Source organism: Vibrio chagasii, from assembly GCA_041879415.1.
Lineage (GTDB): Bacteria > Pseudomonadota > Gammaproteobacteria > Enterobacterales > Vibrionaceae > Vibrio.
Genome location: CP090851.1, coordinates 2,362,496 through 2,420,166, shown reverse-complemented (window position 1 = coordinate 2,420,166; position 57,671 = coordinate 2,362,496). Strand labels below are relative to the sequence as shown.

Annotated in this window: 48 protein-coding genes and 1 other annotated feature (2 of these 49 running past the window's edge); of the genes, 29 read left to right on the top strand and 19 right to left on the bottom strand. The window is 44.5% G+C overall.

The window, feature by feature from the left end:
* The 4 genes from lysS to L0991_10895 all read left to right on the top strand — a co-directional run.
* On the top strand, window positions 1-1,316 hold the 3' portion of the coding sequence (gene lysS, locus L0991_10910; protein ID XGB61917.1) for a lysine--tRNA ligase. The gene continues 202 nt to the left of window position 1, outside the view; the window shows 1,316 of its 1,518 coding nt (coding positions 203-1,518); its start codon lies off the left edge, out of view; the stop codon is at window positions 1,314-1,316.
* 271 nt (window positions 1,317-1,587) lie between these two features.
* Window positions 1,588-2,922, top strand: coding sequence for a cyclic-di-GMP-binding transcriptional regulator VpsR (gene vpsR, locus L0991_10905; GenBank protein ID XGB61916.1), 1,335 nt, complete (start codon window positions 1,588-1,590; stop codon window positions 2,920-2,922).
* A 584-nt stretch (window positions 2,923-3,506) separates the two neighbouring features.
* Window positions 3,507-3,758, top strand: a complete 252-nt coding sequence (locus L0991_10900) for a DUF1127 domain-containing protein (protein ID XGB61915.1) — start codon at window positions 3,507-3,509, stop codon at window positions 3,756-3,758.
* Between the two features lie 201 nt (window positions 3,759-3,959).
* Complete coding sequence (locus L0991_10895) at window positions 3,960-4,271, top strand: DUF6482 family protein (GenBank protein ID XGB61914.1); 312 nt, start codon at window positions 3,960-3,962, stop codon at window positions 4,269-4,271.
* A 60-nt stretch (window positions 4,272-4,331) separates the two neighbouring features.
* On the opposite strand, the gene mutH is transcribed toward L0991_10895, so the two are convergent.
* Entirely contained in the window at window positions 4,332-4,997 is a 666-nt protein-coding gene (gene mutH / locus L0991_10890; GenBank protein ID XGB61913.1) for a DNA mismatch repair endonuclease MutH, read from the bottom strand.
* Between the two features lie 617 nt (window positions 4,998-5,614).
* On the opposite strand from mutH, the gene rppH reads away from it, so the two are divergent.
* The 7 genes from rppH to L0991_10855 all read left to right on the top strand — a co-directional run bounded on the left by rppH (window position 5,615) and on the right by L0991_10855 (window position 13,133).
* Window positions 5,615-6,133: an RNA pyrophosphohydrolase gene (rppH, locus tag L0991_10885; GenBank protein ID XGB61912.1), complete on the top strand. Its 519-nt coding sequence runs from the start codon at window positions 5,615-5,617 to the stop codon at window positions 6,131-6,133.
* A 2-nt stretch (window positions 6,134-6,135) separates the two neighbouring features.
* A complete protein-coding gene (gene ptsP, locus L0991_10880; protein ID XGB61911.1) occupies window positions 6,136-8,385 on the top strand; it encodes a phosphoenolpyruvate--protein phosphotransferase in 2,250 nt (749 codons plus the stop codon).
* Window positions 8,386-8,393: 8 nt separating this feature from the next.
* A complete protein-coding gene (locus L0991_10875) occupies window positions 8,394-9,185 on the top strand; it encodes a sulfite exporter TauE/SafE family protein (GenBank protein ID XGB61910.1) in 792 nt (263 codons plus the stop codon).
* A gap of 55 nt (window positions 9,186-9,240) precedes the next feature.
* Window positions 9,241-10,062 carry a prolipoprotein diacylglyceryl transferase gene (gene lgt / locus L0991_10870; GenBank protein XGB61909.1) on the top strand — a complete coding sequence of 274 codons (822 nt, stop codon included), beginning with the start codon at window positions 9,241-9,243 and terminating at the stop codon, window positions 10,060-10,062.
* Window positions 10,063-10,071: 9 nt separating this feature from the next.
* Complete coding sequence (locus L0991_10865; protein ID XGB61908.1) at window positions 10,072-10,923, top strand: thymidylate synthase; 852 nt, start codon at window positions 10,072-10,074, stop codon at window positions 10,921-10,923.
* A gap of 124 nt (window positions 10,924-11,047) precedes the next feature.
* Window positions 11,048-12,442 (top strand): winged helix-turn-helix domain-containing protein, encoded by a 1,395-nt coding sequence (locus L0991_10860; GenBank protein XGB61907.1) that lies wholly within the window; start codon window positions 11,048-11,050, stop codon window positions 12,440-12,442.
* Window positions 12,443-12,656: 214 nt separating this feature from the next.
* Window positions 12,657-13,133, top strand: coding sequence for a hypothetical protein (locus L0991_10855; protein ID XGB61906.1), 477 nt, complete (start codon window positions 12,657-12,659; stop codon window positions 13,131-13,133).
* 451 nt (window positions 13,134-13,584) lie between these two features.
* On the opposite strand, the gene L0991_10850 is transcribed toward L0991_10855, so the two are convergent.
* A complete protein-coding gene (locus L0991_10850; GenBank protein XGB61905.1) occupies window positions 13,585-14,730 on the bottom strand; it encodes a Na/Pi symporter in 1,146 nt (381 codons plus the stop codon).
* Window positions 14,731-15,119: 389 nt separating this feature from the next.
* On the opposite strand from L0991_10850, the gene nhaR reads away from it, so the two are divergent.
* On the top strand, window positions 15,120-16,010 hold the full coding sequence (nhaR, locus tag L0991_10845; GenBank protein XGB61904.1) for a transcriptional activator NhaR: 891 nt from the start codon (window positions 15,120-15,122) through the stop codon (window positions 16,008-16,010).
* Window positions 16,011-16,110: 100 nt separating this feature from the next.
* Complete coding sequence (locus L0991_10840) at window positions 16,111-16,404, top strand: metalloregulator ArsR/SmtB family transcription factor (protein XGB61903.1); 294 nt, start codon at window positions 16,111-16,113, stop codon at window positions 16,402-16,404.
* 307 nt (window positions 16,405-16,711) lie between these two features.
* Here L0991_10840 and rpsT read toward each other — a convergent pair whose 3' ends face one another.
* A complete protein-coding gene (gene rpsT, locus L0991_10835; protein ID XGB61902.1) occupies window positions 16,712-16,972 on the bottom strand; it encodes a 30S ribosomal protein S20 in 261 nt (86 codons plus the stop codon).
* 251 nt (window positions 16,973-17,223) lie between these two features.
* Here rpsT and murJ point away from each other — a divergent pair, with 251 nt between their 5' ends.
* The 6 genes from murJ (at window position 17,224) to ispH (ending at window position 25,021) form a co-directional block, all read left to right on the top strand.
* Window positions 17,224-18,786, top strand: a complete 1,563-nt coding sequence (murJ, locus tag L0991_10830; protein XGB61901.1) for a murein biosynthesis integral membrane protein MurJ — start codon at window positions 17,224-17,226, stop codon at window positions 18,784-18,786.
* A gap of 70 nt (window positions 18,787-18,856) precedes the next feature.
* On the top strand, window positions 18,857-19,792 hold the full coding sequence (gene ribF, locus L0991_10825) for a bifunctional riboflavin kinase/FAD synthetase (GenBank protein ID XGB61900.1): 936 nt from the start codon (window positions 18,857-18,859) through the stop codon (window positions 19,790-19,792).
* 63 nt (window positions 19,793-19,855) lie between these two features.
* On the top strand, window positions 19,856-22,696 hold the full coding sequence (gene ileS / locus L0991_10820; protein XGB61899.1) for an isoleucine--tRNA ligase: 2,841 nt from the start codon (window positions 19,856-19,858) through the stop codon (window positions 22,694-22,696).
* 160 nt (window positions 22,697-22,856) lie between these two features.
* Complete coding sequence (lspA, locus tag L0991_10815; protein ID XGB61898.1) at window positions 22,857-23,357, top strand: signal peptidase II; 501 nt, start codon at window positions 22,857-22,859, stop codon at window positions 23,355-23,357.
* A gap of 159 nt (window positions 23,358-23,516) precedes the next feature.
* Window positions 23,517-23,948: an FKBP-type peptidyl-prolyl cis-trans isomerase gene (gene fkpB / locus L0991_10810; GenBank protein XGB61897.1), complete on the top strand. Its 432-nt coding sequence runs from the start codon at window positions 23,517-23,519 to the stop codon at window positions 23,946-23,948.
* A gap of 116 nt (window positions 23,949-24,064) precedes the next feature.
* A complete protein-coding gene (gene ispH / locus L0991_10805; GenBank protein XGB63890.1) occupies window positions 24,065-25,021 on the top strand; it encodes a 4-hydroxy-3-methylbut-2-enyl diphosphate reductase in 957 nt (318 codons plus the stop codon).
* A 105-nt stretch (window positions 25,022-25,126) separates the two neighbouring features.
* Here the strand turns inward: ispH and btsR are convergent, their stop codons facing one another.
* The 3 genes from btsR to L0991_10790 form a co-directional block, all read right to left on the bottom strand.
* A complete protein-coding gene (gene btsR / locus L0991_10800; protein XGB61896.1) occupies window positions 25,127-25,858 on the bottom strand; it encodes a two-component system response regulator BtsR in 732 nt (243 codons plus the stop codon).
* Window positions 25,859-25,961: 103 nt separating this feature from the next.
* Complete coding sequence (locus L0991_10795) at window positions 25,962-27,632, bottom strand: sensor histidine kinase (GenBank protein XGB61895.1); 1,671 nt, start codon at window positions 27,630-27,632, stop codon at window positions 25,962-25,964.
* 264 nt (window positions 27,633-27,896) lie between these two features.
* Window positions 27,897-29,384: a carbon starvation protein A gene (locus L0991_10790; protein ID XGB61894.1), complete on the bottom strand. Its 1,488-nt coding sequence runs from the start codon at window positions 29,382-29,384 to the stop codon at window positions 27,897-27,899.
* A 333-nt stretch (window positions 29,385-29,717) separates the two neighbouring features.
* Between L0991_10790 and L0991_10785 the strand changes: the two genes are divergently transcribed.
* A complete protein-coding gene (locus tag L0991_10785; protein ID XGB61893.1) occupies window positions 29,718-30,068 on the top strand; it encodes a DUF2799 domain-containing protein in 351 nt (116 codons plus the stop codon).
* A gap of 125 nt (window positions 30,069-30,193) precedes the next feature.
* Here the strand turns inward: L0991_10785 and murQ are convergent, their stop codons facing one another.
* From murQ to L0991_10765, 4 genes are read right to left on the bottom strand one after another with little or no spacing between them, the layout of a single operon-like run.
* Window positions 30,194-31,114, bottom strand: coding sequence for an N-acetylmuramic acid 6-phosphate etherase (murQ, locus tag L0991_10780; protein XGB61892.1), 921 nt, complete (start codon window positions 31,112-31,114; stop codon window positions 30,194-30,196).
* Window positions 31,115-31,145: 31 nt separating this feature from the next.
* Window positions 31,146-32,258 (bottom strand): anhydro-N-acetylmuramic acid kinase, encoded by a 1,113-nt coding sequence (locus tag L0991_10775; GenBank protein ID XGB61891.1) that lies wholly within the window; start codon window positions 32,256-32,258, stop codon window positions 31,146-31,148.
* 10 nt (window positions 32,259-32,268) lie between these two features.
* Window positions 32,269-33,138, bottom strand: a complete 870-nt coding sequence (locus L0991_10770) for an ATPase (protein ID XGB61890.1) — start codon at window positions 33,136-33,138, stop codon at window positions 32,269-32,271.
* Window positions 33,135-34,733, bottom strand: coding sequence for a sodium:solute symporter (locus L0991_10765; protein XGB61889.1), 1,599 nt, complete (start codon window positions 34,731-34,733; stop codon window positions 33,135-33,137). Before L0991_10765 ends, L0991_10770 begins: the two co-directional genes overlap by 4 nt.
* 239 nt (window positions 34,734-34,972) lie before the next feature.
* On the opposite strand from L0991_10765, the gene L0991_10760 reads away from it, so the two are divergent.
* The 4 genes from L0991_10760 to tyrA all read left to right on the top strand — a co-directional run bounded on the left by L0991_10760 (window position 34,973) and on the right by tyrA (window position 39,371).
* Window positions 34,973-35,821 (top strand): MurR/RpiR family transcriptional regulator, encoded by an 849-nt coding sequence (locus L0991_10760; protein XGB61888.1) that lies wholly within the window; start codon window positions 34,973-34,975, stop codon window positions 35,819-35,821.
* An 11-nt stretch (window positions 35,822-35,832) separates the two neighbouring features.
* Window positions 35,833-36,822 carry a beta-N-acetylhexosaminidase gene (gene nagZ, locus L0991_10755; GenBank protein XGB61887.1) on the top strand — a complete coding sequence of 330 codons (990 nt, stop codon included), beginning with the start codon at window positions 35,833-35,835 and terminating at the stop codon, window positions 36,820-36,822.
* Window positions 36,823-37,068: 246 nt separating this feature from the next.
* Complete coding sequence (locus L0991_10750) at window positions 37,069-38,142, top strand: 3-deoxy-7-phosphoheptulonate synthase (GenBank protein ID XGB61886.1); 1,074 nt, start codon at window positions 37,069-37,071, stop codon at window positions 38,140-38,142.
* 101 nt (window positions 38,143-38,243) lie between these two features.
* The gene (tyrA, locus tag L0991_10745) at window positions 38,244-39,371 is read left to right on the top strand and encodes a bifunctional chorismate mutase/prephenate dehydrogenase (GenBank protein ID XGB61885.1); all 1,128 of its coding nucleotides are present in this window, start codon (window positions 38,244-38,246) and stop codon (window positions 39,369-39,371) included.
* Between the two features lie 127 nt (window positions 39,372-39,498).
* Here the strand turns inward: tyrA and L0991_10740 are convergent, their stop codons facing one another.
* From L0991_10740 to ettA, 3 genes are all read right to left on the bottom strand, one after another.
* A complete protein-coding gene (locus L0991_10740) occupies window positions 39,499-40,530 on the bottom strand; it encodes a M23 family metallopeptidase (protein ID XGB61884.1) in 1,032 nt (343 codons plus the stop codon).
* A gap of 49 nt (window positions 40,531-40,579) precedes the next feature.
* Window positions 40,580-40,948 carry a PilZ domain-containing protein gene (locus L0991_10735; protein ID XGB61883.1) on the bottom strand — a complete coding sequence of 123 codons (369 nt, stop codon included), beginning with the start codon at window positions 40,946-40,948 and terminating at the stop codon, window positions 40,580-40,582.
* Between the two features lie 90 nt (window positions 40,949-41,038).
* Window positions 41,039-42,706, bottom strand: coding sequence for an energy-dependent translational throttle protein EttA (gene ettA, locus L0991_10730; protein XGB61882.1), 1,668 nt, complete (start codon window positions 42,704-42,706; stop codon window positions 41,039-41,041).
* A 263-nt stretch (window positions 42,707-42,969) separates the two neighbouring features.
* Here ettA and sltY point away from each other — a divergent pair, with 263 nt between their 5' ends.
* Both sltY and trpR read left to right on the top strand, forming a co-directional pair.
* The gene (gene sltY, locus L0991_10725) at window positions 42,970-44,919 is read left to right on the top strand and encodes a murein transglycosylase (protein XGB61881.1); all 1,950 of its coding nucleotides are present in this window, start codon (window positions 42,970-42,972) and stop codon (window positions 44,917-44,919) included.
* Window positions 44,920-45,089: 170 nt separating this feature from the next.
* Complete coding sequence (gene trpR, locus L0991_10720; GenBank protein XGB61880.1) at window positions 45,090-45,383, top strand: trp operon repressor; 294 nt, start codon at window positions 45,090-45,092, stop codon at window positions 45,381-45,383.
* Between the two features lie 126 nt (window positions 45,384-45,509).
* On the opposite strand, the gene yjjX is transcribed toward trpR, so the two are convergent.
* From yjjX to L0991_10690, 6 genes are all read right to left on the bottom strand, one after another.
* Window positions 45,510-46,031 (bottom strand): inosine/xanthosine triphosphatase, encoded by a 522-nt coding sequence (gene yjjX / locus L0991_10715; GenBank protein ID XGB61879.1) that lies wholly within the window; start codon window positions 46,029-46,031, stop codon window positions 45,510-45,512.
* Between the two features lie 40 nt (window positions 46,032-46,071).
* Window positions 46,072-48,408: a GGDEF and EAL domain-containing protein gene (locus tag L0991_10710; protein XGB61878.1), complete on the bottom strand. Its 2,337-nt coding sequence runs from the start codon at window positions 48,406-48,408 to the stop codon at window positions 46,072-46,074.
* A 269-nt stretch (window positions 48,409-48,677) separates the two neighbouring features.
* Complete coding sequence (pheA, locus tag L0991_10705; protein ID XGB61877.1) at window positions 48,678-49,853, bottom strand: prephenate dehydratase; 1,176 nt, start codon at window positions 49,851-49,853, stop codon at window positions 48,678-48,680.
* A 12-nt stretch (window positions 49,854-49,865) separates the two neighbouring features.
* Window positions 49,866-49,987: a sequence feature (Phe leader region), on the bottom strand.
* 110 nt (window positions 49,988-50,097) lie between these two features.
* On the bottom strand, window positions 50,098-50,433 hold the full coding sequence (gene raiA, locus L0991_10700; protein XGB61876.1) for a ribosome-associated translation inhibitor RaiA: 336 nt from the start codon (window positions 50,431-50,433) through the stop codon (window positions 50,098-50,100).
* A 422-nt stretch (window positions 50,434-50,855) separates the two neighbouring features.
* A complete protein-coding gene (locus L0991_10695) occupies window positions 50,856-52,184 on the bottom strand; it encodes a lytic transglycosylase F (GenBank protein ID XGB63889.1) in 1,329 nt (442 codons plus the stop codon).
* A 234-nt stretch (window positions 52,185-52,418) separates the two neighbouring features.
* On the bottom strand, window positions 52,419-53,147 hold the full coding sequence (locus L0991_10690; GenBank protein ID XGB61875.1) for an outer membrane protein assembly factor BamD: 729 nt from the start codon (window positions 53,145-53,147) through the stop codon (window positions 52,419-52,421).
* Window positions 53,148-53,284: 137 nt separating this feature from the next.
* On the opposite strand from L0991_10690, the gene rluD reads away from it, so the two are divergent.
* The 3 genes from rluD to clpB form a co-directional block, all read left to right on the top strand.
* Complete coding sequence (gene rluD / locus L0991_10685) at window positions 53,285-54,259, top strand: 23S rRNA pseudouridine(1911/1915/1917) synthase RluD (GenBank protein ID XGB61874.1); 975 nt, start codon at window positions 53,285-53,287, stop codon at window positions 54,257-54,259.
* Between the two features lie 2 nt (window positions 54,260-54,261).
* A complete protein-coding gene (gene pgeF / locus L0991_10680; GenBank protein XGB61873.1) occupies window positions 54,262-55,002 on the top strand; it encodes a peptidoglycan editing factor PgeF in 741 nt (246 codons plus the stop codon).
* 142 nt (window positions 55,003-55,144) lie between these two features.
* Window positions 55,145-57,671, top strand: the 5' portion of a protein-coding gene (gene clpB, locus L0991_10675; GenBank protein XGB61872.1) for an ATP-dependent chaperone ClpB. It continues 47 nt past the right edge of the window; the window shows 2,527 of its 2,574 coding nt (coding positions 1-2,527); its start codon is at window positions 55,145-55,147; its stop codon lies off the right edge, out of view.

Sequence of the window (57,671 nt, the reverse complement as noted above, 5' to 3'; positions counted from 1 at the left end):
TTGCTATTGCCGGTCGTGTAATGGCTAAGCGTGGTCCATTCCTAGCTATTCAAGAAACGTCTGGCCGTATCCAAGCATACGCAGCAAAAGACGTACAAAAAGTACTTAAAGAGCAGTACCAAGGCCTAGATATCGGTGACATCATCGGCGTTAAAGGTGCACTTCACAAGTCAGGTAAAGGTGACCTTTACGTGAACATGGAAGAGTTCGAACTGCTAACTAAAGCACTTCGCCCTCTACCAGAGAAGTTCCACGGTCTAACTGACCAAGAGATGCGTTACCGTCAGCGTTACGTTGACCTAATCGTGAACGAAGATTCTCGCAACGCATTCATCGTGCGTTCTAAGCTTGTTTCTTCAATCCGTAACTTCATGAGCTCAAAAGGCTACCTAGAAGTTGAAACGCCAATGATGCACGTGATCCCTGGTGGTGCAACTGCACGTCCATTCATCACTCACCACAATGCACTAGACATCGATATGTACCTACGTGTTGCTCCAGAGCTTTACCTGAAGCGTCTAGTAGTGGGTGGTTTTGACCGTGTATTCGAGATCAACCGTAACTTCCGTAACGAAGGTCTATCGCCACGTCACAACCCAGAATTCACAATGATGGAATTCTACCAAGCGTACTCTGACTACAAAGACCTGATGGATCTAACAGAAGAGATGCTAAGCACTGCGGCTATGGACGTTCTTGGTTCTACTTCTATGCCTTACGGTGACGAGACAGTAGAGTTTGGTGGTAAGTACGCTCGCATGAGCATGTTTGAAGCAATCAAACACTACAACCCTGAGCACGCTGAGATCCAAGCGCTAACAGAAGAAGATCTACAAGACCGTGAGAAGATGGTAGCAATCGCGAAATCTGTACACGTTGAAGTAGAGACATTCTGGACATGTGGTCAGCTTCTAGAAGAGATCTTTGGTGAAACGGCTGAGCCTCAGCTAATTCAACCAACGTTCATCACTGGCTACCCAGCGGACATCTCTCCTCTAGCTCGTCGTAGCGATGACAACCCGTTCTTCACAGACCGTTTTGAGTTCTTCATCGGTGGCCGTGAAGTAGCAAACGGCTTCTCTGAGCTTAACGATGCAGAAGACCAAGACGAGCGTTTCAAAGCACAAGTTAACGCGAAAGACGCAGGCGATGATGAAGCAATGTACTACGATGCAGACTACATCACAGCTCTTGAGCACGGCCTACCGCCAACAGCGGGTCAAGGTATCGGTATCGACCGTCTAGCAATGCTATTCACAAACACGCACACAATCCGTGACGTGATCTTGTTCCCGGCAATGCGCCCACAAGCGTAATTATCGCTTACGGGTTATCGCAACCCAATCCAATAAAAAGCTACCTTCGGGTGGCTTTTTCTGTTTTTAGGCCTCAAAACCCAGCCTGTACCGCACTCTTGATTCGAAAAATCATTATTTCTGACATAGTCTTACTAATGAGACATAAAATCTAAGATAGTCTCTCTACTATAGGTGTCTGCATTGAATACGATCTCGCGGCATTTTGCCACGCGAATAAGCGGTGACTCGTATTAGCCTGATTTAAATAAAAATAGAATAAGGAAGAAGGATGGGAACTCAATTTAAGATGGATTCCTTGCCAGGTTCTCTTATCGTCGTTGGTGGTGCGTACGAACCCTGGTTATCTGTACTTGAGCAAGTGGGTTGGCAGTGTACCCAGTGTGCCGACTTACGAAAAGCGGATGCCTTGATTAATGAAATTGGTCCATGTATTGGCATTGTGGATCTTAGCCATGATGAATTCAGCCTTAATGGTATTGCTAACCTTGTGAGCAACAACAAGCAGGTAAGATGGCTCGCGTTTATCCGTGAATCTCAATTAAGTTCAGATACGATCTGCCAGTTTATCGTTAACTTTTGTATCGACTTTTTCACTGCCCCGATCCCAGACGCTCAGCTGTTAAGCACCATTGGTCACCAGTTAGGAATGCTTAAGCTTGAACAGAAAGTATGGCCAAACTACGGCATCAACAACAATATGGGACTGCTAGGCGACTCTGTGGCTGTGAAACGCCTAAGAGACCAGGTGAAGCGTATTGGCCCAACGGATGTCAGTATTCTGATTTATGGAGAGAGCGGTTCAGGTAAAGAGACGATTGCACGCTCTATTCATCAAAACTCCTCACGATCTCAAAAGCCATTTCTAACGGTGAACTGCCGTGCCTTGTCTGAAATGAGAATAGAATCTGAGGTATTTGGTATCTCCGAACAGCCAATGTCTTCTCCTTGTATGTTAGAAGAGGCTGATGGCGGCACCATCTTGCTCAATGATGTTCTGGCGATGCCACGTAATCAACAGTTGAATCTGCTGCGTTTTCTACAAGAAGGCAAGATTGAAACGGCTGATGGACCTAAGTCTGTTGATGTTCGTATTCTGGCAGCAAACTCTTCTGATATCGAAAAAGCCTTAATCGAAGGGGATTTCAACGAAGAGCTTTATCACTACATTAATGTGCTACGCATTCATGTACCGAGCCTCAAAGAGCGCGTGAGTGATATTTCCGTATTAGCCAATCACTTCCTACGAGAGTATTCGAAAGAGTTTAACGCTCAGGCAAAGAGTTTTTCAGAAGATGCTATTCGTTCGATGAATCGCTACCACTGGCCAGGCAATGTTCGCGAATTGATGAACCAGATAAAGCGCGTTGTGTTGATGTCGGATGCTGTGATCATTGAGGAGCAGCAGCTTGATCTGCCAAAGCAGAATGATGAGCGACGTAGCTTGAAGAGTATTCGCGAACGTTCAGAGCGTGATGCCTTACTGATCGTCTTGGAATCTTATGGTGGGCAGGTTTCATTAGCCGCTAAGGAACTTGGCGTGTCACGGGCAACCATGTACCGTTTGCTGAATAAACACAGCCTGATTTCTGAGGGTGTTGTGTAGAACTCTCTTCTAAGTCATTAAATCAGTTAGTGTAAATTTAAGGCCACGCATAATGCGTGGCTTTTTGGTTGCTAATCGCTGCGTCTATGTTCGAACAATCGGAAGATGAGCTCTTGGTCATTAAGAGAGATATGCTGTGATTTTATATAATCATAGTGAATATCTTATATATAAATGAATATGCAACTGATATTTTAGGTGAATGCATTGTTTTGAAAATGTTAACCAATTATCGGTTGAATAATATACTCACTTGGTTAGACTTTAACCGTGAAAGCAGCGATTTAACAAAGACTTGTCTGCTTTACTACCCCATTTCTTTTTGGATTTTTTAGTTAGCTTGGAGGCGCAAATGAAACATTTCGATTTTATACAGCACATTTGCGCATCGTTTGAACCGTGTACTGACATGGTGACTGTTACGTCACAGATCTCAGCCATGGCCGATCGAAACACCCAAGATAAACCTAACTAATAGATCTGTATCCTTATTTGGCTGCGGAAAAATAGCAGCTAAGTGAGAAGCCCTCATACTATCTAACACGCTATTTTTCCTCAGTTTATTCAACAACTGGAGAGTTATTATGCGTCACTCAGTATATTTAAAATTAGCAACAGTTCTTATCCGTGCCGATCTTCGTCGTGAAGAGCGGGAATGGCAGCGAAAAGTACGTCGTAGTTCACTAGACCTACCATGGCACAACGCTCATTTGCTAAGAGATATTGGCCTTGAGGCCGATGGTCGTCCAATTGGTTTCTCTGAACCTGAAGTGGTCACCATTGAACGTCGCGTTCGTCATCTTCGTCGTGTCCTTAGTGCGCGAATACCGACGTAATCTGTAGGGGTTGATAGCACCATCAACCCCTTAAATAATCGACAGTGATGGTTAGGTGTCAAAGTGAGAGCTTTGAACTAGAACTGGCAAAAAGAGAGAAGCACTGGCTTCTCTTTTTTGCTTTTTTAAGCTTGAAAGATCAGCCCACCCTAGTAAACAAAAAGAGTTCTACTAAGCTAAAGAGAGCAAGGGAGGCCTGTTATGCAAAAGCATCAGTTAGACATGTGGTTACATGGAGATCACAAAGACTCGTACCAGACACCGAAAGTGTACGTTATTGGTTGTTCTGACATCTCAGAATATCTACTAGCCGTGGAGTACAAACACAAGCTAGAGCCAGTAAAACAAGATGGTGAACCGCTTCACTTTGGATCTTTGGATCAAGTGAAAGAGGAGTTACTCCGGCTAGGTTTTGAGAAGGCCTACCTTCGTTTACACAATGCTTACGACGAATTTGGTAACGAGCCAAGTCAAAGCTACTGCGATATTGAATTAGCGTTGAAACCTCATTAGATACAAGCCCTTAGCGCCTTACTTTTTAGTCATTGATGCATGGCTATGGCTATCAAGGTACTATGCGTAGTGTGTCGTGAGTATGTTATGAGTAAATTGAGTTCGTAAATAGAATCCACGAGGTTTGGTTTTGATTGGCTTGCCACTTGCACCATAGGCCTCGGTCAAAACGCGGCTGTTTGCGGCCTTTGGACGCAGATGCAGTGCTTCTCCATGCCTCGCAGTGATCTGTTCAACATTCCCTAAAACGATCAACTCCATCAGCTCTTCCCAATCTCTTTTGAGTATTTCGTCTTCAGCTTCGCTTGGCGTCCACAACAGTGGTGATCCAACGTGTCTCTCTGCCAATGGGATTTCTCTTTCACCTTCTACTGGAATCCACAACACTTTAGATAGCTTGTTACGAACGTGGCTGGTTTCCCATGTCAGCCCTTGCACACCCATTAATGGTGCAACACAAACAAAGGTGGTTTCGAGTGGCTTACCAGAATAGCCAATAGGAATGCTCTTAAGTTCGATGCCTAGTTTCGCGAAATCCTGTTCTGGTTTACTGCCAGCAGGTGCGCCCAAGTGCCACTCTAACAGCTGTCCAACCCATCCTTTGTCTCGCTTAAGGTCATTAGGCATGTCCATCTCTGCTTCATCGGCGAGCTCTTTGAAGGTCATCCCGGCGATCGCATACGCTCGCTCTAACAGCTCTTCTTGTGTTTGTGGTTCTGGTTTCATAATAAAAGGCATGATCAAAAAAACGATTTTATCAGAAGTTATCACCAAATGACGACTGGTTAAGAAATGATCTCCTAGCCTGAAAAGGGATCAAAGTTAGGGTTATCCACAGGACATAAAGGTAATTAATTGAAATATTAATTTAGTGGATAAATAAACAGGGGTTTTTGGTGGATAAAATGCTTGCCAAATGGGGTGTAAAATGAATCTTTCACTTGGTAGTGTGGATAAACACCGGGGTGGTTGATCTTTGAGCAGCTTGTGTTTTCAAAAGATCTTTTGGTTTTTCATCGTGCTTTGTTTTTGTCTTTTCTACTTAAGTGTTTGTTTTTTTGTGTTTTTAATTTTTGTTTTCTCCGAGGTGTTGTGTTGGTGTTGATGAATCTATGGATTAAAAAAAACGATTGCGACTAATTCTTCACATAGTTATTCACAGAAAAGGTGAATAAATGTGGTCTAGGTCTCACTATTGTGTGGGTAACTCAAATTTGAGCAAAACTTATCCATATCCACAGATAATATTCATAAATATAGCGCTTATCACGTCACTAAGTTTGCTCCAATTGGGGATATGTGGAAAAATCAGTGTAATTAAAAATTTAGATAGAGGTTGGCCAGTGATAGATGGCGATGGTTACCGATTAAATGTTGGTATTGTAATCTGTAACAACCATGGTCAGGTCTTCTGGGCTAAACGATACGGGCAACATTCATGGCAATTCCCTCAAGGGGGAATAGATGAAGGTGAAACTCCGGAACAGGCAATGTACCGTGAGTTGTATGAAGAGGTTGGCCTTACTAAAAAGGATGTCAAGATCGTCGCGACAAGTCGTCATTGGTTACGCTACAAGCTACCCAAACGACTGGTTCGATGGGATTCTAAACCTGTCTGTATTGGACAAAAACAGAAGTGGTTCCTTTTACGCTTAGATTGCGATGAATCGCGTATCAATATGCAGCGTGGGAGTACACCTGAGTTTGATGGTTGGCGTTGGGTGAGTTACTGGTACCCAGTTCGACAAGTTGTTTCTTTTAAGCGAGACGTTTACCGTCGAGCGATGAAAGAGTTCGCATCTTTAGCAATGCCGTTTAAAGAGCGAAAAACAAAAGGAAAACGCAAATTGCGTAGAGGTTAAGCATGCTCAGTCAACTAAGGGAAATAGTTGAACACGTATCAAGAGTTGAAGATGTATCAACAGCACTTGATATTCTAGTTAAAGAGACATGCAGTGCGATGCAGACGGAATGTTGCACCGTGTATTTAGCCAATAATGATATGCAGCGCCTTGAGTTGATGGCAACTCAAGGCCTGATCTTTGAAGGTAATAGTATTCACATTGGTTTCGACGAAGGTTTGGTTGGCCTAGTCAAACGAAGCGCTGAACCTATTAACCTTGCACAAGCGTCTGCACACCCTGCTTATAAATTTTTTCCAGAGCTTGGAGAAAACATTTACCACTCTTTTCTTGGCACCCCTATTATCCATCGCAAGCAAGTGCTTGGTGTATTGGTTATTCAACAAAAGACGCCTCGCTTATTCAGCGAGATGGAAGAGTCTTTCCTTGTTACGCTCTCGGCTCAACTTGCGGTTATTGTGGCGCACGCCCAAACCCAAGGTCATTGGCTGTTGGAGCAACAAAAGCTGCCAGGCATCAAAGGTATTGCTGCCTCATCTGGAGTTGCCATTGGTGATCTGTGGTGGGATAACACTCAACCTGAATTAACGGATGTGTATCCTGCTTCGACGCTCAATATTGAGCGCGAACAAGAGTTATTGGCAGTGGCAGTTGAAAATGCCCTCAATGACTTTAAGCGCATGCGAAAGCGCTTAGATAGTGAAATCAATAAAGACGCATTGGCGATCTTTGACCTGTTCACTCACTTACTCAACGATCCTATGTTGCGTAAGGATCTAAAAAGCCAGATTCAGAAAGGCGATAAAGCGGACTGGGCACTAAGGCAGGTAGTCGAGAGTTATTCCAATCGCTTTGCTCGTATGTCGGATGTTTATCTGCGTGAAAGGGCACAGGATATCCGAGAGCTCGGTCAAAGGCTGTTGTATTTCCTCCATAACTCCGAATATGAGCTACGTACCTTAGATAAACCTATTATCCTGGTGGTTCGTGAGTTAACGGCTTCTGTGTTAGCGTCGATTCCAAAAGAGAAGCTGTTGGCAGTGATCTCATTGGAAGGGGCGGCGAACTCGCACGCTGCGATTTTATCTCGCGCGCTTGGTATTCCTTCGGTTATGGGGGTTAACATTAACCTCGAGCAAGCGAATGGCAAGCAAGCCATCGTCGATGGTTATAGTGGCGAGATCTTTATCGAGCCGACCAAGAACCTGCTCAAAGAGTATCGAGGGCTGATTCTTGAAGAGAGTGAACTCTCCTCAATGGTCAATCGCGAGCTGTATCTACCTGCGAAAACCCAAGATGATCAACAGGTCGAAATCCTACTAAATGCAGGCTTGAGCGCTGATACCAATATTGCCATCAATCAAGGCGTTGATGGCGTTGGCCTGTATCGAACGGAAATTTCCTTCTTATTGCAACAACGTTTCCCATCAGAGGATGAACAGTTCAAGCAGTATCGCTCTGTACTTTCTAGCTACCCAAATAAGCAAGTGGTGATGCGTACGCTCGATATTGGTGGCGATAAGGCATTACCTTACTTCCCAATCGAGGAAGACAACCCATTCCTTGGCTGGCGTGGTATCCGCTTTACGCTAGATCATCCAGATATCTTCATTATCCAACTGCGTGCCATGTTGCGTGCGAGTTGTGAAAGCCACAACTTGAGCATTCTGCTACCGATGATCTCGGGCGCTCAGGAGTTGGATGACGCACTACAGTTGATTGAGCAAGCCTATGATGAAGTGCATGAACTTGATAACCGAGTGCGAATGCCTCGTATCGGTATCATGATTGAAGTGCCTTCGATGCTCTATCTGCTACCGCTGATTGCTGACAAGGTCGACTTTGTCTCTGTCGGCACCAATGACTTAACCCAATATTTATTGGCCGTTGACCGGAACAATTCTCGAGTCTCTGATGTCTATGAATCTATGCACCCGGCAGTGATCATGGCATTGAAACAGATTCATGATACTTGTAAGCAATATCAATTACCTGTGTGTATTTGTGGAGAGCTAGCCGGTGATCCAATGGGCGCATTGTTACTGCTTGGATTGGGTTATCAGACGTTAAGTATGAACACCTCGAATGTGGCTAGAACCAAGTATTTGATTCGTCAATCTAACTTAAGCGAATTACAGGATTTGGCAAATAAGGCACTTTCAAAGCCGTATGGCAGTGACATCTATAGTATGATGCTGAACTATTTCGAAGAGCGTGAATTTACAGGCTTCATTCGAGCAGGTAAAAAATAGGAATTAACGTGTCATATGAACTGATAGGCTTGCTGGCAGGCCTTGGTGCTGTTGTTGGTGTTTTAGCTGGCTTGCTGGGTATTGGCGGTGGATTGCTGGTGGTTCCGGCCTTACTGTTCTTGCTCCCGAAAGCGGGTATTCCTCAAGAGTTTGCAATGCAAATGGCATTAGCGACTTCGCTATCCACCATAATTGTTACGTCAGGATCGTCTGCGATTAACCACTTAAAGTTGGGTAACGTCGAGATATTTGTCGTTAAGTGGTTAATGCCAGGAGTTGTAGTTGGCGGTTTTCTCGGTTCTTTTGTAGCTGACGTTATTCCTTCTCAATACTTGCCTAAAGTTTTTGGTGTGATTGTTTTGGTGCTGGCACTGCAGATGCTGTTGTCGATTCGCTCTAAGAGCCAGAAAGCGATGCCAGGCTCTGCGACAACCATGTTATGTGGTGGTGGCATTGGTTTGGTTTCAAGCCTAGCGGGCATTGGTGGCGGCTCGTTGTCTGTACCTTTTCTTAACCATCACGGTGTGGAAATGCGTAAGGCGGTGGGTTCATCTTCAGTGTGTGGTTTTGTTATCGCTATCTCTGGGATGCTAGGATTTATTTGGCATGGCTCGTCTGTCGAGGGGCTGCCTGCGTTTAGCCTTGGTTATGTCTACCTACCTGCCTTGGTTGCGATATCGTGCACATCAGTACTGACCACGCGAGTGGGGGCGAAGTTGGCAACGCAATTACCAACACCAGTACTTAAGAAGTTCTTTGCGGTATTTTTAATGTTTATAGCAGCGACCATGCTGCTGTAGTGTCTTTAGTTAGCGATTGAGCTAACCGTTATTCAATTTAGATAGAGAGCCAAGTATGTCTCAGGGTTTTATTGAATTCCCAAATATCGATCCTGTTCTTATTGAACTAGGACCAATCTCAGTTCGTTGGTACGGCCTAATGTACCTTGTCGGTTTTATGTTTGCTCTTTGGCTAGCAAATCGCCGAGCTGATCAGCCGGGTAGCGGTTGGACTCGAGAGCAAGTCTCAGACTTATTGTTCGCTGGCTTTCTAGGTGTGGTGCTTGGTGGTCGTATTGGCTACGTGTTGTTCTACAACTTTGACCTTTTCTTAGCGGACCCACTTTACCTATTTAAGGTATGGACTGGCGGTATGTCTTTCCACGGCGGCTTGCTTGGTGTTATTACCGCAATGTTCTGGTATGCAAAAAAGAATGGTCGCACCTTCTTTGGCGTCGCAGACATGATTGCACCATTGGTACCCTTTGGTTTAGGTATGGGTCGTTTAGGTAACTTCATGAACAGCGAACTTTGGGGCCGTGTTACAGATGTGCCATGGGCAATCGTATTCCCGAATGGCGGTCCACTTCCTCGCCACCCATCTCAGCTTTATGAAATGGCGCTTGAAGGCATTGTGCTGTTCTTCATCTTGAACTGGTTTATTAAAAAGCCGCGTCCTCTTGGTTCTGTATCAGGGTTATTCCTTGCAGGATATGGTACATTCCGCTTCTTAGTAGAATACGTACGTGAACCAGATGCTCATCTAGGCTTGTTCGGCGGCTTTATCTCTATGGGACAAATCCTGTCACTGCCAATGGTTATCATCGGTGCACTGATGATGGTTTGGGCATACAAGCGTGGTCACTACAAAGACGAATTACCACAACAAACGAAGTAAGGAATTGGTGTGAAACAGTATTTAGATCTCTGTCAGCGTATCGTTGATAACGGTACTTGGATTGAAAATGAACGCACGGGCAAGCGCTGCCTAACCGTGATCAATGCTGACCTTGAATATGATGTTGGTAACAACCAGTTCCCACTTGTCACAACGCGTAAGAGCTTTTGGAAAGCGGCAGTCGCTGAGCTGCTTGGCTACATCCGTGGTTACGACAGCGCTGAAGATTTTCGCAAACTAGGTACAAAAACTTGGGACGCAAACTCTAACTTGAACGAAGCATGGCTGAACAATCCTTACCGTAAGGGTGAAGATGACATGGGGCGTGTTTATGGCGTTCAAGGTCGAGCATGGGCAAAGCCTGATGGTGGTCATATCGACCAACTGAAGAAGATTGTAGATGACCTGACGAATGGTATCGATGACCGTGGTGAGATCTTAAACTTCTACAACCCAGGCGAGTTCCACATGGGCTGCTTGCGTCCGTGTATGTACAGCCACCATTTCTCTCTACTTGGTGACACTCTGTACTTAAACAGTACTCAGCGCTCTTGTGATGTACCACTAGGCCTGAACTTCAATATGGTTCAAGTGTACGTGTTCCTAGCGATCATGGCGCAAATCACAGGTAAAAAAGCGGGTGTGGCTTACCACAAGCTAGTTAATGCTCATATCTATGAAGACCAACTGGCGCCTATGCGTGATATTCAGCTGAAGCGTGAGCCTCTAGCGGGCCCAACGTTCCACATCAACCCTGAGATTAAGTCTCTAGAGGATTTAGAAACTTGGGTAACGATGGATGACTTCTGGGTTGAAGGTTACGAGTGCCACGAAGCGATTAAGTACCCATTCTCGGTTTAATCGAATCCGTTTCGTTTGATTGAAAGGCTGCCACTGTGCAGCCTTTTTTATTTGTGATGCTTGGCTTGCTTACCATTTATAAAACCAATAATCTTGTGGGGTCTTTTCTAACTACAGAACTGCTATGACTCGCTCGCATTGCTTTGTATTGCAACATGACTTTCTTATTTCATTTTATCCTGAGAAGAATCAGTTGGTGATTAATGATGAGGCGATTCATCTAGAGCCATTACAAGCTAAGTTGCTGAGCTATTTCATTGAAAATCGCGGGCGAGTGGTAAGTACACAGCAGATCGCTACTGATGTGTGGCAGAGGACTCATGTATCCGACAATCTGGTTAGGCAAGTCATCAGTTTATTGCGCAGTCAGCTTCGAGATAAGTCACGCCCTTATCGCATTATTCAGACGATACCTAAACAAGGTTACTTGTTTGATATTGAAGTGACCCAGCCGAATGCTGAAGAAACTTCCGTCGACGATGACTCACAACCCGCAACTGAAACCCTCACGCCTTATTACAAAAAGAAGATCATCACTCTCATTGCGACCGCACTGTTAGCGATTGGCTTAACTGCGACTTGGGCATGGACCAACGGTTTTAAGACTAATGAACCTGTGGCGATTACCACTCGTCAGGTTGACGTGATTCCCGTTTATATCCATGACCTAATCCTAGATTCGGCGAACGATTACGAGATGTCGGAAAGTGTCTATAACTATCTTTTTTATGGGTTGAACTCAGCTAAAAACCTATCGGGTTACCATTTTTCTCAGCTATCTAAACAAGGTAAGCAATCACTTGCCAATAATGGTGTCGAGCTCAAAAGTTGGCTCAAGAGAAAGGATGGGGACTATGTGTTGAGCGTGCTGGTGCAAAACAATGCTCAACCCAATCAAAGTCAGAAAGTAGAAAAACGCTTCAGCCAAGATAATTTCTTCGAGGTCATTGGTGATGCCATTCTTGAGATTAAAGCCATTATTGCTCCTATGAGCTCTGAGTATGGGGTAGCGAGTCATCGAGTGACTTCTATTGATAACTATCAGGATTGGAGTGTTATCTCTGAGGGGATATCACTGTTTTATCAGGGCAAAGGCGGTCAACCATTTGAAGATATCGCGGTTCAGTTGGATATGATTCAACAACAAGGACGAGATAACTATTTGGTCAATGCTTTGCTGTCGTATGCCGAGTCTTTGGCCTATTTGCAAAACAGTGAGCAGGAAGATCGCGAACGCGCTCTACTATTGGCTAAGCAAGCTTTTGAGATGAATCCGCGTTGTGATATTGCCAACCTGACCCTGGGGCTTGCATTGTTAATAAACCAACACGCCAATCAAGCTTTTCCTTATCTTTCTTATGCGGCCGAAAGTACACCAAGTCCAATCAGCTTTTATCTACTGAGTGTTGCGGACAAGCTATCGGACAACCCAAAAGGTTCGCAATACAACTATCAGCGTTATACCGAGGTAAAAAAAGAGCATAACGGTCAACTCTTTGATCTTATTGAATCTTTATAAAAACCAAACCTTTTCTAAATGCCTAAACTCCCTTTTTAGTGAAGGTCTGAGTGAGCGCTGGTGGTTCGGGGCTAGGTAGGTTTCCCAAGCCCTAATCGGCTTCTTAACATGTTTGTTTATTGTTTGTAGTCAGCCTTGATTGCCTTGCATCAAGAGTCAAAACAGTGACTTTCACATATTGGTCCTCAAATCATTCATTATTTGGGGTACGCACATGTTGAAGAAATTTGCTTTTCAGATCATACCGATTCAGATCTTTTTATTCGTCTTTTGGTTCAAAAATGGCTTTATCGATAAAGTGATGGGCGTGTTACTTGGCTTTGTTACGCCTGATACCGCTTATGCCGGTGATACCTGGGCTGGTTGGAAGGGTTATATCGTTGGAACTTGGGACAAGAGCCAAGTCGGTCATGTTTTACTTAGCCCAACGTTCGACTTTATGTTTCCGATTCTGATTGCGTTGCAATGTGTTCCATTTTTACTGGTTATTCGCTCGCTGTTTGCCGGTGAGTTCATGGTTGGTAAGGAACGTCCGTGGTTACTTTATGCGGCTTTCTCCTCCCTGTTTGTCACGGCTTGTATGGCGTTTACTCAAACCATCACTGGCGCAAGTGACGGACAGTATTTATGGCAATTTATCGGCTTTGGTATGGTTGCGATCATGTACCTGCGTAATGAGCAAGGTAAGTAAGCTTTTTTAGATGCGAGTAAACGAGGTGCGGGATACGAAGAGCAAAAGCGCCCGTCATTCCCTAGACTGATGAAGAAAGGAGTAGGGAATCTCTGGGTGTTATGCTCTGCGTAAATTCCCTATCCCGCTCGTTCCTCGCTGTAGGGAATGGCGGACTTTTTAGATGCGAGTAAACGGGATTCGAGATGCGAAGAGCTAAGAGTAGAAACGAGTAAATGAGATTAGGGATACGAAAAATATACCTAGGTTTGAGTCGGCGATATACCAAGTACGACTATCACAGTTCATGTTTTTCGTTACTCGTTTACACGAATCTCGTATCTACTTTTAGCTCTTCGTTACTCGTTTACTCGAATCCCGCATCTTTTTTGTTCCCCGCATCTGCTCTTAAAAAAGAAAAAGCCCGCAACCTAGGTTGCGGGCTTTGCTATAAGCGATGTGTATTTTTCTATTAAGCAGTCAGAGACAAGATTGTGCCTGGCAGTACAAGGAATACCGCAACAAGGTAACCGGCAACAACAGCTTTGTTCTTCACAGCCATGTCTGAAATCATGTCTGCCGCTTTAACTGGTAGCTCACGTAGGAACGGGATACCGAAGATGAATACCGTTGCCATGATGTTGAACACCAAGTGTACTAGAGCAATCTGAAGTGCGAATACTGCGAACTCACCAGATACTGCTGTCGCTGCAAGCAGAGCGGTAATACATGTACCGATGTTTGCGCCTAGAGTGAATGGGTAAACATCACGTACTTTAAGAACACCTGAGCCTACTAGTGGAACCATCAAGCTTGTTGTCGTTGAAGAAGACTGAACAAGGATAGTAACGATAGAGCCAGAAGCGATACCGTGGATTGGACCACGACCAATTGCGTTCTTAAGAATCTCACGAGCACGACCAACCATTAGGCTCTTCATCAGCTTACCCATAACAGTGATAGCTACGAAGATAGTTGCGATACCTAGAGCGATAAGCATGATGCCGCCAATCGTGTCGCCAAATGTTGATAGAGGCTCTTTAATTGCGCTTACTACTGGTTTAGTGATTGGCTTGATGAAGTTAAGACCCTTCATGCTCATATCACCTGTTGCTAGCATCGGAGATACCAACCAGTGAGAAATCTTCTCTAGAATACCAAACGCCATCTCTAGCGGTAGGAAAATAGCTACAGCCAATAGGTTGAAGAAGTCGTGAATCGTCGCACTTGCGAATGCGCGTTTGAACTCTTCTTTACAACGAACGTGACCAAGGCTAACTAGCGTATTGGTTACCGTAGTACCAATGTTTGCACCCATGATCATAGGGATTGCTAGCTCAACAGGTAAACCACCTGCCACAAGGCCAACGATAATTGAAGTAACTGTACTTGATGATTGAATAAGTGCGGTTGCAACTAAACCAATCATTAAGCCTGCAACTGGGTGTGAAGCAAATTCAAAAAGAACTTTTGCTTGTTCGCCTGTTGCCCATTTGAAGCCTGTACCAACCATTGAAACTGAAAGTAATAGTAGGTAAAGCATGAATGCCAAGTTAGCCCAGCGTAGCCAACGAGTTGTGCTCGAAATCGGCGCTGCTGCAGTAGTAGCTTGGTTCATAATGTTTTCTCCATAGGACCGTTTAAGTCTGTGTTTGGTCTGTTTGTTTAATCTGAGCGTGATGTTAGAGGGGAAATATTTCAGTAATATTACATTTTGGTTGAGGCGGGACTTTTTTGTGATGATTTACTGTTTAAATATTCTGACAGTAAATGTGGTTATTTTAAGTGGTTGTTTATAAATGATTTTATTGCGGTTTTTGATGGGTGATATAGATCTTAAAAGTTAGAAAAAAATTGAGAAACTTGGCGTTAATATTACATTATGAAATCAAACACTTCGAAAAAATTACCAGTTAAATGGTTTTACGGTTGGTTTTTCCGAGTTTGTTGAGCGGAGGTGTCATATTTGATATAAAAAGGAACCGACTCTTTTATTACGGCACACCTATGTCGCACCTCAACTATAACCATCTTTATTACTTCTGGATGGTCTGCAAGCAAGGCTCTGTTACCAAAGCAGCAGAAGCTCTATTTCTCACACCTCAAACGGTCACTGGCCAGATAAAAGCATTAGAAGAGCGAATGGACGGTAAGCTGACCAAGCGCAATGGTCGCAGTGTTGAACCAACAGAGCTTGGACAGCTGGTTTTCAAATACGCGGATCGTATGTTTGGTCTAAGCTACGAAATGCTGGATATCGTGAACTATAGTCAGCACTCAAATATCCTGTTTGATGTCGGTGTGGCAGACGCTCTTTCGAAACGACTGGTTAGTAAGATCTTGATGTCGACGATTCCAGAAGATAACAGTATCCACCTTCGCTGTTTTGAATCGACTCACGAAATGCTGCTTGAACAGCTCTCTCAACATAAGCTCGATATGATCTTGTCTGACTGCCCGGTGGACTCTAGCCAAAGCCCAGGTTTATTCAGCAAGAAGTTGGGGGAGAGTGGTATGAGCTTTTTCAGTTCTGGTGAAGTGAAAGGGGTTAATTTCCCTGCCGTATTAGAGCAAAGAAAGCTGTTGATCCCGGGAAGTCGAACCTCAATGGGACGCAAGATACTGCAATGGTTTGATAGACAGGGTCTAAAACCGGATATTTTGGGCGAGTTTGATGACGCAGCATTGATGAAAGCGTTCGCTCGTTACCACCATGATGCTATTTTCTTAGCACCAACCTTGTACATGTCTGAAGTGGAGCAAGACACTTCCTTGCAATTATTAGGCGGTATTGAAGAGTTAAAAGAAGAGTACTATGTCATTTTTGCTGAGAGGATGATCCAACATCCAGCCGTAAAAAATGTATGTGACGCAGATTTTAGCAAATTGTTCGAATGAGGTAGTTTGTTAATGAATTGATATCGATTATCATAACTCCGCAATATGCCGGAAATACTGATAGCCCGTAGTTGGCGTAAAGGTTGTAGGGAGCCAAACTATGAACTTAAAAGAGATGGAGAAGAACTCAGCACAAGCTGTGATTCTACTCAAAGCCATGGCCAACGAACGTCGCTTACAGATTTTGTGCCTTTTACATGGTACTGAGCTGTCGGTTGGGGAGTTGTGTGGCAAGTTGGAACTGAGTCAATCGGCTTTATCTCAACATCTTGCTTGGTTGAGAAGAGATGGTTTGGTCGATACTCGCAAAGAAGCTCAAACCGTGTATTACACATTGAGCAGTGAAGAAGTAAAAGCAATGATTAACCTACTGCATGGTCTATATTGCAAGTAGTTTATTGTTGGTAAGAAAAGTGGTTTCTTATCAGGAATAAGGTCGACACAAGGAAGTGTCAGTATTTCTCGTCGAACGTTAAAAGTTGTCTATTCACTATCTATTTTAGCTACTTACCCACTCTCTACCTATTTAGTCACAACCTATCTATTTAACTCTTACCTGTGTTATTCCCTGTCTATATCTGAGTCTGTTCGTTATTTTTAACTACTGTCGGTCAGTCGTTTAATTGTGTTACTCAAAATTCAGATATAAAAAAACCGGCCTAAGCCGGTTTTTTTCGTTTTGCGTTGTAATCAAATTTCTATTAAAGAGCTTTGATTGCAGCAGCGAAACGAGACTTATGACGTGCAGCTTTATTCTTATGAATAAGGCCTTTAGTCGCCATACGGTCAAGAAGTGGTGTAACTTCTACAAGAGCAGCAGTTGCAGCTTCTTTATCACCAGCTGCGATAGCTGCGATAGTCTTTTTCATGTAAGTGCGCATCATAGAACGACGGCTAGCGTTGTGCTGGCGACGTTTCTCAGCTTGGATAGCGCGCTTCTTAGCAGATTTACTGTTTGCCAAGGGTCTAACTCCCAAAAACTTAGTTCGGTGACAATTTAAGGGCGAGGACTATCCCTCATTAGCGCTTAATTGTCAAATGATTTGTGCAAAAACCAATCGTAGCCAAACAAACTTTGGAATGGAAAGGTCATCGCGGTTAAGATGGCGGGGATTCTAACAGCATTTTTAGACCAATGCTAATAAATATGCTTCTTAGGACAGGATAGTATTTATCCTCCCTTGAAAGTAATCAACCAGTGTCAGAGGTTTCTGTGAGTAAACGACTATTAAAGTCAGGCCTGATTGTCAGTGCAATGACTTTTGTTTCCCGTGTATTGGGGCTAGTACGTGATGTAGTAGTAGCAAATTTGATGGGAGCAGGAGCGAGTGCCGACGTATTTTTCTTCGCTAATAAAATCCCGAACTTCTTACGTCGACTGTTTGCAGAAGGTGCGTTTTCTCAAGCGTTTGTCCCAGTATTAACGGAATATCACGCGGCTGGTGATAAAGAGAAAACTCGAGACTTAATCGCTAAGGTGTCGGGTACGCTCGGGGTGTTAGTCTCTATTGTTACCATTATCGGTGTGCTGGGTTCAGGAGCGATTACTGCGCTGTTTGGTGCGGGTTGGTTTATCGACTGGCTTAATGATGGCCCAGCGGCTCCTAAGTTTGAGCTAGCGAGCTTTATGCTCAAGATTACCTTCCCTTATTTATGGTTCATCACCTTTGTCGCGTTATCTGGTGCCATTCTCAATACACTGGGTAAGTTTGCGGTCTCCTCTTTTACCCCTGTGTTTTTGAATGTCATGATCATCGGCGCTGCGTGGTTTATTTCTCCGAATTTAGAACAGCCAGAAATCGGCTTGGCGATTGGTGTGTTCTTAGGTGGCTTAGTTCAATTCCTTTTCCAAATGCCTTTCCTTATTAAAGCGGGCGTGTTGGTTAAGCCGAAGTGGGGCTGGAGAGATCCGGGCGTTGTTAAGATTCGCACATTAATGATTCCTGCTCTGTTTGGTGTTTCAGTCAGCCAAATCAATCTACTGTTTGATACCTTCATTGCCAGTTTCCTAGCGACAGGCTCTATTAGTTGGTTGTACTACTCAGATCGATTGCTTGAGTTCCCACTGGGTCTATTCGGTATTGCAATTGCGACTGTGATACTTCCTGCGTTATCTCGTAAGCACGTTGATGCTCAAGGGGAAGGGTTTGCGCATACTATGGATTGGGGCGTGCGTATGGTACTACTGCTTGGCATTCCTGCCATGTTGGGCCTTATTGTTTTAGCGAAACCAATGCTGATGGTGTTATTCATGCGTGGTGAGTTCTCTCCACACGACGTGCAACAGGCATCGATGTCTCTAGTAGCGTACGCCTCTGGTTTGCTTAACTTCATGCTGATTAAAGTATTGGCTCCGGGCTATTACTCTCGTCAAGACACGAAAACGCCAGTGAAGTACGGCATTATCGCGATGGTCACGAACATGGTATTTAACGCTATCTTTGCTTATTTCTATGGCTATATAGGCTTGGCGATTGCAACCGCTCTGTCAGCCTTTGTGAATATGGCCTTGTTATATCGTGGTTTACACCTTGCTGGTGTCTATAAGCTGACAAAGACCACTTTACTGTTCTGTGCGAAGCTTGTTGTCTCAGGCGGTGTGATGGTCGCGGCTATTTTGTGGCAGTTGGATAATATGCAACAGTGGCTTGAGTGGAGCTTTAGTCAGAGAGCGCTGATGCTAACAGGCTTGATTGGTCTTGGTGGCTTTGTTTATATTGTTTCGGTACTGGTTTTAGGTATCCGAGTAAAACATTTAAAAGCAGCGACAGATTAATACTGATTAGTATATAATCCGTCGGTTTCACACAATGAATGATGCAAATAACAGGTTTTAGCTGATCATAATGGAACTGATCCGAGGTATACACAATATTAAAGCGCAGCATCACGGCTGTGTATTGACCATAGGTAACTTCGATGGTGTTCATTTAGGACATCAAGAGGTTCTTAGCCAGGTTTCTGAACAAGCGGCAGCATTAGGGTTACCTTCTGTTGTTATGACGTTTGAACCGCAGCCTATGGAGCTGTTTGCCCGAGATAGAGCGCCAGCACGTTTAACTCGCTTACGTGATAAGTACGTACAACTGAGCAAGCTAGATATCAGTCGTTTATTGTGTGTCAATTTTAATCAGTACTTTGCAAGTTTATCTGCGGAAGCATTCATTAAAGATCTTCTGGTTGATAAGCTTGGCGTTAAGTTTTTGGTGGTTGGTGATGACTTTTGTTTTGGCAAAGGCCGCACTGGCAATTTCGCTATGCTCAAAGAAGCGGGCGAGAGGTACGGTTTTGAGGTGGTAAGCACCCAAAGCTATTGCTTAAATCAATTACGTGTCAGCAGTACTGAGATACGAAATGCATTAGCGGTCGATGATTTGGCTGCAAGTGCTACCATGTTAGGACGTGATTACAGCATTAGTGGTCGTGTGTCCCATGGTCGAAAACTGGGGAGAACCATAGGTTTCCCTACCGCCAACATTCCATTAAAGCGTTGTGTCTCTCCTGTGTCGGGAGTATACGTTGTTGAGGCATTGGATATCGATGGGGTTCCTGTCGGTGGCGTTGCTAATATTGGACAACGACCAACGGTGAATGGGGTAAGGCAGCAATTAGAAGTGCACTTTTTTGACTTTAAAGCCAATTTGTATGGTAAACAGTTAGAAGTACGACTTTTGCACAAACTGCGCGACGAGATAAAATTTGAATCGTTCGACGCATTAAAGAATCAAATAGAATTGGATGCTGAAGCCGCAAGGGTGTGGCTGCTTCAGCTAAAGAATTAATCGGATGATTCCACCGATTAACATAATGTCTAACTTCGCCCAATATAACGGAATTAAGAATCGATGAGTGATTATAAAGATACCCTGAACTTACCAGAAACAGGGTTCCCAATGCGCGGCAATCTGGCAAATCGTGAGCCAGAAATGCTTAAGCGTTGGTACAAAGAAGATCTTTACGGCGAAATCCGTAAGGCAAAGAAAGGTAAAAAATCTTTCGTACTGCATGATGGCCCTCCATACGCGAACGGCGACATTCACATTGGCCACGCGCTGAATAAGATTCTTAAAGACATTATTATTAAATCTAAGACCCTTTCTGGTTTTGATGCACCGTACATCCCTGGTTGGGACTGTCACGGTCTTCCAATCGAACTAATGGTTGAGAAGAAGAAAGGTAAGCCAGGTCAGAAGATTTCGGCTGCTGAATTCCGCGAAGAGTGTCGTAAGTACGCTGCGGGCCAAGTTGAAGGTCAAAAAGAGAGCTTCAAACGTCTTGGTATCATGGGCGAGTGGGACAAACCTTACCGCACTATGGATTTCGGTACAGAAGCGAACATCATTCGTTCTCTAGGTAAAATCGCAGACAAAGGTCACCTACTGAAAGGTTTCAAACCAGTTCACTGGTGTACTGACTGTGGTTCTGCTCTGGCTGAAGCTGAAGTTGAATACAAAGATAAAGTATCTCCATCTATCGATGTGAAATTTACTGCAGCTGACGAAGCGGCGCTTCTAGAGAAGTTCTCTCTAGCTGACGGTCACGCTGGTCAAGGCGAAATCTCTATCGTTATCTGGACAACAACACCATGGACTCTGCCGGCTAACCGCGCAGTATGTCTACGTGATGATCTTGAATACGTGCTTATCCAAGTTGAAGCGAATGGCGACCAGCCAGCTCAACGTATCGTTGTTGCTTCTGAACTAGCTAAAGACGTAATGGATCGTGCAGGTATCGAGCATTTCCACAACCTAGGTTTTGCAACTGGTGCTGATCTTGAGCTTTCTCAGTTCAACCACCCGTTCTACGACTTCACAGTTCCTGCGATCTTAGGTGATCACGTTACGACTGATTCAGGTACTGGTGTGGTTCACACGGCTCCTGGTCACGGTCAAGAGGATTTCGTGGTTGGTAAGAAATACAACCTAGAAATCGCTAACCCAGTAGGCTCTAACGGCGTTTACCTGCCAGATACCGAGCTATTTGCTGGTCAGCACGTATTCAAAGCGAACGACTCTGTTTTAGAAGTTCTAAAAGAGAAAGGTGCACTTCTGCATCACCACGCTTACGAGCACAGCTACCCACACTGTTGGAGACATAAAACTCCAATCATCTTCCGTGCAACACCACAGTGGTTCATCTCTATGGATCAAGCTGGCCTACGTGCAAAAGCACTAGAGTCAACGAAGAATGTTGAGTGGATGCCTGAGTGGGGTCAAAGCCGTATCGAAGGTATGATCGAAGGTCGCCCTGAGTGGTGTATCTCTCGTCAACGTACTTGGGGTGTGCCAATTGCTCTGTTCGTTCATAAAGAAACGTCAGAACTTCACCCAGATAGCTCTGAGCTAATCGAAAAAGTAGCGAAGCTTGTTGAAGAGAAAGGCATTCAAGCTTGGTGGGATGTAGACGCAGCAGACCTAATGGGCGCTGAAGACGCAGACAAGTACGAAAAAGTGTTAGATACACTAGACGTATGGTTCGATTCAGGTGTTACGCACTTCTCTGTTGTTGATTCTCGCGAAGAATACAACGGCAACAGTGCAGATCTTTACCTTGAAGGTTCTGACCAACACCGTGGTTGGTTCCAGTCTTCTCTAATTTCATCTATCGCGATGAAAGACGAAGCACCATACAAGCAAGTGCTAACGCACGGTTTCGTAGTAGATGGTAACGGCCGTAAGATGTCTAAATCTATCGGTAACGTTGTTGCTCCTAAAGATGTAACTAACAAACTAGGCGCAGATATCCTACGTCTATGGGTTGCTTCTACAGACTACACTGGTGAAGTTGCGGTTTCTGATGAAATCCTGAAGCGTTCTGCTGATGCTTACCGTCGTATTCGTAACACTGCTCGTTTCTTCCTAGCGAACCTAAGCGGTTTCAACCCTGAAACTGACCTAGTGCCTGCTGAAGAGATGGTTGCACTTGATCGCTGGGCTGTTGGCCGTGCACAAGCTGCACAAGAAGAGATCGTGAAAGCATACGGTGAGTACAACACTCACGGTGTAACTCAGCGTCTAATGCAGTTCTGTTCTATCGAAATGGGTTCTTTCTACCTAGACGTAATCAAAGACCGTCAGTACACAGCAAAACAGGGCAGCCATGCTCAACGTAGCTGTCAGACTGCGCTTTACTACATCGTAGAAGCTCTAGTTCGTTGGATGGCACCTATCATGTCGTTCACTGCAGATGAAATCTGGAACGAGATGCCTGGTCAACGTGACAAATTTGTGTTTACTGGCGAATGGTTCGAAGGCCTATTCGGTCTGGCTGAAGGCGAAGAGCTAAGCAACGAATTCTGGGCTGAAATCCAAACGGTTCGTGGCGCTGTGAACAAGCTTCTTGAAGACGCTCGTAAAGAGAAAACAATCGGTGGTGCACTGCAAGCTGAAGTAACTCTATACGCTGACGACGCACTAGCGGCTAAGATCAACAAGCTAGAAGATGAGCTACGTTTCGTACTTATCACTTCTGCAGCGGTTGTTAAGCCACTGAGCGAGAAGTCTGATGCGGCTCAAGCGACTGACGTTGAAGGTCTATTCGTTGAAGTTGCAGCAACAGAAGCTGAGAAGTGTGACCGTTGTTGGCACCACACACCAGACGTAGGCACAATTGAAGGACACGAGAAGATCTGTGGCCGCTGTGTATCAAACGTTGATGGTGAAGGCGAAGTGCGTAAGTTCGCATAACGACTCAGAGAAAGACTGAACTTTTTGTAAAAATCATAGCCCCAGTATCAACTGGGGTTATTTTTAGTTATAGGAAATGTGTTTAACCAAGCTGATTCTTCATGGCGACCCAAAGCGAGTGTGCGAATGAAGAATCGCTTCGTAAATACTAGGAATAGAAATGAGTGAAGTTTCGTTAAAACAATCTGGTGTACGTTGGTTATGGTTAGCTCTGCTGGTTTTTCTTGCAGACATCGGCATCAAACTCTTTGTCATGGACAACATGGGTTATGGCTGGGCAAACCGTATTGAAGTGTTGCCGTTCTTTAACTTTTTGTACGTTCACAACTACGGCGCCGCATTCAGCTTTTTGAGTGATCAAAGTGGTTGGCAGCGTTGGTTATTTACCGGTATTGCCTTTGCTGTAACGGGCATGCTGACGTACTGGATGAGCAAGCTACCAGCGACAGAAAAGTGGAACAACATCGCTTATGCCATCATCATTGGTGGTGCAGTCGGTAATGTATTTGACCGTGTCGTACATGGCTTTGTTGTCGATTACTTAGATTTCTACTGGGGCACTTACCACTGGCCAGCATTCAACTTAGCCGATATGGGTATTTGTATTGGTGCCGCGATGATCATCCTAGATGGTTTCCGTAAGAAAGACGAAAGCAAATAGCTTTTAAATAGATACTCTAAAGTCAGTCTATGACTCACAGAATAGAATAGCCCTAAGCGCTGTCGGTTGATTCCGGTGGCGCTTTTTTTTATGCTTCAGTCAACAAGGAAGCAAAGCAAAATGCATCCTCAAATAATAAAGAAGTCTAAGGAAAGTAACGTGGCAGCAATTAAAAATGATTCAGCAGTAACCCTACATTTTACGATTAAGATGAAGGATGGTTCAGTTGCCGATAGTACCGAAAATATGGGCAAACCGGCGAAGTTCGTGATGGGAGATGGTAGCCTAAGCGAGAACTTTGAAGCGTGCTTACTTGGGCTTGAAGCAGGTACTGAAAAGTCTATCGACCTAAAAGCGAAAGATGCGTTTGGTATGCCTAACCCAGATCATATCCACCATATGGATCGTGCTAAATTTGTTGGTGACTCTGAGGTTGAAGTGGGCACTATCATGGCATTTTCTGGCCCTGACGGTATGGAAATCCCAGGTATTATCACTGAGATCGCTGGCGATTCTGTGACGGTTGATTTTAATCACCCACTAGCAGGCCAAGATGTTACGTTTGACGTCAATATCTTATCTGTCGACTAACATCACCTTACAGCTGTGATGTCACCCAGAGCTTCACTGTCTAGGCGCTTCACTGTAGAATGCGAGCCTCGCCGACGGCGAACTCTATAGAAACAACCTTAGTACCGCGGTAAATGATGAGCAATGAAATGAAAATAATGTTAGCTAACCCTCGTGGCTTTTGTGCCGGTGTTGATCGTGCGATCAGCATTGTCGAGCGCGCACTCGAAATGTACCAGCCACCGATCTACGTTCGTCATGAAGTGGTACACAACCGCTTTGTTGTTGAGGGGCTAAAACAACGCGGTGCTATTTTTGTCGAAGAACTTAGCGAAGTGCCAGACGATAACATCGTGATCTTCTCTGCTCACGGCGTGTCTCAAGCGGTTCGTAAAGAAGCGAAAGAGCGCGAGCTAACGGTATTCGATGCAACGTGTCCTTTAGTAACTAAAGTCCATATGGAGGTTGCGCGTGCGAGCCGTAAACATATGGAAGTGGTGCTGATTGGTCACGCAGGTCACCCTGAAGTTGAAGGTACTATGGGTCAATACGCGAGCCAAACGGGTGGTATGTACTTGGTTGAGAAACCAGAGGACGTGCAAAACCTAGTGGTAAACGATCCAACTAACCTGCACTACGTGAGCCAAACGACGCTATCTGTTGATGAGACAGCTGACGTAATCGAAGAGCTACGTCGCGTATTCCCTGAGATCCAAGGCCCTCGTAAAGACGACATCTGTTACGCGACTCAAAACCGTCAAGACGCCGTGCGTGAAATGGCAAATGACGTTGACGTTGTGATTGTGGTTGGTTCTAAGAACTCATCGAATTCAACACGCTTGAAAGAGTTGGCTGAGAAATTAGGCACACCTGGCTACCTAACGGATTGTCCTGAAGACATTCAAACAGAATGGGTTGAAGGCAAGAAGAAAATCGGTGTAACGGCTGGTGCATCTGCTCCTGAAGAGCTGGTAAATCAAATCTTAGATCGTATTCGCGAGCTTGGTGCTACTGACGTTGAAGAGATTCAAGGTCGTGAAGAGAACATGTTCTTCGAAGTACCAAAAGAGCTACAGATTAAACAAGTCGATTAATCTCTATCGATTTGTGACATTAACGATTCGTTATACAGCCGATTCGCAAGTAGTAAAAAAGCCAACGTTGATACGTTGGCTTTTTTGATCGTGCGCTTTGATAGGCTATTGGATACCGAGTTGTTCTTTTAGTGTCTTGAGATAGCGACGACTCACAGGCACTTCAAAGCCGGTAAGCGTGAGGATCTCCGCTAATCCATTCTCTAGTAGTTTGATCTCTTGGATCGACTTTATGTTGATCAAATATTGTCGGTGACAGCGGATCAAATCGGTCTTCTCTTCTAAGATCTTTAGCGTCAGCTGTGAAGTGGCCGTTTGCGATGAACAGCGAACATGCACGCCGCTGATATCAGAATAGGCACACTCGACACTTTGGCTCGCCATGATCACAATGCGGTTGTGACCAATACACGGAATCTGCTCTAAGCGGGAAGGGGCAATGGAAGCGACATTTTGCTCTGGTGCTTTTTGGTTCTGCTTAACGACTTTGTTCAGTCGAGAGACACTTTTATTGAGTCGGCAGGGCTCAACGGGTTTAAGCAGGTAATCAAAGGCGTTATCTTCAAAGGCTTGAATTGCATATTGGTCGTAAGCAGTCACAAACACCACGTAAGGCATGGTATCTGGATCAAGCATACTCAACAGCTCAATCCCCGTAACTTGAGGCATCTGAATATCTAGATACACCACGTCGGGTTTAAGAAGGTTGATCTGTTTAAGTCCTTCGATCGCGTTGCTTGCTTGACCGATGACTTCCACTTCTCCCGTTTCAGTCAGTAATTCAATCAGCTCTTCGCGAGCAAAAAGCTCATCATCGATAACGAGTGCTTTTAACATCCTGCAATCTTCATTTTTGTTCTGTCCCTGCTTATTCCGCTTATCTTTTAAATGTTTGCTTCTAAATGTCACTACTGAGAAGCGATTATCTACGAAAACACCTTTATTTTAGTATAGGTATGATAAAGCTCATTCGAGTAAATTGCTGTGGTTGAGATTCTATTTTTAGTGCTGAGTCTTGTCCAAAGAAATTAGTGAGTCGTTTATCAACAATTTCCATCCCTAATCCAACATGATCTTGAGATGGCTTTTGGTAGTTACCAGCATTGTCCTCAACGATCAGTTTAAATCCACCTTGGAAAGCTTCGCTATAGATCTTCACTTTGCCGCCTTCCAGCATGTTTGAAATCCCATGTTTAATGGCATTTTCAACCAGAGGTTGCAGGGTAAAGCTTGGCAGTTGTGACTCAAACAGTTGTGGGTCTATGTCCCACTCAATTTCTAAGCGGTCAGTAAAGCGTGCCTTTTCGATCGTCAGGTACGCGTTAACGTGCGCGAGCTCGTCTTTAAGCTTCACGGTATTGATATTCTGCTTAAGGTTACTTCTGAAAAAGTGAGATAGGTGCTGAATGAGCTCACGTGCTTTATCTGGGTCACGACGTGTTACGGCACTGATGGTGTTGAGTGCGTTAAACAAGAAGTGCGGGTTGACCTGTGCGTGCAGCAGTTTGATTTCAGCTTGAGTGAGCAGGGTTTGCTGTTGCTGGTAGTTGCTGAACAGGATTTGACTCGATAACAGCTGAGCAATACCTTCAGCCATCGACATATTGATGGTTGAAAACAGCTTCAGTTTAGGCTCATACAGCTTGATGGTACCGACGACTTCGTTACCAGCACGCAGTGGGATAATCAGCGCTGACCCCAACTTACAATCCTGTGAGAGTGAGCATTGGTATGGGTTCTCTTTACCATCAAGGTAGATGATGTCGTTCTGTTCCATCGAAGTCAGTGTACTTTGCGATGAAATAGGGGTGTTTGGAATATGGTGCTCATCGCCGATGCCAACGAAAGCGAGAATTTTTTCTCGGTCAGTGATTGCCACAGCACCTACGTTGGTCTCTTCGTAGATGATGCGCACGATCTTCTGCGCGTTATCAGACGTGAAACCACCATGCAGAATACCTACCGAACGTTCGGCAATGGTCAGTGCACGACGCGAGAAAGTCGCTGAGTATTTCTCAAATATGGTTTTACGGTCTTGGATGATACTCATGAACAGTGCTGCACCCACAGAGTTGGCAATGATCATCGGCGCTGCAATGTCGGAAACCAGCGCATAAGATTGTTCAAATGGTTTGGCGACTGCAAGCAGAATCAACATCTGAATGATCTCTGCAAACAGCGTCACAGAGAACACCACCATCGGATTAAATAGCTGGTTGGCTTTGTTCTTTCTGACTAAGTACACATGCAGCAAACCACCAATCAGGCCCTCCGCAGTGGTTGAAATCGCACATGCCAAGTCGGTGAAGCCACCTAATGAGTAACGATGAATGCCGCCAGTAAAACCCACTGCAAAACCAACCACAGGGCCACCAAATAGGCCTCCCATCACCGCGCCCATTGCACGCGTGTTGGCGATAGCGTCATTTATCTGTAGGCCGAAGTAGGTGCCCATAATGCAGAACAAAGAGAACAGAACGTAACAGCTGATCTTATGGCTTAAGCGTGAAGAGATGCTCAACAAAGGGAGAATCAGTGGGGTTTTACTTAGCATGTAAGCGATCACTAAGTAGACACAGGTTTGTTGAAGCAGAGAGAGAATGAGTTCCATATTTTCACCTATTGAGACGCTTGTTAAGTGTAAAGCTCATTGTGTGGTAAGGGTAGTTTTGCTTGTGTTTGTAAGGCTTTTATCGAGCGATTGGCACTTCTCACTTTCTTGCTTAACCATTACAGACAATAAAGCCCATCACAGGGGATGGGCTTTAGTCTTAATATCCATGAATCACTGAGTGATTGCCGGAACAAGCGAAGTTGTGTTTGGCTGTTCTTGTCTTTCTATGAAGACTGGTCTCTTTTACAAAGAGTCTAAGAACTAGGCTGTTTTGGTCTCGCCTTTTGCTTCTTTTTCTTCATTAGCAAGGTCAGTTTCGCCTTTGCCTTTAGAAATCTTGATTACGTAAGCCGCAACACCCAGCGCACTAATCACACCAACGATAGTTGAGATTTGCATAGGTAGGCCGAAACCAAGTTGGCTGTTGTTCAGGATGAATGTGATACACACAGACGTCATGAAGATAGCTGGAACTGTCGTTACCCAGTGCAGTTTGTTGTGACGTAGTAGGTAAGCTGACGCTGTCCACAACATCATTACTGCTGTTGATTGGTTAGCGAAACCGAAGTAGCGCCAGATGATACCGAAGTCTACTTGAGTCAGGATGCCACCGATAACGAACAGCGGTAGAGCCATCAGTAGGCGGTTACGCAGTGTCTTCTGTTCCATGTTGAAGTATTCAGCAAGGATTAGGCGGCTTGAACGGAATGCTGTGTCACCAGATGTGATTGGTAGGATAACCACGCCTAGGAAAGCAAGGATACCGCCGAATACACCTAGTAGGCCAAATGAAGCGCTGTATACCACGTTACCTGGGCCGCCGTTTGCTACCGCTTCAGATAGAGACTCAACTGAACCGAAGAACGATAGTGCAAGTGCACACCAGATAAGAGCGATGATGCCTTCACCAATCATTGCACCGTAGAATACGAAGCGACCGTTCTTCTCGTTTTCCATACAACGCGCCATCAGAGGTGACTGAGTTGCGTGGAAGCCAGAGATTGCACCACAAGCGATAGTGATGAATAGAGCAGGCCATAGTGGTAGATCGTTAGGGTTCATGTTGGTGAACATGTCGCTGATTTCAAAACCACCCATGATTTGGTGTTCATCAGAGAAGCCAATTGCGGTGATTAGGCCTACCGACATGAAGATAAGCAGAGCACCGAACAGTGGATAGAAGCGACCAATGATTTTATCGACAGGGACAATCGTTGCGATGATGTAGTAAGCAAAGATAACAACAACCATAGTTGTTGCAGACATCGCGAAATCAGTTTGATCGTTCACTAGGTTAGTGATCATGCCTGCTGGAGCAGAAACGAATACCACACCAACTAGAAGCAGTAGAACAATGGCAAAGATATTCATAAAGTGTTTTGCGCCATTGCCTAGGTAACGTCCAGTGATGGTTGGAACCGAAGCACCACCATTACGGATAGATAACATACCTGAGAAGTAGTCGTGTACTGCACCTGCGAAGATACAACCTAGTACGATCCATAGCATTGCTGCTGGGCCGTATAGGGCACCCATGATAGGGCCGAAGATTGGACCTACACCTGCAATGTTAAGCAGCTGAACTAGGTAAACCTTTGGAGTCGACATTGGAACGTAGTCCACGCCGTCTTGCTTAGTGTGAGCGGGTGTTTGGCGCTTTTCATTGATACCGAAAATCTTCTCGATAAAGGTACCGTAAATAAAGTAGCCACCAATGAGTGCTGCGACACAGGTAAGAAACCACATCATAATTTGTTATCCCTGAATGTATTAATTAAGTCAGGGTGTATATTAGAGGAGTGTATGGAAAGAAACTTCCGCTACTGGAGTGAGTGGTCGAATAGCTAATTAAGTGGTGTTATAACCGGTTTAGTGGTTTGTGACCTTTGTTGAGTGGTGGGGGATAAGTGTTGAGAAGTATCGTGCTTCTGTTGAGTGGTCGATGGTGAGCATTAAACGGCGTGTAATAAAGATCAGCGGTAGATAACAGAGATGAGTGGACATCAGCCCCCGTTCAGCGGAGAATTACTACCAGAGGCAAAGCTTCATTTAGAAGTGGCTAGGGAAATATAAAGGATTGAAATGAAAAAGATAATAGCACTATTCGCCGTAGCATTTAGCCTTGCAGGATGCAGCGCCAATGTTCAAGACTTAGCGGCAGAAGGTAACTGGCAAGAGATTGGCTACCGTGATGGTATCAAAGGCAACACTCAACGCTCGTATTCAGAGATGGCAGAACTGGGTGCCGTTGACCAAGCAAGCTACAACGAAGGTTACCAAATCGGTGTAACTGAATATTGTAACCCGAACCACGCTTATCAGATTGGCTTATCAGGTCAGGTGTATGAAGGTGTTTGTTCTGGTACCGAAGATGCTCAGCGTTTCCGAATGGAGTGGCAACGTGGCTGGGATGAGTTCTCCAACGACCACTAACTTCGCTCGTGATTAGTCACATCTCTTAAGCGGAATCATCAAGCTTAAATTGAAAAAAACCAGTACCTTATGCGTACTGGTTTTTTGTATCACGCTTTCATCAGCATCGAAGATTAATCCGACATTTACTGGTTATTCTCGACCGCTTTTCTTAAAAAGCCGTTTTGCTGATCAAGTTGAGCCTTAGCCGCTTGCAAATCAAGCCCGGTCAGAATCATCAAGATCGCAAGTTTTACGTCATAATCGGTAGTTTTAAGCGTCGATACTGCTAATGCTTTATCACATTCGGTTGCTTGAATTACGATACGAGCCGCGCGGGCTACTAGCTTTTCGTTGGTTGCTTTTACGTCGACCATCAGGTTCTGGTAGCTCTTACCAATGCGAATCATACTCGCGGTGGTCAGCATATTTAGTACCAGTTTTTGCGCTGTACCGGATTTCAGCCTTGTTGACCCTGTTAAGGCTTCTGGGCCAACCACTGGGCTTATCGCGATCTGAGCAATATCAGCAATTGGCGAATCTGGATTACAAGACAGAGCAACCGTCACCGCACCGATTTGATTAGCATAGTTGAGTGCGCCAATCACGTAAGGTGTGCGCCCGCTTGCCGCAATACCAACCACAACATCCTTTTCTGAAAATTGAATCGCTTTTAGATCATCGATACCTAACGTCAGTGAATCTTCAGCCCCTTCTTTTGCTTTCAAAATGGCTTCTGGTCCGCCGGCGATAAGGCCGATAACCATTTTGTCAGAAACGCCAAATGTAGGCGGGCACTCTGATGCATCTAATACGCCCAATCGACCACTGGTGCCAGCACCCATGTAAATCAGTCGTCCACCGTTTTGAAAGGCGTGAGCGATTTTATCAACGGCTTTAGCAATTTGTGGCAGTTCAGCTTCGATCGCTAGTGGGACTTGTTTGTCTTGTTGGTTAATCTTTTCGACCACTTCAAGTGAAGTGAGTAGATCAATATCCATAGTGTCAGGGTTTCTCCCCTCCGAAACGAGGTGCGAGAGCGCTGATATGAGAGCGTCGTTACTCATAATGATCCTTAAATGATGATTCTAAAATGGTTTAGTTAGCACTGTATAGAACGCCTAGAGAGGCAGCTCTGCTTGCACCAGTCACTTCTGGCAAATTACTCGGTAGTTGATGAACATGACGCTGAGCAAGCCAAGCAAAAGCCATGGCTTCCATATAGTCAGCATCTACACCTTTGCTAGTGGTTGAGGCAACCTCCCAGCTTGGTAGAAGCTCAGACAGCCTCTTCATCAATAGTGGGTTTCTAACCCCACCACCACATACATACAATGCTGGTGCGTTGCCTAAGCGGTAAGTCTCGACTTCATTGGCGATCGTTAAAGCCGTGTATTCGCAAAGCGTGCGTTGGACATCTTGTGCTGAGATGTCGTTAAATTCTGTTAATTGTTGCTCTAACCAAGGCAGGTTGAAAAGCTCTCTACCGGTACTTTTCGGCGGTGTTATAGATAAATAAGATTCTTCCAACAGTTGTTTTAATAAGGCTTGATTGACCTGGCCTTGAAGTGCGAACTGAGCGTCGCGGTCAAATTTTTCACCCGTGTGTTTATCTACCCAAGCATCCATCAACATATTGCCAGGGCCGGTATCATAACCAAGTGTTGGTTGATTCGGGCGCAGTACTGAAATATTCGATATGCCACCAATGTTTAGCACCACAACTGAGCTTTCTTGCGGTTGAAAAATAGTATGGTGAAAAGCGGGGACCAGTGGCGCACCTTGTCCACCAAGTGCCATGTCTTTACGTCTGAAATCAGCGACGGTTTGGATCTCGGTTTTAGCAGCAATAATGTTGGCATCACCCAACTGCATGGTAAAAGGAGAGTCGCCTGTTGGTTGGTGGAATACCGTTTGACCATGATTGCCAATTGCAGTGACAGCCGATGCAGGAGTCTCTGACTTGGCGAGAAGCTGTAGAACGGCATCAGCAAATAGGTGGCCAAGCTGGTGGTCGAGCTCACCAATGGCAATCAAGTCAGTTTTCTGACCAATACATACATCCAGCAAGCGTGTTTTGAGTTCCTTTGGCATTGGAAACTCATCATGAGCAAGCAGTGTGATCCGGCTGTCTTCTATCGACACCAGTGCCGTATCAACGCCGTCCATGCTCGTGCCTGACATCACGCCAATGTATAACTCTGACTTCATGGTCATTTCCTTAATTAAGCGGGCAAAGCTTTTGATGTGCGATGATTTCTGCGCCATCTAGAGCATTACCTTGAACCTCTAAGCTGCGATCTTGTAGCGCTTGTGGCAGTTTGTAACGATAGAAAGAGCCTAAGCTGCCTAAGAACATGATCGGTAGTGAGTTGTTTTCTGAGCATATTCGCGCAAGCCTCTCAATTTCTTGAATACCTTGCTCAACGATGTTTTTTGCCGTCGGACAACATGGTTCTAACTCGACAAGCTCTTTTGCAAATTGAGCATAATCGGTCGCGTTGGCTGAGCGAGTCCATTTTAGAATCGCACTGCGGACATTGCCTGTTTTCTTCATGACCAGTTGACTGGTTAACGAGCAACGTTGAGCGTCAAACTCGACAAGTGTTTGCTGAACCGCTTTAAAACCAAGCCAAGCGCCGCCACCTTGATCACCAATGGGGAAACCCCAACCGCCAAACTGATGAGTCACGTATTGGTTGTCTAATTGAATCGCAACCGAGCCTGTGCCAATAGCAATACAGTTTACGCCTTCTCCTCTATTTGCACCAACGACCGAGGCTTCAGCATCGGTCGTCACATACAGGTTTGGGAAATGGGACAGTGCCAGTTGTAACTTCGCTTTTAGTTGAGCATTACCTGCGCCAGCAACACCGACCACAATATAACACTGTTTCGGATTTATCTGATTCACACTCAGCATTTCTTCAATGTAATGAGTCAGTTGAGTGATTGCTGTTTCACCGTATAAGGTTAGTGACGTTGCGGCTAAAGTTCGCTCTTTAATTACGCTCGGCGTTGGTGAAATTCGTTTGAGTCTCATTGCAGTTTTTGTGCCGCCACCATCGACGGCTAGAGTATGAGTAATCATTGGCTAACCGTTTGTAGTTTATTTGCTTCTTGAGGCTGTTTCTTGCCTGAAAGACATACGATTAATGAGACAAAGGTGCCTACACACAGTTGATATGGGAAGGCCAATCGAACGCCCACCCAATTCGTATTAATCATACCCATTACACTATCCCAAACATAAGCTTGCATCAGTAATGTTGTTAGGAAGCCGGCCACAAGTGCTAATGCTACTGATGTTTCATTGCCACGCTCGGTGAAAATGGCCGTGAAGTAAACCCCCAGTAGTCCAGTGTAAGCAAACACCATCACACTCAAAGCAAACGACAATAATGGCATGTCGGTGTATTGCTGCCAGTAGTAACACAAGATACCCATGCTACCTAAGGCTAGCGCAGCTGCGGCCATACCGAAGCGACCTGCTTTTACATAATGGAAGTCATCTTGTTCGCCTTTACGAGCTTCTAGCCATGGTTTGTAGATATCTTGAATCGCGACAGAAGACATTGAATTCAAGCCTGAGTTTAGTGTTGAAAGTGCAGCGGCAACCACACCAACTGTCACTAAGCCTCGAAGACCTGCCGGCATTTCATTAAGCACGTAGTACATGAAAATCGTCACGTTCTCACCATTGAAGCTCTGCACGACATCTTTTCCTTCGACACCCATTAGGTCCGGTCTTTGATAGAAAACATACAGAAGTAGGCCAATCGACATGAAAACCAACACAACAGGGATAGAGAAGATGATTGAGTTGATCATCGCCTTAGAGCCTTGCTTGGCATCTTTACAGGTTAGAACTCGCTGGGTCATGTCTTGATCAAGACCAAACGCACCAATGTTCAGCAGTACAAATCCAGTAATACATGCCCAGAAGCTGAAAGTACCAGCAGGTGTTAAATCAAGAGTGAAATCGAGTAAGGTCAGCTTCGAAGATTGACCTTCACCAGGGTTGGCAAGCACTTGTGCTATTTGGCTGAAATCTGCCGGGATCTGACCTAGTAAGTAGATAATGACCGCAATAGCCGCACCGACGTACACCACAAGTTGGATAAGATCACTCCAGATAACCGAGCGGATACCACCCATGTAGGTGTAAGCGAGACCAACGGTGACCAAAATCACCACGGAAGTGATGACGCTGCTTGGGTCAATATTGGTAAATAGAATCATAGATACTGCGATAGCCGCCATATATAGGCGAGCACCAGAAGCAAACACACGACCAACCAAATACATCACACCGGCACGCTGCTTGGTTTTCTCTCCAAAACGTACTTTCAGTAGCTCATATACTGTTGAAACTTTGTTTTGATAAAAGCGAGGAATCAGAATCAGTGCGACAAAAATAGCACCCAAAATACCGCCAATATTAGTCGCTAGGTAAGTGAGATCGCCACGGTAGCTCGATTCTGGTCCACCTAAAAACGTCGCTGCTGACTGTGAGGTTGCTAGTACCGAGATAGCCACCACCCACATTGGCATTGAGTTACCACCTAAAAAATAGTCCTTGGTACTCGTGATTTTGGTTCGGCTGAAATGCCAACCTGTGAAGGCGATAACAACGAAGTAAATCGCAAATACCGCCCAATCCAGCGAAGTAAATAGTGAATTCATAGCAGCTCCATAGCATGAATAGATGAGAAGGTGTTTATTGTTATTTTTTCAGAATGACAGTTTGAATAATGAGTTTCAAAACCTATTCCTTGGTGGAATAGTGACCAGAGGTTTTCTTTGATGATGCTCCCAGAAGGTGGTGTGAGCTATTCCAAATAAGAAGGCGGAAAGGAATAATTATTCCAATGGAAAGGCAAAACTCGTTATGATGATGACAGTTGAAAGAGGAGAGGATTCGAGTGAAAGGCATTGCGAAAGTAAAAGCGTTATTACCAAAGCTTTCTCCATCGGATTCGCTGGTGGCACGATATGTATTGGATCACCCGCAGCAGGTTAAGCAGCTCTCTTCCCCTGAATTAGCGAAAGCGGTGGGGGTAAGTCAGTCGACGATCGTCAAGTTTAGTCAGAAGATCGGTTATAAAGGCTTTTCTGAAATGAAGGTGAAACTCTATCAGAGTGATATGAGTTATCAGCCTGTATCTCAGCGAGGGATACATGGCACCATCACCAGAAAAGATTCGCCAGATACCGTGATGGAAAAACTTCTTGCAAGCAAAACACAATCGCTTGAACGTACCGTGTTATTAAATGAGGGCGAACAGCTGAGTAATGCCGCTGACTTATTGCACCTTGCTAATAAAATCCAAATTTCAGGTGTTGGGGCATCATCTCTAGTCGCGAAAGATTTCGCTTATAAACTGATGAAAATCGGTCATGCGGTTCATGCTGAGCCAGATGCTCATATTCAGATTGCCAACGCGGCATCGCTTACTGAAAATGATGTGTTGGTAGCGATTTCCTATTCAGGAAAAACCAGAGAAGTTGTAAAAGTGGCTCAGTTAGCGAGATCGAAGAAGGCCAAAGTGATTGTGATTAGTCAGTTATCTCCCTCGGCTTTGGACAAATATGCTGATATCAAACTCATTTCGGCGGCTGACGAGAATCATATTCGTAGCTCCTCTATCACAGCGCGTGATAGCCAACTTTATATTACTGACTTGTTGTTCATTGCGTTAACTCAGCAAGAAGAGCAAGCCGACCAATTAATCGAACAAAGTAAATCTGCGGTAGCGGAATTTAAGCAATAGAAGGACATATTATGGGACCGTTGTGGGTTGATGTTGCAGGCTACGAACTGACTGCGGAAGACAAAGAAATTTTAGAGCACCCAACCGTTGGTGGTCTCATTTTATTTGCTAGAAACTACCACGATAGCAAGCAGCTATCGGCACTGAACAAAGAGATTCGCAAAGCGGCTAAGCGTCCTATTTTAATTGGTGTTGACCAAGAAGGTGGACGAGTACAGCGTTTCCGTGATGGTTTTTCTATTATCCCTGCCGCTCAAGAGTTCGCGACTCACAACAATGGTGAACAATTAGCAGAACAAGCAGGTTGGTTGATGGCGGCGGAGCTGATTGCTCACGATATCGATCTAAGTTTTGCACCAGTATTAGATAAAGGGCATCAATGTAAGGCGATTGGTAACCGAGCATTTGGTGAAGATATCGATACCATCGTTCGTCACAGTAGTGCATTCATCAAAGGCATGAAGTCGGTTGGTATGGCGACAACTGGAAAGCACTTCCCTGGTCATGGTGGTGTGATAGCCGATTCGCACCTTGAAACCCCTTACGACCCTCGAGACGATATCTTTGAAACCGATATGGCGATCTTTAAGGCGCAAATTGAAGCGGGAATATTAGATGCGATGATGCCTGCACACGTGGTTTTCTCTCATTATGATGACCAACCAGCAAGTGGCTCTCAATATTGGTTACAGAAAGTATTGAGACAAAAACTGGGCTTTAAAGGTCTGATCTTCTCTGATGATTTAACGATGGAAGGCGCTGCGATCATGGGCGGACCTGCTGACAGAGCAAAAGCAGCCTTGAACGCAGGCTGTGACATGGTGTTGATGTGTAATAAACGAGATGCACAAATTGAAGCTCTTGATCACTTAGCGATTCAAGAGGTCTCTTTAGCCAACTCATTGCTTAAAAAACACAGCTTTGATTTGTCGACTCTTCACTCTGATACCCGATGGAAAGAGGCTTCAGAGCAGATTAAGCGAATGCTAAACGATGAGTGATAAATAAACACTCTACAAATTTAAAGAAGGCGATATGAGAAATATCGCCTTTTTTGTTTGTATTGACTGTGGTTTAAGTCAGTAATCTAATCAAAACGACTTAAAACTCATGTGTAAAATTAAATTTACACCAAATGTTTTTTATTGTTTACGCTTGCAATCGTTTTTGTAGCTGTTATTGTGTTTTTAAAGATTGTTAACCCAAATGGAAATGTTGGGTGTAAAAATAAATATACAGGTTGAGTTATGCAGAAAAGTGAATTAAGCAATGTCAATATTATCGACGAACAGGTACTGATTACTCCTGAGGAGTTAAAAGCAAAACTGCCTTTGAGTGATAATGCTCGTCGTTTCATTCAAGAGTCTCGTCAAACTATCGCAAACATCATCCATAAGAAAGATCACCGTATGCTAGTTGTATGTGGCCCTTGTTCTATCCATGATGTTGAAGCGGCAAAAGAGTACGCGAAACGCCTAAAAGCTTTATCTGAGCAACTTAGCGATCAACTGTATATTGTTATGCGTGTTTACTTTGAAAAGCCTCGTACTACGGTGGGCTGGAAAGGTTTAATCAACGACCCTCATCTAGATGGTACTTTCGATATTGAGCATGGTTTGCATGTAGGTCGTGAGCTACTGGTTGAACTTGCTGAGATGGAAATTCCATTGGCGACAGAAGCGCTAGACCCAATCAGCCCGCAATACCTAGCAGATACATTCAGCTGGGCAGCGATCGGCGCACGTACAACTGAATCACAAACTCACCGTGAAATGGCAAGTGGTCTTTCAATGCCAATCGGCTTCAAGAATGGTACAGATGGCAACCTCGGCACAGCAATCAATGCGATGCAGGCGGCTTCTTCTAGCCACCGTTTCATGGGTATCAGCCGTGAAGGTCAAGTTGCACTACTAACCACTCAAGGTAACCCAAATGGCCATGTTATTTTACGTGGTGGTAAGCAAACGAACTACGATTCAGTATCCGTACACGAATGTGAGCAAGAGCTAGGTAAGTCAGGTTTAGAAGCGGCACTGATGGTTGACTGTAGCCATGCTAACTCTCGCAAAGATTTCCGTCGCCAGCCTCTGGTTGCTGAAGATGTGATTCACCAAATTCGTGAAGGTAACAAGTCGATCATCGGCCTTATGATTGAAAGCCATATCAACGAAGGAAACCAATCTTCTGATATACCTCTCAATGAGATGAAATACGGCGTTTCAATTACCGACGCGTGTATCAATTGGGACACAACTGAGGCACTATTGAAACATGCACATACGGAACTAGTCCCGTTCTTAGAGAACCGTTTGAAAGGTTAGTCAGAGTTTAAAAGTTAAGTGCCTCATCTAATGGGGCATTTTAAGATCTGTTGCTAACGAAATCGGCGTTGGTACGGGCTTATAGATTAGTAAGGAATAAAATGGCCGTTGAACTGAACGAATTACGCGACCAAATTGATGCTGTCGATAAACAAATGCTGGATTTACTGGCTCAGCGACTTGCTCTCGTTGAGAAAGTTGGTGAAGTGAAAAGTGAACATGGATTACCTATTTATGTGCCGGAGCGTGAAGCGGCAATGTTGGCGTCTCGTCGTCAAGAAGCAGAAAAAATAGGGGTTCCACCACAGCTCATCGAAGATATTTTGCGTCGAACTATGCGTGAATCTTATGCTAGCGAAAAAGACTCTGGTTTTAAGTGTCTCAACCCAGAATTGCGTTCAGTGGTTATCGTTGGTGGTAATGGTCAGCTTGGTGGCTTATTTGGCCGCATGTTTAAGCTTTCTGGCTATGAAGTGAAAGTCCTTGGTAGCCAAGATTGGGATAGAGCCGATGAAATCCTAGACAACGCAGGTCTTGTGGTTGTTACCGTTCCAATTCATTTAACGGAAGGTGTGATTGCGAAACTTGGTAACTTGCCAAGCGATTGTATTCTTTGTGATTTAACATCGATCAAATCAAAGCCGCTACAAGCAATGATGAATATGCACCAAGGTCCTGTTGTTGGTTTACACCCTATGTTTGGCCCTGATGTACCAAGCTTAGCGAAACAGGTGATCGTTTACAGTGATGGGCGTGGTTCTGAAAGCTACCAATGGCTACTGGAGCAATTTAGTATCTGGGGTGCGAGCCTATGTCAGATGGATGCTGCTGAGCATGATCACGGCATGACTCTAATTCAAGCACTTCGCCACTTTACCTCTTTTGCTTACGGCCTACACCTAAGCAAAGAGAACCCGAACATCGACCAGCTTCTGAAGCTTAGCTCTCCAATCTACCGTCTAGAGATTGCGATGGTTGGCCGTCTGTTTGCTCAAGACCCGAATTTGTACGGTGACATCATTCTATCTTCAGATGAGAACATTGAGATGATTCGTCGCTTCCACCGTTGCTTTGGTGAAGCACTCGAGATTTTAGATGGAAAAGATAAAGCCAAGTTCGTTGAGAGTTTTAACCAGGTGAGTGACTGGTTTGGTGACTACTCACAGCAATTCTTGCAAGAGAGTCAAAGCCTGTTAAAACAAGCACATGACTCGATTCATCGCGGTTAATAGCTGTTTGAAAATAAAAAAAGAGCGACCATTTGGTCGCTCTTTTTGTTTGTGTTGAATGCTCGTAATGCATTTGGCCTATGGTAGGAAAAATGCTTTTGGATCATCATGGGCTAAACGAATACGCCTAGTTAGTTGCGATGGGCGCTTTGTTATTTTCGCTCGATACTCGGTTATCTTCGCTGGATACCGTATCGATCGTTGAACTGATGTAAGGCACGTTGGTTAGGTTGATCTGCAAACGAACCACATTGTCAATCAGTTGAACCAGTGGGCCCCATTTCACCTTTTTCTCTTTCTCAAACACGTAATTGAAGTTCTCTGGTGTCCAATCCATCAAGTATTGAGGGTTCAATGAGCGGCCAAGGAAGCGTACTTCATAATGCAGATGCGGCCCAGTTGAGTTACCTGAGTTACCACAGCTCGCAATCACATCACCTTTACTGACAAACTGACCGCTGCGAACTTTGAATTTTTGCAGATGCGCGTAAGAGCTCATGAAGCCGAAGGAATGGCGCATAGTGATAAAGTTACCGAAGCCTTTCTTGCTTGGACGAACCGTTTCAATCACACCATCTGCAGGCGCTAAGATATCTTCGCCGCGCTTACAAGTAAGGTCGATACCAGTATGGTTGTGGCGTTTGCCGGTAATTGGGTTAGTACGGCGACCGTAAGAAGACGAGATACGTTGATAAGCCATCGGACTATCATTAGGAATTAAGCGGAACATGGTAGCTCTTACCGCTGAATCGACTGCCGCAGCATCAATACGGTCTTCTAATGAAACTTCATCGGTGTGTAACTCTTCATCAGCCAGGCCAAGAACGGATTCCACATCGAATACACGCTTACCGAGTAGCTGAATCGTACCTTCTTTCTCAGTTAATGCTTGAGATAGGTTATGGTTGGTTTCAACTTGTTCCGCGTATAAAAACTCGGTTTGCTCTTTTTCAACAATCAGAGTTTCAATTAACTCTTGTGCATCACCGGCTTGTGCAGCCAGCTTGTTTTTACTCTCAAAGTGCATGTAGGTCGCACCACCAATCAACATTGGTACTGAGAGCAGGGAAGTCATGCATAAGAGTACGGCTTTTCGACCGAAGTAAAACGTCTGTTCCCCTTGGCTTGAGGGAATAGTAATGGAAACTTTTTTAGACATGGTTCTGTATTAACTAAATGCTTCTAATAGAAAAAGGGTAATGGAGACACTATTCCTTGCCTAAGTCGGTAAGGTGTTCAATCTCTCTATAAAGCAGTTCATCGTCACCAACGTTAAGCTCAACAAGGCGCTTAAGGTGGCTGATACTATCAATATCTAAATGCTCTATGCGTAAACGCATTGAGGTATTGATGGTAGACACTATCGTTGCTTCTAACTGAATATTGATATCGCTGTTGGCCAACTTAAAGCTAACGTGAACAGGACTATCTTGGCTGAATCGTTGTAATTGACCGCATTGAATGAGTAAACCATGGAGAGACAAGTCTTGCACTGAGCCAGATGCATTTATGTGTTCTTGTGAGATTTCAGTCGGAACTTGATAAATAACTCGTGAAAATTGACGTCTTTCAATCATAAGTATTCTCTCTATATCGATACGTAATACGTAAGCCAGATATATCAAAGGCCGCTATTATCGCGGCCTTTGTTCAAAATACAAGCTTATTTACTTAGCAATACGTTTGTACTTGATGCGGTGTGGTTCTGCCGCTTGTGCGCCCAGAGTCTTCTTCAGCCACTCTGTGTACTCAGTATAGTTACCTTCGTAGAAGTTAACTTGACCTTCATCACGGTAGTCTAAGATATGGGTCGCAATACGGTCTAGGAACCAACGGTCGTGCGAGATAACCATTGCACAGCCAGGGAACTCAAGCAGTGCTTCTTCAAGAGCACGTAGCGTTTCAACGTCTAGGTCGTTGGTCGGCTCATCTAGTAGCAGTACGTTACCGCCCGCTTTTAGTAGCTTAGCTAAGTGAACACGGTTACGTTCACCACCAGAAAGCTCGCCGATGATCTTCTGTTGGTCGTTGCCTTTGAAGTTGAAACGAGAGCAGTATGCACGTGCTGGGATTTCGAAGTTGTTGATCTTAATGATATCAGCGCCTTCAGAGATCTCTTGGAATACAGTCTTAGTGTCGTCCATGCTGTCACGGAACTGATCAACAGAAGCAAGCTTAACTGTTTCACCTAGTTCAACCGTACCTGAGTCTGGTTGCTCTGCGCCGCTTAGCATCTTGAATAGTGTTGATTTACCCGCACCGTTGGCACCTACGATACCCACGATAGCACCCTTAGGCATGCTGAACGATAGGTCATCGATAAGAACGCGGTCACCGTATGACTTAGTTAGGTTCTTAACTTCAAGAACTTTGTCACCTAGGCGCTCACCTGGCGGGATGAACAGTTCGTTGGTTTCGTTACGCTTCTGGTATTGGCCAGTTGTTAGTTCTTCAAAACGAGCCATACGAGCTTTAGATTTAGCTTGACGACCTTTAGGGTTTTGACGAACCCACTCAAGTTCTTTCTCGATAGTCTTTTGACGTGCGCTTTCACCAGCTTTCTCTTGCTTTAGACGCTCATCTTTTTGCTCTAGCCAAGACGTGTAGTTACCTTGCCATGGGATACCTTCACCACGGTCAAGCTCTAGAATCCAACCAGCAGCGTTATCTAGGAAGTAACGGTCGTGGGTAATCGCCACAACAGTACCGCTGTAGTCCACAAGGAAGTGCTCTAGCCATGCAACTGATTCTGCATCCAGGTGGTTCGTTGGTTCGTCAAGAAGCAGCATGTCTGGCTTCTCTAGAAGTAGACGACAGATAGCAACACGACGACGCTCACCACCAGAAAGGTGTTCAATCTTAGCGTCCCACTCAGGAAGACGAAGTGCGTCTGCAGCGCGCTCTAGAGCAGCTTCTAGGTTGTGACCGTCTTTTGCTTGGATAAGCGCTTCTAGTTCGCCTTGCTCTTTTGCTAGTGCATCGAAATCTGCATCTGGTTCAGCGTAAGCCGCGTAAACTGCGTCGATACGTTTAAGTGCGTCAGCAACATCAGAAACCGCTTCTTCTACGATTTCGCGAACTGTTTTTGATTCGTCTAGTACAGGCTCTTGAGGTAGGTAACCTACATTAAGGCCTTGTTGTGCACGAGCTTCGCCATCGATATCAGTATCAATACCAGCCATGATACGTAGTAGGGTAGATTTACCTGAACCATTTAGACCCAAAACACCGATTTTAGCGCCAGGAAAAAAGCTAAGAGAAATGTCTTTAAGAATTTGACGCTTAGGTGGAACAGTTTTGCTCACCCGAGACATGGTATATACGTATTCAGCCATTGCCGATCGATCCTAATTATTGTTCAAAATTGTTAGCTATTTTATACCAATATCCCTAAAGATGTTACTCCTAGGAAAGAAAAGCCATTCTTGAACGAATCCTTACTTACTATTGTCACATTGGTTATTAAAACTATATTTAATATGCTTCTTAGATGAAGTGTTAAATATTAATAATATTTACACTCAATTCCTTTACATTTTATGTGATGTCGGGCGTAAATAGATTTCACGTATTCATACACGCACTAAGGAAAGAGCGAATGTTTTTCCGAATTGGTAATACGAAGGTTGCTGTGGCTGCATCGGCAATCTTGTCTTCAGTTTCACTGGCCCCAATGGCTATGGCTAGCAATGCCTCAGAGTTAGAAATGCAGCGTGATGTTTATGATAGAGCGCAAGAGGTTTTAGACAACCGTGATCTAAAAGCTTATTCAGCACTGCGCAGTAAAATTCAAACATACCCTCTCACGCCTTACACCGATTATCGTGCTTTTCTGATCGGTCTTGGAGATCGCACTCCGGCGGAAGTGGATGCGTTTATTGAAGAGAACAAAGCCCTGCCATTTTCTAATCGTATGCGAGCACCATATTTAGATATGCTGGCGTCTAGAAAACAGTGGCAAACCATCCTTGAGTTTCAGACCAAAGAGCCGGTGGGTGAAAAGTACCAATGCATCTATTACCGAGCGAACTATGAGCAAGGTAATCAAGAACTGGCTTTTAAAGGGGCGAAGCAGCTTTGGTTGAGCGGCGATGGTGTTGATGACGCTTGCGACCCGCTATTTAAGAGTTGGGATCAAGCTGGCTTAAGAACCGATGAGCTGATTTTAGAGCGTATGCTGTTAGCGTTTGAAGGGCGTAACGGTAAGCTGATGACCTATCTGATCAAGCAATTGGATCATGATGAGTCAATTGCTCAAGCTAAGCAGATGAAGGCGTTATACAACAAGCCTGAAAATGTGCTCACGTTCGCGAAGAAGTATCCAGCCAATGAGTTTTATCAAGCTCAAACGGAGTTTGCTTTTAAGAAGCTCGCAAGAAAATCGGCTAGCAGTGCCCAAGAAGTATTCGATGGTGTCATCAAGGCCCAGAAATTTTCTGAAGAGAAATCTCAAGAGCTCGCGGATTACCTGACTTTCCGTTTAATCAATACCGATTCTGAAGAGTTGATGGAGTGGCGAGACGAGATGTTGATGAGTTCGTCGAAACAAGTCTTACTCGAACGTCGGGCCCGTTTGGCTATTCAGCATGCCGATTGGACTGGATTGAAAGAGTGGATTGCCCGCTTAGACGACAAACACCAAGCGTCATTGCGCTGGCAATATTGGCTAGGCAGGGCTGAAATAGCAACAGGTGATACTGAAAAGGGTAACCAACGTCTGTCTGATATTTTAGGTCAGCGTAATTTCTACAGTGTTGCGGCGGCAAAGCAGTTAGGTAAACCGATTCAATATCCAACCTCTACGTTGAAATACAACCCAGAAACAGTGAAGCCTTTTAGTACTTCGTTGACTCGTATCGATGAACTTATCACTCGCGATAAAATTGCCGCAGCCAAAAGTGAATGGCGCTGGCTACTGACCAATGCAGATAAAGAGCAAAAAGAGATGTTGGCTGCTTACGCTGCAACACAGCGTTGGAATCACTTCACTGTCGTTGCCAGTATTTCAGCGAAAATGTGGGATAACATTGCATTGCGTTTCCCGGTCGCTCATAAGTGGTGGTTTAACTTCTACGCAGAGAAGCATGATATTGACCCAATCACCTTGATGTCTCTAGCAAGACAAGAGAGCGCGATGGACTCTGAAGCTCGTTCTCCTGTTGGTGCTCGCGGTGTTATGCAAATTATGCCAAAGACAGCGCAATACACGGCGAACAAGCACAAGATTAAGTACAAGGGTAGCGATGATCTTTACGATGTCGGCAAGAATATCGAAATTGGCAGCCACTACTTAGATGGCTTGCTTTCTCAATATGATAACAACCGTATTTTTGCTTTTGCTGCCTACAATGCAGGACCAAGCCGTGTGAAACAGTGGCGTTCTCGCAGTGATGAAAAACTTGATGCCTTCGCTTTCATTGAGATGATTCCATTCAAAGAGACACGTGGTTACGTTCAGAACATTTTAATGTTTGAGACTTACTATCGAGACATCTTGGGTGAGCAGGGTGAGTTTTTGGCTCCCCATGAGGTGAAAACTAAATACTAGAAGCCGATAAGACCTAAAACTGAGTGACAATCGAAGGCAGTGAGTGCGAACCATTTCCGCTTACTGCCTTTTTACATTGGATCACATCAAGTATTTCGGTATAAAGTGGTAAACGCTTTCAATCGATAAGCGACTCTTTAAAGTCTGAATTTAAAAGTAAGTGTAGAGATATGGCATCACAACCTGAATATGATAACTGGCAACAACTCATGGATTTAGTTAAGACAGCGGTTGAGAAAGATCAGCATGAACTGTTGTTGACCATGATGATGACGCCCGATGAGCGAGATGCTCTGGTTGCTCGAATTAATATTTTTTGTGAGCTAATGAAAGGTGAAATGTCTCAAAGACAAGTAAGCCAGATGTTGGGAGTCGGCGTGGCAACCATCACCAGAGGCTCTAATGAGCTCAAGGCAAAATCAGAACAAGAGAAAGCGGTTATTGCCGATCTGCTGCTTAAGTAATACTGGGCTTAAGCTATCACTGAATAGTGAGAGTGCGAATTGAAAAAACGCTAACGGATAGTTAGCGTTTTTTAGTTTCTAGAGCTTGCAATCGAACTGCTAGAGAGCTTGAGAAGCATTCATTGGTTAAGCTGGGAAATGTTCAGGGTTCACAAATGGGATCAGGGCTAAGATTAACGCTTGATGATAGACCGAGCTACGTGAAAGCTGGTTATGTGTCAGTAAACCAATTGCTCCACCTTTTTGCTTGATATTGTCAGTACCAAATACTTCATCCATCACATCCCCGAGTTCGTTAGCGTACTCTAGCTTCTCCAGAACAGCTGGTGGCAGCATCAGGCTTGCCGAGCGAGATTCTCCACGTTGACCATTTGATTCAATCACCATCCATGCAAAGGTGACACCGCCTTCGATTCCCGCTTCTAACCCGACATAGAAATCCGCATTAGGCTGCTGTTGTGTCGCATTGTGTACACGGTTCACTGCACCTTGATAGGTCTCATCATTACTCATAGGCTGATCGGCAACACCACTTGGCACACTTACACCCGTGAACTCAAACTCGGTGTTGGGAAACGCAGAGACAAAAGCACTTTTGACAGCATTGATCTTAGCGGGATTTAGCGAGGCGATGATGACAGATTTCATGTATTCGATTCTTATAGTCGTTTGATTCAGTTGGTACGTGTTAATCGTTCTGTTGGTGCTTAAATCGCTGTTGGTGTTCGTGATACCAATCATTTAGCTCATTGAGAGGCATAGGCTTACCAAAGTAGAAGCCTTGCAGCATGTCGCAATGCGCGTCTTGTAGCCATTGGTGCATCTCTTTGGTTTCGATACCTTCAGCAGTCACGGTTTTGCCTTGCGCGTGACACAGTCCGATCACAGGCTTAACTATGTTCTGATTGTCTGTTTCGATCAAGGCTTCCAAGAAACCTTTATCCAATTTGATTTTTTGCGTCGGGTACTCAACCAATTGAGTTATGGATGTGTAGCCCGAACCAAAATCATCAATAGCTAATCGGTAGCCCATTCGAGCGAGTTCGTTGAGTAGCGGAAAGCCATGCGAATTTGAATAGAAGGTCTCGGTGATTTCAAAATCAATCAAGCTTGGTGGAATGCCATTAATCTTGGCATGTTGCTCAATGAAATCTGCGAGGTGCGTAGTCTCTATCCCAGCCGAAGATAGGTTGATGGACAGCTGAATTGAGTGATCAAATTGAGCCTGAAGCTGATGGAAAGAAGCAAAGGCATTCTCGATAACCCAGCGATCGACGAGTTCGAACAGCCCTGTTTGCTCAGCAATTGGAATAAACTCATTGGGAGCTACTGTACCAAGCTGTTCTGACTCCCAACGTAGCAGAACTTCAACTCCAATTACGTGGTGCCCTGCAGCGTCCATATATGGCATGTAAACGAGTTTAAACTCTTCATCAAAGTTCTGATCTCTCAGAGCTCGCTCAATATTGGCTTGACGTTGAATGGTTTTATCCAAGTCTAACGAGTAATCCGCGAACTGATTCTTACCAGCATGTTTCGCTTGGTACATGGCGGTGTCCGCGTTTGAGAGTAGTTTCTCGATGGTATACCCATCATTTGGATAGGTCGCGATACCAATACTCACTGTGATTGGAAAGCTTCCTGAGTCGGTGATAAACCCTTTTTGTAGCGGAGCTAGTAACTTTTCCGAGAGCTGATGCGCAATATTGTCGGCATTCGCTGGGGCATTGATATAGATAACAAACTCATCGCCCGACAAGCGCGCAGGCATGCAGTGAGCGTTGTCTCTTTCTTGATATTCACTACAGAGCTTTGTGATGCGCTCAGCAAAGGAGACGAGAATCGAGTCCCCAATTTGGTGTCCGTATTTGTCGTTCACAAACTTGAAGTTGTCTAAGTCGAGATAGAGCACCCAGGTATTGGTTTTCGAGTCAGGGGCTGGAAGAGATTGCTGAACAAACGACTGAAATTGTAGTCGGTTGGGGATCTGGGTCAGTTGGTCATTCTCTGCCAACACTTTGGTTTGTTGGTAGGTATTGTCGAGCTCTTGATACATGTCGTAAAAGCGTTGTGATAAGCGGCCTAATTCATCATTTGTACCTAAGCGTTCAATGTTCTTTCTTTGCTTTTTTTCGACCTGTTGCAGCTGCTTATCCAAACGTGTGATTGGATTGATTACACAGCGAGATAAAAGCATGAGCAATAAGCCCATACTGACAAAAGCAGAAAGAGCAAACGACACGCTGAGCTCATTCCAGATGGATTTGAGTTTGTTGTCCAACAAAAAATGAGCAGGGTCGAGTGTTGCGTAAAATTCAGGCCCTAGCTTTACTGATTGAGTTAAGCCATTCCCTAGGGATATCGGCTCATCGGTAAAGAAAAGGCTGGTTTGATAGTCAAACTCTATCTGTTTTCGTAGTGAATTAAACTTATCGAGAGAAACAGATACTACGAGAAAAAACACATCGTTGAGTTGTTCGCTTATCGGAGCTGAAACGCTCTCTTTATCGAGTACTTCATAGTGAACAAGCACACCTTCACCTTGTGAGTTTTGGATGTAGTCAGTACCCGAACTTGTGCGTTTTTCTTGGTATTGATGTTCAACGAACTCTAATACTTTAGGGTCCATCTCTGCAAAGGGATCACGGCTATTTTCGGCGTAATAGCTGACAGTGCGATCACTGTCTAGCAGAGCGAGTCCGGTAAAGCTGTCGTCGCCATCTTGCAACAACTTGACGGTTTCGTGCAGGTCATCGATGAGTGCGAGTTCTTGGCTAGGGTTCTCTTCAGCCAAGAAGAAGCGTTTAATCATGTCACTTTTAGTGAGCGCATAAGAATAGCTATTAAGAAAAGAGCGTGACTGGCGAAAGTGCCCGGCCAGTTTTTCCATGCTTAATTGTAGAGCGTTATCTTCGCGTTTGATGAAACTGTTTTTTTGAGTCGAGTAGATGATATAGCTGGAAGCCGCAGTACTGATCAGTATTACGGGGGCAATCAGAAGTAATATTTTCGTACTTAGCTTCATGGCTATTCACAACATGGTTTATAAATTTGAGCGCGTAAGTTTATGTTACTTAGGGTGAGCTCGCTATTAATTACACGTTGTACGGTGCTTTCCTGTGAAGGCGGTAAGGTTTTGTCTTTATTGATAAAAAAGCCACTAATGAGTTTTCTATTAGAAAAGCGTAGGGCTACTTGGAGGGGAGGTGGTGTAGAACGGTAAACTAGTTTTAAGTATTTGGCCTACCGTAGGCCAAATACTTATAGTTAGCTGAAAGCGTTATTCGTTCTCGGCTATGACAGCTTAACCTGAGTCGCTTTGATGTTTTCGCTTGGGTAGCAACCAAGGACTTTTAAGTGGCGAGTAATGGCCGTCAACTCTGTGATCGCTTGCTGCATATTGTCCGAGTCTAGATGTGCTTCTAAGTCTACATAGAACATCTCTTCCCAAGGGTTACCCATAATCGGACGAGACTCTAGCTTAGTCATGTTGATACCTAAGCGTTGCAGAATCAGTAGTGTCTCTACTAATGAACCAGCCTCTTGTGAAGTCGACATAATTAGTGTCGTCTTGGCTGGGATTTGCGTTGATACTTCAACTGGCTTGCGTGCTACCACGATGAAACGCGTGTGGTTCTCTGTTTGGTTTGCAATGTTACCTTGGATTGGCTGAAGCCCGTAAAGCTTACCGCTCGATGCGTTACCAATCGCTGCGACATCATCACCGTCCAGATCTTTCACCTTTTTCATAGCGTCAGCTGTGCTGGCACAAGACTCAAGGGTGACATCTTTAAGACGGCTCAAGAACTCACTGCATTGCTGGTGAGGTTGTGGGTGCGAATAGAGGGTTTTGATGTCTTCTAAACGGATATCATTCTTAGCAACTAGGCAGTGCTCAATGGGTTGAGATAGCTCACCAACGATATAAAGCGTCGTGTGTTGAAGCAGGTCGTACACTTCGTTGATTGAACCTGAGCTGGTGTTCTCAATCGGTAATACGCCGTAATCTGCATGTCCCGACTCAACTGTTGAGGCAACTTCTTTGAAATGGCTACAGTTTAACTCAATCAACTCCATATTCTTGCGGCTGAAGTATTCACGGCTTGCAAGGTGCGAGTAAGAGCCTTTAGAACCCAAGAATGCCACGCGAGCCAAAGGCTTACGGCTTTGTGGATTTGCGAGGTTTTGTAAGTATGACTGTTGAAGTAGAACTGAATCTTCAATGATGGTGTGAAACAGCTTAGTAATGTACTGAGCATCCAATTCGTATTTGTCTTTACCGTTGTTAATCAGCTTAACCAACAGTTGTTGTTCTCTTACTGCATCACGAACTGGTTTTGATGTCTCTACCTTGCTTTTAGCAACTTCGATGCTTAGCTTGCGACGTTCTGAAAGTAGCTTCAGTAGTTCGTCATCTAAATCATTAAGACGAAGGCGGATATCATCCAGTGAAATTGAGCGGTCAGTCATAAATGTGTCCTTATAAAAAAGCCTCCCTAGTTTGGGAGGCTTCTTGTTCGTTTTTGACTTGTTTTTCTAAAACGACTTAGCCTCCGATTTACGGAAGAAAAAAGAAGTCAAAAATAAACAAAGATTGAGTTTGCATAAAAAGTGATTGTTTTATGAATGTTTAAACACAATAAGCAAGCGAGCTACGAGCGTCAAGCAAAAAAATAGCGCCCTGAGGCGCTATTTTTTAATCTGTTATCTTTCCTTATTCTACTTCAGCTTCTAGCTCTTCGATTTCAGGCTTTTCAGCGCGGCGCGCTTCTGGTTTATGGCGTAGCTTGTTCAGTTGACGCTCTAGTTTTTGTTCTACTTCGTTGATAGCAACGTAGAGGTCGTCATGGATTGATGAAGCTACAAGTTGTCCTTTTGGTACAGTGATTACCGCTTCAAATTTCTTCTTCTTGTTTGGCTCTTCACTAAAGCTCGCTTGGCAACCAATGATGTCTACTTGCCATTTATCCAGCTTTTTAAATTTGCTTTCTATGTGATCACGGATTGCAGAGGTAATGTCGATGTTTTTACCAGTGATGTTCATTTTCATAGAAGTTTTCCTCTGTTGTATCCCTCATGGGTTAACTTCAGATTACGACTTTTGGAAATTGATAATGTGATCTAGATCTTGTTTTGGTTGGGTGGAATGAGCATTAAAATCAAATGTGATCTTACGCAAGTCTTGATATCTTTTTGGCGAAAAATGCTTGTTATCCTTATGAAAAACGATAACTTGGAGGCAAGGCTTCGCTAAAAATTAAATCAGTTTTTAGGGGCGTCTTGCAGCTTACAGAAAGTGTTTGATGGATATTTATCCAAAAGCATTTTGTGATCCAGAGCACGTGATACATATCGCTAGGTAAGCTTCTTCAAAATTAGACAAACAAAAGCCGCATAACTTTGCTTATGCGGCTTTTGTGTTTTTAGCTTTACTCAATGTTTTTTCTTGCCGGATTCAAGTTTAAAGTCGCTCTAATCATTTGTTTTGAGCAATCTCGCTGTGCCGTTCTCTCTAATAACATTGATTGCCTCTAGTTGTTTATAAATGACGAAGTAGCGATTGATATTGGCAACGTAGGTGACAGGCTCTTTACTGACGTATTTACGCGTAATGATCTCTACGTTTTTAAACCAGATGTTTGGGTTGTAGCCTTTCTTCTTCGCAAGGTTCCTCATCTTCCTGATTTTAGCGGGGCCTGCGTTGTAGGAGGCGAGAGTAAAGTAAAGCTGGTTATCTGGAGTAATGGCTGGGTCATCAAAATATCTATCTTTAATGAAGCGCATGTACTTTACGCCAGCATGGATGTTGTTATCGACGATGTGGATATTCTTGATGTTGACGTTTTTGTCTCTCGCAGTGCTAGGGAGAACCTGCATCACTCCGATAGCACCTCGGTGGGAGACTCTGCTTTGATCAAGGCCAGACTCTTGGAAGCCTTGCGCAGACATCATCAAAGGATCGAATTCATACTTACTCGAATACTTTTCAAAAACATCCGCCAGTTTAGCAACACGATCGACTTTATTCGGGTTGAGCGCACGACCTAACCAACGAGTGTTATCGATGTATTTCTTATAGATCACGTTCCCAAGCAGCGTGCCTGTCCGAGCGGTCTTAACGTATTTGTTTATCTCTTTCTTTAGCTGAGGGCTGTCTTTTCTTAATGCCCACGCTATTTGACCATTTTCGCGCAAAGGTAAGTCGTGATGGACTTGAATGTTTTCCATCATATCGATCCAGAGTTTCGCTTTGTGACTGTCCAGAATCGTACCTTGTATATAGCCTTGGTTAACGAGTTCGATCAGTTCATAGTCTTGCAGTGATTCTTCGATGAAGTGGACATGCAGTGGCGGTAAACCCAGTTCGTTAAGTTCTTTATTGACCCTTTGTACGCTTTCGAAGTAACTAGAGCTTGCTCGAATCCATACTTCCTTACCACTGAGTTGCTTGATCTCGGTAATTGGTTCTAAGTTCTTACCTGTGATAATGAGCTCTTTGCCGTCTTTAATCATAGGATCTGAAAAGTCGATCACCTTTAATCGCTTATCGGTTACGGTCAGGTTTGCAACAGCAATATCGCCATAGCCTGACCGTAAAGAGGGGAGAAGGTCATCTCGTTGCACAGGAATAATTTGAACGTTCAGGTAAGGGTGTTTCTTACGAAGACTTTTTTCGAAGTGATAAAGCATCTCGGCAACGATGCCTTTGGGCTTGCCATCTTCTATATAGTAGAAGCCGAGGTCAGCAGAGACCAACACCCTCACCGTTCCTTTGGTTTTGAGTACATCGAGGTCCCCCATGTAAGGCTTATTGCTTAATGGCGAGAGTTCTAATGCGTGGGAAAATTGGCTAAATAGCACGATCCCAATAAATAATAACAACCTACTCACACCCACACTCCATGTTGATGTTTTGTTAAAAGTTATTTATTGAAGATACCGTGTATTGTGCGATTCATCAAGTTCGTGGAATGGGTTTAAAAAAAGCGCGCTAGTAAATTAGCGCGCTTTTTTAGTCATAAAAGGAATGGTTGGCTAAGGTAGTGGGTTTAGCTCAATCAAGGCTTCTGTTCTTTGAACTGCATCCTCAAGGCCAAGCTGTTTGTAAGCCTCTAGCTGAATTTTTAGAGACTTACGCGCAGCGATGGTATCTGGGTAAGTCTTTTGCAATTCTTGCGTTCTATTGATTGCAGCAATCCAAGCTTCACGACGCAGATAGAAATCTGCCGTTGCTAGGTCGTAATCTGCCAAACGGTTTTTAAGTGCGAACATGCGTTTTTGTGCATCTTCTGCGTAAGGGCTTGCTGGGAAGCGCTCTAGTAGTCGTTTGAAATCAGCAAAAGCGAGTTTTACTGGTTCAGGATCTCGGTCGCTACGGTCGATATTAAAAATATCGTGCATAAAGTTTCTGTCTTGTGCCATGTGCGTTAGGCCGCGCATGTAAAGAACCCAGTCTTGTTTTTCGTGAGTTGGGTTTAAACGCAAGAAACGTGAAATGGTCGCTAGGCCAAGCGCTAGGTCATCATTTTTGTAGTAAGCGTAAATCAGGTCTAGCTGTACTTGTTCAGAATAGGCGCCGAAAGGGTAACGAGAGTCTAGGGCTTCTAGCTTTTCAATGGCTGAAAGCCAGCTACCACTTTGCAGCGATTCTTGCGCCTCAGAGTAGAGAACCGATGGCGGTACATCTGGCACTATCTCTTCGGTACTTGAACAACCAGCCAAGAGTGATACGGCTAATAGACCCGCTAAAGTAAGGTGTTTCATGTCAGGCGTCGATTCCTTGAATTAAATATTTCGTAAGCTTCCGTTACTTTCTAACCAGTAACAGATACAATGATGCAATTATTCTATTTTATCCATACTAATGGGTATTAGTCTCACGGTTTTTAAAAAAGTTCGATATGGCTCAGCAGATCACATTAACAGACACAGTAAAAAGCAGCCAGTTAGGTCAACGTTTAGACCAAGCTGTCGCTGAACTATTTACCGATTTTTCTCGCTCTCGTATTAAAGAGTGGCTTCTTGACGGCAAAGTCCAAGTGGATGGCGAAGTTATTACCAAGCCACGCGTTAAGGTTATGGGCGGAGAAGAGATCATCTTACAAGCTGAACTTGAAGATGAAGAACGCTGGGAAGCACAAGATATTCCTCTAGACATTGTCTTTGAAGATGAACATCTACTGGTGATCAACAAGCCACGTGATTTTGTTGTTCACCCAGGAGCAGGTACGCCGGATGGAACCGTGCTAAACGCGTTGCTGCACCACTACCCACAAATCGCTGAAGTACCTCGTGCAGGTATTGTTCACCGTCTCGATAAAGACACAACAGGCCTTATGGTTGTTGCTAAAACAGTACCAGCACAGACTCGCCTTGTACGTGCATTGGCTAAGCGTCGTATTACTCGTGAATACGAAGCGATTGCAATCGGCAAAATGACCGCTGGTGGCATGGTAGAAAAAGGCATTAGCCGCCACGCAACCAAGCGTACTTTGATGGCTGTGAATGAAACGGGTAAGCCAGCGGTAACTCACTACCGCGTTGCTGAGCATTTCCGTGAACATACACGTATTCGTCTACGCCTAGAAACGGGTCGTACTCACCAAATCCGTGTACACATGTCTTACCTTCAGCATCCACTGCTAGGTGATATTGCATACGGCGGTCGTGCACGTATTCCAAAAGGCGCATCAGAAGAACTAACGAAGATGATTCGTGCTTTTGATCGTCAAGCACTACACGCGGTTATGCTTAAATTTGTTCACCCAATTACGGGTGAAGAAGTTGAGTTCCACGCACCTGTGCCAAATGATATGGTTGTGATGGCTGAAGCACTACGTGTTGATGCTCGCGATAACCTAGAAGAAGACATTTAATTATGTCGATGATCATCCCTAACTGGAACGCACCAAGTAACGTGAAGGCTTTTGCTTCGACGCGTGTTGGTGGTTTTTCTGCTGATGCATATCAAGGGCTAAACCTCGGTATGCATGTTGGGGATGATGCTTCACTGGTTGAACGTAACCGAATATGGCTTACGCAACACGCTAACATGCCCGCAGCTCCGGTATGGCTAAACCAAACACACTCGACTGATGTGGTTACGGTTTTAGAGCCTACAACCAATGTTCTCGATGCTGATGGAGCTTTCACCACTGCGCGTGGCGTGGTTTGTTCAGCTATGACGGCGGATTGTTTACCAGCGATTCTTACTGATACTAAAGGCTCTCAAGTTGCTGCAGTTCATGCCGGATGGCGTGGTCTTGCTGGTGGTATTCTTGAAAATGCAGTCGCAAAGTTTTCTAATCTCAGCTCTGACAATCAGATCATTGCTTGGCTTGGTCCTGCGATTGGCAAACAAGCCTTTGAGGTTGGTGATGATGTGTTAGAAGCTTTCGTTAGTTTTGACCCTCAAGCCAAGCTTGCATTTAAAGCGAAAACTGAACCTGGCAAATGGTTAGCGAACATGTCTCAGCTTGCTACACAACGACTGACTAAAGTGGGTGTTTCGCAAGTGACGGATTCGAACCTTTGTACTTTTGCCGATTCTGATGCTTTCTATTCTTATCGTCGAGATGGTGTTACTGGCCGTCAGGCTACCTTTATTTGGCTAGAGTAACGTTTAATAAGTGTCCGCTTTTATCCAGCGCAATTATATTTTTATATAAACTCTATTCTTCATTCCTATCCCTTGAAAATCTGCGTTACCGTATCCATCTTCTAACCATAAGATAAACATATCTAAGAGTAGGAAGGTTGGCATGCGTCTCGATCGATTCACTAGTAAATTTCAAATTGCGATATCTGATGCTCAGTCGCTCGCATTAGGTCGTGATCACCAATATATAGAGCCTGTACACCTAATGGTGTCGCTATTAAATCAAGATGGTAGTGCGATTCGTCCATTACTTACCATGTTGAATATTGATGTGGTTCAGTTGCGTTCAAAACTAAGCGAAATATTAGACCGTGTACCGAAAGTAAGTGGTATCGGTGGTGATGTTCAGCTTTCGAATGCAATGGGTACTCTGTTCAATCTATGTGACAAAGTGGCACAAAAGCGCCAAGACACATACATTTCTTCGGAAGTCTTCCTACTTGCCGCAATTGAAGATAAAGGCCCTTTAGGTAACCTGCTTAAAGAGCTAGGTCTTACTGAGCAAAAATTATCTCAAGCTATCGAGCAGGTTCGTGGCGGTCAAAAAGTTGATGACCCAAATGCCGAAGACCGACGCCAAGCATTAGAGAAGTTCACCATTGATCTGACTGAAAGAGCAGAGCAAGGCAAGCTCGACCCTGTTATCGGTCGAGATGACGAAATCCGTCGCACGATCCAAGTACTCCAGCGTCGTACTAAGAACAACCCAGTCATTATCGGTGAGCCTGGTGTTGGTAAGACAGCTATCGTTGAAGGTTTGGCTCAGCGCATTATTAATAATGAAGTTCCAGAAGGTTTAAGAGGCCGACGCGTATTGTCATTAGACATGGGCGCTTTGGTGGCTGGTGCTAAATACCGTGGTGAGTTTGAAGAGCGTTTGAAGTCAGTTCTCAATGAATTGTCTAAAGAAGAGGGTAATATCATTCTCTTCATCGATGAAATTCATACCATGGTCGGCGCCGGTAAAGGTGAAGGTTCTATGGATGCGGGTAATATGCTGAAACCAGCATTAGCTCGCGGTGAACTCCACTGCGTTGGTGCAACGACTCTTGATGAATATCGTCAATACATAGAGAAAGACCCTGCGTTAGAGCGCCGTTTCCAAAAAGTGCTTGTCGATGAACCAACGGTCGAAGACACGGTGGCGATTCTTCGTGGTTTGAAAGAGCGTTATGAACTTCACCATCATGTTGAAATTACTGACCCTGCCATTGTCGCTGCAGCAACACTATCTCACCGATATGTTTCTGATCGTCAACTGCCAGATAAAGCAATTGATCTGATCGATGAAGCCGCATCGAGTATCCGTATGCAGATCGATTCAAAACCTGAATCTCTGGATAAACTCGAGCGTAAGATCATTCAGCTTAAGATCGAGCAGCAAGCGCTGACTAATGAAAACGATGAAGCCAGTGAAAAGCGTCTTCGCACCTTACAAGCGGAGCTTTCAGATAAAGAACGCGACTTTGCTGAACTTGAAGAAGTGTGGAACGCTGAGAAAGCAGCACTATCTGGCACGCAACATATCAAATCAGAGCTAGAACAAGCTCGCATGGATATGGATTTTGCAAGACGTGCAGGTGATCTAAATCGAATGTCTGAACTGCAATATGGTCGTATCCCAGAGCTGGAGAAACAACTAGACCTTGCGACTCAAGCTGAAATGCAAGAGATGACCTTACTACGTAATAAGGTTACTGATGCAGAAATTGCCGATGTCCTATCAAAGCAAACGGGGATTCCGGTTTCCAAGATGTTAGAAGCGGAAAAAGAGAAGCTTCTAAAGATGGAAGGTGTTCTGCATAAGCGTGTTATCGGCCAAGGCGAAGCGGTAGAAGTGGTATCGAATGCGATTCGTCGTAGCCGTGCTGGTTTATCGGATCCGAATAAGCCAATTGGTTCTTTCCTATTCCTTGGTCCTACAGGGGTAGGTAAAACGGAGCTTTGTAAAACGCTCGCTAACTTCATGTTTGATAGTGACGATGCAATGGTACGTATCGACATGTCTGAATTTATGGAGAAACACTCTGTTGCTCGTTTAGTTGGCGCACCTCCGGGTTATGTTGGTTACGAAGAAGGTGGTTACTTAACTGAAGCAGTGCGTCGTAAACCATATTCAGTAATCTTGTTAGATGAAATTGAGAAAGCGCACCCAGATGTTTTCAACATTTTACTTCAGGTACTTGATGACGGGCGTCTAACCGACGGGCAAGGTCGTACGGTCGACTTCAGAAATACGGTCGTGATCATGACATCGAACTTGGGTTCTTCACGCATCCAAGAAAACTTCAATACACTTGATTATCAAGGCATCAAAAATGAAGTGATGGAAGTTGTCGGTAAACATTTCCGACCAGAGTTTTTGAACCGTGTTGATGAAAGCGTGGTATTCCATCCATTAGGCCAAGAGCACATTCAATTAATTGCTTCTATTCAGCTTCAACATTTAAGCAAACGAATGGAGGAGAATGGATATGAACTTGAGGTATCGGAAAAAGCGCTGAAGCTAATTTCTCAAGTTGGCTTTGATCCAGTATATGGAGCAAGACCTCTGAAACGAGCGATTCAACAAAGTGTCGAGAACCCATTAGCGAAAGCGATACTTGCCGGAAAAATTAACCCAGATAAAA

What these genes read in the sequence shown, in the direction of transcription:
- vpsR (XGB61916.1), top strand. Translation starts at nt 1,588, where the DNA reads ATGGGAACTCAATTTAAGATGGATTCCTTGCCAGGTTCTCTTATCGTC.
- L0991_10900 (XGB61915.1), top strand. Translation starts at nt 3,507, where the DNA reads ATGCGTCACTCAGTATATTTAAAATTAGCAACAGTTCTTATCCGTGCC.
- L0991_10895 (XGB61914.1), top strand. Translation starts at nt 3,960, where the DNA reads ATGCAAAAGCATCAGTTAGACATGTGGTTACATGGAGATCACAAAGAC.
- mutH (XGB61913.1), bottom strand. Translation starts at nt 4,997, where the DNA reads ATGAAACCAGAACCACAAACACAAGAAGAGCTGTTAGAGCGAGCGTAT.
- ptsP (XGB61911.1), top strand. Translation starts at nt 6,136, where the DNA reads ATGCTCAGTCAACTAAGGGAAATAGTTGAACACGTATCAAGAGTTGAA.
- lgt (XGB61909.1), top strand. Translation starts at nt 9,241, where the DNA reads ATGTCTCAGGGTTTTATTGAATTCCCAAATATCGATCCTGTTCTTATT.
- L0991_10860 (XGB61907.1), top strand. Translation starts at nt 11,048, where the DNA reads ATGACTCGCTCGCATTGCTTTGTATTGCAACATGACTTTCTTATTTCA.
- L0991_10855 (XGB61906.1), top strand. Translation starts at nt 12,657, where the DNA reads ATGTTGAAGAAATTTGCTTTTCAGATCATACCGATTCAGATCTTTTTA.
- L0991_10850 (XGB61905.1), bottom strand. Translation starts at nt 14,730, where the DNA reads ATGAACCAAGCTACTACTGCAGCAGCGCCGATTTCGAGCACAACTCGT.
- nhaR (XGB61904.1), top strand. Translation starts at nt 15,120, where the DNA reads ATGTCGCACCTCAACTATAACCATCTTTATTACTTCTGGATGGTCTGC.
- L0991_10840 (XGB61903.1), top strand. Translation starts at nt 16,111, where the DNA reads ATGAACTTAAAAGAGATGGAGAAGAACTCAGCACAAGCTGTGATTCTA.
- ribF (XGB61900.1), top strand. Translation starts at nt 18,857, where the DNA reads ATGGAACTGATCCGAGGTATACACAATATTAAAGCGCAGCATCACGGC.
- ileS (XGB61899.1), top strand. Translation starts at nt 19,856, where the DNA reads ATGAGTGATTATAAAGATACCCTGAACTTACCAGAAACAGGGTTCCCA.
- lspA (XGB61898.1), top strand. Translation starts at nt 22,857, where the DNA reads ATGAGTGAAGTTTCGTTAAAACAATCTGGTGTACGTTGGTTATGGTTA.
- ispH (XGB63890.1), top strand. Translation starts at nt 24,065, where the DNA reads ATGAGCAATGAAATGAAAATAATGTTAGCTAACCCTCGTGGCTTTTGT.
- btsR (XGB61896.1), bottom strand. Translation starts at nt 25,858, where the DNA reads ATGTTAAAAGCACTCGTTATCGATGATGAGCTTTTTGCTCGCGAAGAG.
- L0991_10795 (XGB61895.1), bottom strand. Translation starts at nt 27,632, where the DNA reads ATGGAACTCATTCTCTCTCTGCTTCAACAAACCTGTGTCTACTTAGTG.
- L0991_10790 (XGB61894.1), bottom strand. Translation starts at nt 29,384, where the DNA reads ATGATGTGGTTTCTTACCTGTGTCGCAGCACTCATTGGTGGCTACTTT.
- L0991_10785 (XGB61893.1), top strand. Translation starts at nt 29,718, where the DNA reads ATGAAAAAGATAATAGCACTATTCGCCGTAGCATTTAGCCTTGCAGGA.
- murQ (XGB61892.1), bottom strand. Translation starts at nt 31,114, where the DNA reads ATGAGTAACGACGCTCTCATATCAGCGCTCTCGCACCTCGTTTCGGAG.
- L0991_10775 (XGB61891.1), bottom strand. Translation starts at nt 32,258, where the DNA reads ATGAAGTCAGAGTTATACATTGGCGTGATGTCAGGCACGAGCATGGAC.
- L0991_10770 (XGB61890.1), bottom strand. Translation starts at nt 33,138, where the DNA reads ATGATTACTCATACTCTAGCCGTCGATGGTGGCGGCACAAAAACTGCA.
- L0991_10765 (XGB61889.1), bottom strand. Translation starts at nt 34,733, where the DNA reads ATGAATTCACTATTTACTTCGCTGGATTGGGCGGTATTTGCGATTTAC.
- nagZ (XGB61887.1), top strand. Translation starts at nt 35,833, where the DNA reads ATGGGACCGTTGTGGGTTGATGTTGCAGGCTACGAACTGACTGCGGAA.
- L0991_10750 (XGB61886.1), top strand. Translation starts at nt 37,069, where the DNA reads ATGCAGAAAAGTGAATTAAGCAATGTCAATATTATCGACGAACAGGTA.
- tyrA (XGB61885.1), top strand. Translation starts at nt 38,244, where the DNA reads ATGGCCGTTGAACTGAACGAATTACGCGACCAAATTGATGCTGTCGAT.
- L0991_10740 (XGB61884.1), bottom strand. Translation starts at nt 40,530, where the DNA reads ATGTCTAAAAAAGTTTCCATTACTATTCCCTCAAGCCAAGGGGAACAG.
- L0991_10735 (XGB61883.1), bottom strand. Translation starts at nt 40,948, where the DNA reads ATGATTGAAAGACGTCAATTTTCACGAGTTATTTATCAAGTTCCGACT.
- ettA (XGB61882.1), bottom strand. Translation starts at nt 42,706, where the DNA reads ATGGCTGAATACGTATATACCATGTCTCGGGTGAGCAAAACTGTTCCA.
- sltY (XGB61881.1), top strand. Translation starts at nt 42,970, where the DNA reads ATGTTTTTCCGAATTGGTAATACGAAGGTTGCTGTGGCTGCATCGGCA.
- trpR (XGB61880.1), top strand. Translation starts at nt 45,090, where the DNA reads ATGGCATCACAACCTGAATATGATAACTGGCAACAACTCATGGATTTA.
- yjjX (XGB61879.1), bottom strand. Translation starts at nt 46,031, where the DNA reads ATGAAATCTGTCATCATCGCCTCGCTAAATCCCGCTAAGATCAATGCT.
- L0991_10710 (XGB61878.1), bottom strand. Translation starts at nt 48,408, where the DNA reads ATGAAGCTAAGTACGAAAATATTACTTCTGATTGCCCCCGTAATACTG.
- pheA (XGB61877.1), bottom strand. Translation starts at nt 49,853, where the DNA reads ATGACTGACCGCTCAATTTCACTGGATGATATCCGCCTTCGTCTTAAT.
- raiA (XGB61876.1), bottom strand. Translation starts at nt 50,433, where the DNA reads ATGAAAATGAACATCACTGGTAAAAACATCGACATTACCTCTGCAATC.
- L0991_10695 (XGB63889.1), bottom strand. Translation starts at nt 52,184, where the DNA reads ATGGGGGACCTCGATGTACTCAAAACCAAAGGAACGGTGAGGGTGTTG.
- L0991_10690 (XGB61875.1), bottom strand. Translation starts at nt 53,147, where the DNA reads ATGAAACACCTTACTTTAGCGGGTCTATTAGCCGTATCACTCTTGGCT.
- rluD (XGB61874.1), top strand. Translation starts at nt 53,285, where the DNA reads ATGGCTCAGCAGATCACATTAACAGACACAGTAAAAAGCAGCCAGTTA.
- pgeF (XGB61873.1), top strand. Translation starts at nt 54,262, where the DNA reads ATGTCGATGATCATCCCTAACTGGAACGCACCAAGTAACGTGAAGGCT.